This is a genomic window from uncultured Thioclava sp. (genome assembly GCF_913064665.1).
GTDB lineage: Bacteria > Pseudomonadota > Alphaproteobacteria > Rhodobacterales > Rhodobacteraceae > Thioclava > Thioclava arctica.
In genome coordinates, this window is sequence record NZ_CAJYBT010000021.1 from 1 (window position 1) to 55,965 (window position 55,965).

Below are 55,965 nucleotides of genomic sequence, written 5' to 3' on the forward strand. Positions count from 1 at the left end.
CCGCCGATGATGACGGTGGATTGCCCCGAAGGCACGACCAGATCGACGCCGCGCAGCACCTGCTTGGAGCCGAAGGATTTGGTGAGGGCGGAGAGCTCGATCATGCGGAGAAGAACGCTTCGGTGAGAAGGTAATTTACGGTCAGGATCGCGACCGAGGCCGCGACCACGGCGGATTTCGTGGCCCGCCCAACGCCTTGCGCGCCGCGCTGCGAATGCATCCCGTAATAGCAGCCCATGATCGCGACGATAAAGCCAAAGGCGGCGCCCTTGACCAGCCCCGAGCCGACATCCCAAAACTCCAGGAAATCCCAAGTATTCTTGAGATAGGTGGTCGAATTAAACCCCAACCGCGAGGTGCCCAGCATCCAGCCACCCATGATCCCGATCACATCGCCCACGCCCACCAGAACCGGCACGCACAGCGTCGCGGCCAGCATCCGCGGCACGGTGAGATATTTCATCGGATGGGTCGACAGCGTGGTGAGCGCATCGATCTGTTCGGTGACTTTCATCGTGCCGATTTCAGCCGCGATCGAGCTGGTGACGCGCGCCGCCACCATCAGCCCGCCCAGCACCGGCCCCAGCTCGCGCACCATGCCGATCGCGGTGATCGAGGGCACGACCTGTTCCGCCGAGAACCGGGCGCTGCCTGCGTAGATTTGCAGCGCCAGCGCGGCCCCGGTGAATAGCGCGGTCAGCCCGACCACGGGCAGTGACAGCCAGCCGATATTGAGGCACGCGCGCCAGAACTCCGCGATGTAGAAGGGCGGACGGAACAGGTGGCTGATCGCTGATCCGGCGAACATCGCCAGACGTCCTGCTGCGGCCATCAATCCTAAAGTGGCGCGTCCCAGCGCGGCTAGCGGGGTGGTCAGGCTTGCGCTGCTCATGTGCCGCGCTCGGTATAAAAGCGCGTGTAGCGCGGCCCCAGCGCGGTCAGGATTTCATAGCCAATCGTGCCCGCGATATCTGCCAGCGCGTCGATTCCCTGCGCGGCGCAAATCAAATCGAGCGTGTCGGGAACCTCGTCGAGATCGGTGACATCGGCGGTGATCAGATCCATCGAGACCCGCCCGCGCACCGGGCAGGGTGAATCGCCCGCCCAGAGGTCGGAGATATTGGACAAGACGCGGTGAATCCCATCGGCATAGCCCGCCGCGACCGTCGCAATACGCGTCACACGCTCGGCCTGCCAGAGGTTGCCATAGCCCACGGTCTCGCCCGGCTGGACCTCGCGGGTCTGGATCACGGGCAGTGACAACGTGGCGACCGGCAGTGCGGCCTCGAACGGACGCCCGCCGTAAAGACCGATGCCGGGCCGCGTGAGGTCAAAATGATAATCCGGCCCCAGCAGGATGCCCCCGGTGGCCGAGAGCGAACGCGCCACGCCCGTGCCATCGCTCATGCGGTGAAATTCAGCCAGTTGTTGCGCATTCATCGCATGGTCGGGCTCATCGGCGCAGGCCAGATGGCTCATGATCAGGGCAGGGTCTTTGGCCAGCAGCGCCGGGGCAGCTTGCGCCCAATCCTCTGCCTCAAGACCAAGCCGGTTCATGCCCGTGTCCAGTTGCACGCCAAAGGGCGCATCGGGCAGGGTCTCAAACTGGCGGGTGATTTGGTCAAGCGAGTTGAGCACGGGCGTCAGATTGGCATCGCGCAGGGTTTCAAAATCTCCCGCCATATGGCCGGAAAGCACAAATATCTGCGCATCCGGCGCAAGGTAGGGACGAATTTTGGCGCCTTCTTCGGCGACTGCGACAAAGAATGTGCGCGCGCCCGCAGCGTAAAGCGTCTGCGCCACACGCGCGGCCCCCAGCCCGTAGCTGTCGGCCTTGACCACGGCGGCGGTGCGTGTGCCTGCGCCAGAGCGCGCATCAAGCGCAGTCCAATTCGCAACCAAAGCGTCGAGGTCGATATTCAATGATGCACTAGCCATGGGTTCTTTTTCTGCGCGCGCGGCCCGAGGTCAAGCCCAAAGCATCACGGAAAGCGCGCGCCTGTCTCCAAACGCAGCTTGATGGCGTCCGTCCCACCCTTATGCGCGGCCCAAATCAGCACCGCGCAGGCGGCCTGCGCGTAAAGCCCGTTGTCGCGCCCCGCGCGCGGTGCCCACTTAAAAGGCGAGGCGGGCAGGTCGGGCTGGGGCAACGCCTTGCAGCGCTCCATCCCGGCGCGCCCGGGGTTGAGATAGCGCGGATCGTCAGACACCAGCACCGACAGCCCCTCATCGAACCAGGCTGGCATCTGGCCCCGGATCTGGCCAAGTGCGCCCAGACGGGCATGGGTCTCGGTATGGGTCAATTCATGCGCGAGGATCGTCTTGCTCAGCCCACGCGGGGCAAGTCGCACAATCGCCAAAGGCCCCAGCGAATAGGTCACCGCCGCAGCCCCGCGCCCGCCAAGGCGGCGATTGCAGGCACTGGTGACGCACGCCAGCATAAGGCTATGGGCGCGGCGGTCGGGATAAAAGGTGGCGACCTGCGCGCGCGCGGATTTTGTCAGCGCATTCAAGGTGCTGCGATCGGCTGCGGGCATGCTCGCCTCGACATACAGATCGGGCGCTAAGCGTTGCAATCCAAAGCAACGCGGACAAATCCCCGCCGCCAGCACCGGATAAAACCACATCAGCGCGGCTGCACCCAGCGCGGCGCCCGCAACAATCGCCAGTAAGGATACGCGCATCACTCGCCACATGGCGCGTATGATGGGCCAAGGCGCGCGCTTGGCAAAGCCCTAGTCGCGGGCGCGGAAAATTTGTCGCAGCGCACCGTGCAGCATCTGCACCTCCGAGCGCGTCATCGCAAAGCGCGTCCACATGTTGCGCAGGTTGCGCTTCATCATCGGGACTTTCTCGGGCGGATGGAAAAACCCGACCTCTTCAAGGCGGCTCTCGAAATGATCGCCCAGTTTCTCGACATCCTGCGCGGTGGCGGGGATGTGGGCGGCCAGCCCCGGATCGCGCGGCGTGGCCTGCAAGCTGTGGCGCGAATATTCATAGGCGCTCAGCAGCACGGCCTGCGCCAGATTGAGCGAGAAGAATTCCGGGTTCACCGGCACTGTGATGATCGCATTGGCCCGCGTGATGTCGTCATTTTCCAGCCCCGTGCGCTCGGGGCCGAACAGAATGGCGATCTTTTGGCCCGCCAGAATACGCTGGCGCGCCTCAAGCATCGCAGCCTCGGGGGTGTAGATCGGCTTGGCCAGTTCACGCCCGCGGGCGGTGGTGGCAAAGACGAAATCGCAATCGGCTACGGCTCCGGCCACATCGTCAAATACGCCCGCGAAATCCAGCACCTGTCCCGCCGCGCCCGAGGCCATCGCCACCGCTTTGGGGTTGGGCCAGCCATCGCGCGGTTCCACCAGCCGCATCCGCGACAGCGAAAAGTTCAGCATCGCGCGCGCTGCCGCCCCGATATTCTCGCCCATCTGCGGGCGCACGAGGACAAAAACGGGTTGGGTGGGCTCGGCAGGGCTGGGATCGGGCAGATCGGGCATGGTCTCTCCTTGTCTGGCGGCTCAATAGGGGCGCGCGTGGCCTCTGGCAAGGGCGCGGCGCTTGCGTTATGAGGCGTGCAAGCCGTTAAAGGAGCCACGCCATGGCCGAAGATCGTCCGCAGATTTACCTGATCACCCCGCCCGCGTTTGATGCGGCGGAGTTCGCCCCCAAACTCGCCTCGGTGCTCGACGCCCATGAGGTCGCCTGCATCCGCCTGTCGATCGCGCTCAAAGATGAGCTTGAGATCGGGCGCGCCGCCGATGCGCTGCGCGAGGTGGCCCATGCGCGCGACGTGGCGCTGGTGATCGAAAGCCATGTGCAACTGGCGCAACGCCACGGTCTGGATGGGGTGCATCTGCTCGATGGCGCGCGCCAGATCCGCTATGCGCGCAAGACCTTGGGCGAAGAGGCCATCGTGGGCAGCTATTGCAGCGCCTCGCGCCATGAGGGGCTGAACGCAGGCGAGGCGGGGGCCGATTACGTCTGCTTTGGCCCGATCGGGGAAACCGCACTGGGCACCGCCGAGCGCGCCGAATTCGACCTGTTCGCCTGGTGGTCCGAAGTGATCGAAGTGCCTGTGGTGGCCGAAGGGGCGCTGAGTGAAGAGCTGATCGCGCAATTCACCCCCGTCACCGATTGGTTCGCGCTGGGCGAGGAAATCTGGCGCGAAGACGATCCGGCTACCGCGCTGGGCCGCTACATCGCCGCGATGAGCTAAGGGAAAGCAGATGATCGACTGGCTGGGCGATAGCGACGGGCCAATGGGCGATCACGGGGCGTTCATGCATCCCGAGCTTTGCGTGCCTCGCGCCGATCTGGCCGCCCATATCCGCCAATTGGAGGGGGATCGTCTGTTGATCGCGCTGGTCGGCGCCCCCGGTTCTGGCAAATCCCATCTCGCGCAGGAATTGGCGGCCGCACTTGGCCCCGAGGCGGCGATTGTCGCAATGGACGGGTTTCACCGCGACAATGACTGGCTGGATGCCCAGGGCCTGCGCGCCGTCAAAGGCGCACCGCAAACCTTTGACATCGAAGGCTTCGCAACCCTGCTTGCCCGCATGAAGACGGCGCAAACCGATTGCCCTGTGCCGATCTTTGATCGCGATATCGACGGCGTTGTCGAGGGCGGCGCGACCGTGCCCGCAACTGCGCGCATCGTGCTGGTCGAGGGCAATTACCTGCTGCTTACCCAACCCGGCTGGCGCGATCTCTACCCGCTGTTTGATCTCTCGATCCGCATCGACACCCCCGAGGCCGAATTACGCGACCGCCTTGTCCAGCGCTGGCGTGCGCAAAATCTGGATGCGGCTGAAATCACTCGCCGGGTTGAGGAAAACGATCTGCCCAATGGCCGCGTAATCACCCGCGAGGGCCGCCCCGCCGATCTCGTGATCCGCGACTGAATTTCCAAATTCCTGAAATATCCCGGGGTGAATGGCCGCAGGCCAGAGGGGCAGCGCCCCCTCTAGCGCGTTTCTTTCGGCCGCATCACCAGCCAGATCAGCGCCGCCCCCGCCAGCGTCAGGAAGGGTAGCATCGCTAGGTTCACCGCCTGCCAGCCCGCTTGCGTATTGCCCGCCCCCGAACAATTCATCAGCCCGCCCGAGGATAGCGAGGCCAGAAACACCCCGCCAAAGACCACGAAATCATTCATCCCTTGGACATGACCGCGCTCAGACGGAGTATGCGCCGAGGCCAGCATCGCGGTTGATCCGATGAAGCCGAAATTCCAGCCCACTCCCAGCAGCATCAGCGCCAGATAGAACTTGTCCAGCTCCACCCCAGTCAACGCCACCGCCCCCGAGCACGCCAGAATCACCAGCCCGACGCCGACGATCACCTCTTTGCCAAAGCGCGAGATCAGGAAACCGGTGAAGAAGCTCGGCAGATACATTGCCAGCACATGGGCGGACACGATATTGGCCGCGTCTCCCTGTTCAAAGCCGCAGCCCACCACGGCCAAAGGCGTCGAGGTCATCACCAGATTCATCAGCGCATACGACACCATGGCGCAAATCATCGCCACCACGATCACCGGATCGCGCAGCAATTCGCGCCGCGTGCGGCCCTCGTGATGTTCGTGTTTCTTGCGACGACCGGGGGCGGGAATGTCGAGGAAGGCGAATAGAAATGGCCCCAGCGCGTTGATCGCAATGATCACCAGATAGGTCGCCATGAACGGCACCAGCATCGCCTGACTGGTGGCCTTGACCAGTTGCGGGCCGATGATCGCGGCCACCAGACCGCCCGCCATGACGTAGGAGATCGCCTTGGGCTGGAATTCCGGCGTTGCGGTATCGGTCGCGGCAAAGCGGTAAAACCCCTGCGCCGACATATAGATACCCGTCAGGAACGACCCCATCATGAAGACCGGGAACGACCCAATATATAGCGCATAGGCCGCCACCGCCGCGCCCGCAGCCCCCGCCGCATTGGCCAGAATGAACCCCGCGCGCCGCCCATAAGCGGCCATGAATTCCGACATCGGCTGCGCGCTCAGCACCGAGCCCAGCACGATCAGCGACAGCGGCAGCGTCGCGAAACAGGGATTCGAGGCCAGCATCTGCCCCGCCAGCCCGCCGATCGTAAAGATCATCGGCATCTGCGCGCCCAAAAGCGCCTGCGCCAGAACCAGCACGATCGTGTTGCGCTTTTGGCGCGAGGCGGGGGGAGAGGTGATATCGCTCATATCCGCTTGCTAGCGCGGCGTGAGAGGATGAGCAAGCGGGGGGCTGGCAAGCGGGGCCGTGATCGGGCAGGGTGCGGAAATGGTTGGACGTATCATCACCTGTGACGACGATATCGCGGAGGGCACAGCGTGGCTCTGCGCCACCGAGCCGCGCTTTGCGCAGGTCTGCGCGCAGACCGGGCCTTGGCCGCTGCGCCGACGCGAGGACGGGTTCGCCGCGCTGCGCGATGCGATTATCGGCCAGCAGGTCTCTGTCGCGGCGGCCAATGCCATTAAGAGCCGGGTGATCGAGGCGGGCTTTGGCGCGCCGGATGCGATTGCAGGCGGCACGGAAGACGCTTTGCGCGCCTGTGGTCTGTCACGTCAAAAGGTGCGCTATTTGCAGGCGCTGGCGGGCTCGGGCGTGGATTTCGACGCCCTGCGCAGCCTGCCCGATGAAGAGGTGATCGCGCAGCTTTTGCCGATCCCGGGCATCGGGCGCTGGACGGTCGAGATGTATCTGATGTTCGCGCTGGGCCGGGCTGATGTCTTCGCGGTCGACGATCTCGCGCTGGCGGAAGCGGCTCGCTTGCTTTTCGATCTGGCAGAACGCCCCAAGCGCAAGGAATTCAACGCTTTGTCTGCCGCTTGGTCGCCGTGGCGCGCGGTTGCGGCGCGCGGGCTTTGGGCCTATTACGCAGCGTGCAAAAAACGCGAAGGAGTGGCGCCATGACACGCAAACTGCAAGCCGGCCGCAAGGCGCCGCAATCGGGCAATGTAAAATCCATCATTGTGCTGTTGCACGGCTATGGCGCGGATGGCGCGGACCTGTTGGGGCTGGCCGATCCGCTGGGGCCGCACCTGCCCGACACGTTGTTCGTGGCCCCCGACGCGCCCGAGCCCTGTAAAGGCAGCCCGATGGGGCGGCAGTGGTTTCCGATCCCGTGGATCGACAATTCGACCGAGGAAGCCGCCGCGCAGGGGCTGCAAATGGCGGCCGCAGATGTGAACGCGTTTCTCGATGATCTGCTGGAAGAACATGGGCTTGGCGCGAAGAACCTTGCCGTGATCGGGTTCTCGCAAGGCACGATGTTGTCGCTTGAAGTGCTGCCGCGTCGCGCCGAACCGGTGGCTGCGCTGGTGGCGTTTTCGGGCCGGTTGTTGCGCCCCGAGGCGCTGGAAGCCGATGCGGTCTCGAAGCCGCCCGTTTTGTTGGTGCATGGCGATCAGGATCCGGTCGTGCCGTTTGAAGATATGTCCAAGGCGGGCAATGCGCTGGTCGCTGCCGGGTTTGAAACCTATGGCCATATCATGGAGGGCACGGGCCACGGCATCGCGCCCGATGGCTTGCAAGTGGCGCTGGCGTTTCTGCGCGACAAGCTGGCGGGCTAAGCCGCGCGGCGCGTCACACCCCTGTCACCTTTCTCTGCCATCCATGCCGCAGGGCAGAAATTCGCGACATCAAGAGGCTTGCCAGATCGCGAACGCCATATATAGTCGATGTTAAGGCAGGGGCGGACCCCGCCCCTGGGCCAAACGCGGCAACAGGGCGAGGACGGTTGAACCCATGCTGGACCATAGCGACAGCACCGATTTTCGAACGCAATTCACGCGTGATCCGGCAGCATTGCGCCGTCATCCCGCGCTTGTGCTCAACGCGGATTTCAGGCCGCTTTCCTATTATCCGCTGTCGCTTTGGCCCTGGCAGGAGGCGATCAAGGCGGTTTGCCTCGACCGGGTCACGATATTGGCCGAATATGATACGGTGGTGCATTCGCAGCGGCAGGCCATAAAAATCCCCTCCGTCGTTGTTCTCAAAGATTATGTTCGACCCCAGAAGCGCGTGGCATTCACGCGCTTTAATCTTTTCCTGCGCGACGAATTCAAATGCCAATATTGCGGGGCCAAGGGCGATCTGACCTTTGATCATGTGATTCCGCGCTCGCGCGGGGGGGTGACGAGCTGGGAGAACGTCGTCGCTGCTTGCTCGCCCTGCAATCTGCGCAAGGCCAACAAGCCGCTGGCGCGTTCGGGGTTGAAATTGCTCAAACCCGCGCGCCAACCCAGCCCCGAAGAAATGCAGCGCACGGGGCGGCGCTTTCCGCCCGGGCATTTGCACGAAAGCTGGATGGATTTTCTCTATTGGGACACCGAACTGGAGGCCTGAGGCCCCCTTTGTGCGCCCCATCCGCGTCTGTCGGCGATAAAATAATTGTGCGAGGGGCTGACGGGGAAACCGCTGGCGAAAGCGTCGTTGCGCCCCATCTAAGGGGCACACCCGGCGCTTGCCTGCCGGGCTCTGACACAGAAAAAGGACAGTTTCATGCGCTATAAACGTCTTGGCCCAAGCGGGCTGTTCGTCTCTGAGCTTTGCCTTGGCACAATGACCTTCGGGGGCAGCGATGGCATCTGGGGCCAGATCGGGCAACTGGGCCAGAAAGAGGCCGATGATCTGGTGAAAACCGCGCTGGATGCGGGCATTAACTTTATCGACACCGCCAATGTCTATGCAGGCGGAGAGAGCGAACGCATCCTTGGCCAGTCTCTGAAAAACCTTGGTGTGGCGCGCGAGGATGTCGTGATTGCCACCAAGGTTCTGGGGCCGATGGGCGAGGGCGTGAATGCGCGCGGTGCCTCGCGCTATCACATTATGGATCAGTGCAAGGCCAGCCTTGAGCGGCTCCAGCTTGATCATATCGACCTCTATCAAATCCACGGGTTTGACCCCCATACGCCGATCGAAGAAACGCTGGAGGCGCTTGATACGCTCGTGCGTCACGGGCATGTGCGCTATATCGGGCTGTCCAATTGGGCGGCGTGGCAGATCGTGAAAGCGGTCGGGATCGCGCAGGCCCGCCAGCTCGCCCCGATCCTGTCTTTGCAGGCTTATTACACGCTGGCCGGGCGCGATCTGGAGCGCGACATCGTGCCGATGCTGAAGGATGCCGGGATCGGCTTGATGGTCTGGAGTCCGCTGGCCGGTGGCTACCTGTCGGGCAAATATGACCGCGAGGGCAAGGGCAGCGATGGGCGGCGCGCCAATTTCGACTTCCCGCCGATCAACAAGGATCGCGCCTATGACGTGATCGAGGCGATGCGTCCGATTGCCGATGCGAAGGGCGTGTCGGTGGCGCAGATCGCGCTGGCTTGGCTGCTCCATCAAGACGCGGTGACCAGCGTGATCGTGGGGGCCAAACGCGTCGATCAGCTGCGCGACAATATCGCGGCGAGCGAGGTGAAGCTGAGTGAGGACGATCTGAAAACCTTGAACGCAGTCAGTGCGCTGCCGGCGGAATATCCCGGTTGGATGCTAGAGCGTCAGGGCGCCTATCGCGCGCAATGATCTGTGAGGGCAGGCCGGTTCGCCCGGCCTGCCGCTCGGCTTACAGCCGGATCGGGTCGTCCTTGGCCAGACGGTCGAATTGCATCAGCACCTCGACCAGTTTCGGCATTTGATCGAGCGGGATCATATTGGGACCGTCCGAGGGTGCGGTGTCGGGCGCCTCATGGGTCTCGATGAACACGCCCGCAATCCCAAGGCTGACAGCGGCGCGCGCCATCACCGGGGCGAATTCGCGCTGCCCGCCGCTCGATCCGCCTTGCCCGCCGGGCTGTTGCACCGAATGGGTGGCGTCCATGATCACCGGATAGCCCGTGCGCGCCATCTCGGGCAGGGCGCGCATATCGGCCACCAGCGTGTTATAGCCAAACGAGGTGCCCCGCTCGGTCAGCATGATCTTTTCATTGCCGGTCGAGGCCACTTTCGCGGCCACATTGGGCATGTCCCAAGGCGCAAGGAATTGCCCCTTCTTGATATTCACCACGCAGCCGGTTTCCCCCGCCGCGATCAGCAGATCGGTCTGGCGGCACAGGAAGGCCGGAATCTGGATCACATCGACCACCGCGCCCGCGATCCGGGCTTGTTCGGCGTCGTGGATGTCGGTCAAAACCGGGCAGCCAAGTTCGTCGCGCACGTCCGAGAGAATTTTGAGCCCCTCGTCGATGCCAAGACCGCGCACACCTTTCAGGCTGGTGCGATTGGCCTTGTCATAGCTGGCCTTGAAGATGAATTGCGCGCCCGCCTCGTCGCAGGCCCGCGCCATCGCTTGTGCGATCATCAGTGCATGATCGCGGCTTTCCAACTGGCAAGGCCCGGCAATCACCGTCAGCGGGCGATCGTTGGAGACGGTCAAACCGCCGATCTTTACGTCTTTCATTGGTCTTCTCCGCAGCTTTGGGGCGGCTCAGCTTGAGACCTGTTCGCGCAGGATCGAAGCAGTGAGCGACAGCATCAGATAGATGCCCGAGAAGATCAGGAAAGCCAACACTGTGTTCGAAAATGAGCGCGGGTAGGTCGCCTCATCGGGGGCCACGGGGCGCACGCCCATCTCAAGGTAGCGCACCTGTTTATTGGCCTCGATCCGCGCGGTTTCCATCTGTTGGGCGGCTGCGGAAAGCAGCATCTGGCGGGTCTGCAATTCGCCCTGCGCGATTTGCAACTGGCCCGTCACGGCAGCGAGGGATTCGCCGGATCCCTTGGCTTGCGTCAACTGGTTTCGCAGCTTTTCGATGACGCCTTTCAGACGCGCGATGTCGCCCTTGACCCCTTCGACGCGGGCTTGGTTCGGGCGCGGGTTATCCAGCAATTGCCCCAGCTCAAGGTTCTTCCTTTGCAGCTCGGTCTCAAAGCTGGATACCTGCGCCATCACCATCGAATTTTCACTGACCGGATCCAGAATTCCGACCTTTTCCTGCAGTTTTTGCACCTTGGCTTGCGCGGCAAAGACCTTGGCTTCGGCATCTTCATAGCTTTCGCGCGCGCCCTTCATCTGATCGCCGCGCAGCCGCGAGGTCAGCTGGTCAACCTGCTGTTCCGCATAAGAAATAAGGGCTTCCGAGAATTTCTGGGACTCGGAGGGATTGGGCGCGACCACCTCCATCTTGACGATGCCTTCAGAGGGGTCATAGCCGATTTTCACCATCTTTTCATACAGCCTGTAGGCTTGCTCATCGCTGGAGCCTTTGGGCAGGCGCTGCAGCGGGTCAATCGAGGGGTTTTCAAACACCGTCTTAAAGCCGAGATCCTTGTCGAGACGCTGCATCGCATCGCGCGACTGCAGGTAGGATTGCACGGTGACGGAATCCTGATTGGTCGCAAGCTGCGTGCCCGAGAACAGGCTGCCCAGCCCCGATTGGCCCAGACCTTCGGCCTTCTGAATCACGAAGGCGGATTTCGTCGCATACATCGGCGTGGCCATGACGTAGTAGTAATAGCCCGCGATGAGCGTCGGCAAGAAGACGAAAAACATCAGACGGGCCGTCAAAAGGGCCAGTTTGCGGCGGCGACGTTTCGAGATATCGCTTTGAATTTTAAAGATTTGTGCGGCGCGATGATCGGATGAGTTCACATCGGTCGAGGGCAGTTGCCCGGGTTGGGTCGTTTGCGGCAGTTGCACGCGCGTATCGGCCCCTGCGCCATCGGTGCGCGCCAGCGCGCGCGAGGTTGCTTCTTCCACCTCATGGGGCTTGATGAGCGCCACGATATTGGAGCGATCAAACGGGTCGATCCCGCGCCGCCGCAGCAGCAGCACCGCCTCAAAATCAGAGGTCGCCTGAATGCCGTGTTTCTGCGCCATCCGGCGCGCCAGACGCAATTGGCGCCCCGTCAGCCCCTCGTTGCGCACGCGCGCGATCTCTTCTTCAAGCGTCAATTCGCCCGCAGCGATTACATCGGTCCCGCCAGCGGCGCTTGGGAATTTCTGATCGCCAAAGCCATCATCCTGAGGTTCAAAAATCGATGCAGGATCATCGGTTTGTGCATTTTTGGGTGGCGTGTTCGGGGTGGCTGCCTTGGGCGAAGGGGGGGCTGCGGGCGCAGGCGCTTTGGGCGCAGATTTGCCATCGGCCAACACGGGTGCGTCGCGACGGATGCGGTATTTCTGAGCCTTAGGATTGGTAGTCATACATCCGCTTCGCTTCTTCCAGAGTGTCAAACATATATAGCTGGCCATCGCGCAGAACGGCCGCCGAGCGGCAGAATTTTTCGAGCGTAGCGGGCTGGTGTGAGACCACGACAACGGTGGTGTCGCGCAGCCGCTCGCGCAAGATCGAACCCGCCTTGCGGTTGAATTCGACATCGGTGGTGGACGGCATCCCCTCGTCGATCAGGTAGATGTCGAATTCCAGTGCCAAAAGCAACGAAAACGTGAACCGCGAGCGCATTCCCGAACTATAGGTGCCCACGGGCATGTCGAAATATTCGTCGATTCCGGTGAGCCAGCGGCAGAACGCCTCGACATAGTCGGGATCCAGCCCGTAAAGGCGTGCGATAAAGCGGGCGTTTTCGCGTGCGGTATGCTTGGTCACGACGCCGCCCATGAACCCAAGTGGAAATGAGACGCGGCAGGATTTGCGAATCTCGCCCTCATCGGGTTTTTCCAAGCCCGCCATCATGTTGATGATCGTCGTCTTGCCCGTGCCATTGGGGGCCAAAATGCCAAGCGAATTGCCCAATTCCACGCGAAAGCTGGCGCGATCAAGGATCACCTTGCGCTGCTTACCCGTCCAAAAGGACTTTGAGACGTTTTCGAATTCGAGCATGGCTTTGTGGGTCCGGCACTTTCTGTGCGCTAAAACAGCATGAGATGAGTTGGTTAATAAAGTAACCTAAGCGTGGAATTGGGCATCATTATGTCTATTTACGAGTAGGTAAGGCAATGGAGAACGGTTTGTTTCGGGTTCAGAGACGATGAGCGCCACAATTCACGATGAGATCCGCGCCTGCCGTATCTGTGCTCAGCGATTCCGGGCGAGCCAGACGCACCATGAGCCGCGCCCGGTGGTGTGGTTTGAACGCGGCGCGAAGGTGCTGATTGTCGGGCAGGCGCCGGGGCTGCGGGTGCATGAAACGGGGCGGCCCTTTACTGATCGGTCCGGCGATCGGCTGCGTGACTGGATGGGGCTGGACGAGGCGACGTTTTACGACCGCGCGCGCATCGCGATCGTGCCGATGGCATTTTGCTTTCCGGGCTATGACGCAAAGGGCGCGGACCTGCCGCCGCCTGCGATTTGTGCGCAGACGTGGCGGGCCAGTGTGATGGCCGAGCTGGGCACGCCCGATCTGACGCTGTTGGTGGGGGGCGCCGCGCAACGCTGGCATCTGGGTACGCGCAATGTGACCGCCACCGTGGCAGGCTGGCGCGATCATGCGCCGCGCGTCTTTCCCTTGCCTCATCCGTCGTGGCGCAATACGGGATGGCTCAAACGCAATGCGTGGTTTGAAACCGATCTGATCCCGGCGTTGCGTGCGAAGGTGAAGGAGCTGACATGACCCCCTATGACCGCGCCCATGCGCTGATGCAGGCCGAACCCGAGAACGAAGCCAAGCGTCTGGCTGTGTATGACCGTCTCGCCGATGCCGAGCTGTTCTTGTTGCTCGAAGAAGAGCCCGAGGATGAAAACATCAAACCACAGGTTTTTGCCGCAGATGAGGGCGATTTCGTGCTGGTGTTTGACACCGAAGAGCGCATGGCGGAGTTCGCCGATGCCGCTCAGCCCTATGCCGCGCTCCCCGGTCGCGTGATCGCGCAGCATCTGGTGGGCGAGGGGATCGGCCTTGGGGTCAATCTGGGTGTGGCGGAATCTGCGATGCTGCTGCCGCCCGAGGCGCTGGATTGGTTGACCGAGACGCTGGCCAACACGCCCGCGCAGGCGCAGGGCCGCCCGGTCTCGTTCAGCGCGCCTGCGCTGTCGCCTGCGGTGCTGGCGCTGTTGATGCCCGCCTATCAGGCCAAGCTGGATCAGCTTGCCGGTATCGCGCAGGCGGCGGTGCTGGGGGGCGTGACCTATGATGATGGGCATCGTGGCCATGTGCTGGCCGTGATCGGCGCGCATGAGCATTTCCGCCCCGGCATTGCCAAGGCGATGGGCGAGGCGCTGACTTTTTCAGGCCTTGATGCGGGCGAACTGGATGTGACCTTTCTTGAGCCAAACGACGCATCAGCGAAAATCTTACTTGATCAAGGTCTTGTGCTGTATATCCCCGAGCCGGTCGAGGAAGAGGTGCAAGAAATCACCCCCGGCGCGGCCCCCGGCATGGACCCAACCAAGCCGCCGATCTTGCGCTAGGGGTTAGTCGCTTTCGACCTCGTTCTTGACCTGACCCCAGGTGAGCAGGGTGAACACGGCCGTACCCCCCGCCACATTGCCCGCCAGCACCGGCAAAAAGAACCGCCCCAGCGCCTCGGAGATCGTCAGATCACCGTTCCAGATCAGCAGCCCCGCCTCGACCGAGCCGGCAATGACATGTGCCGATCCCGAGGCCGATAGCAGCCACGTCATCCCGAGGATCACGAAAAACGCATTGCCTTGCGCGGCGGGGATGATCCAGACCACGGCGGCGATGATGATCCCGGCGGGGATGGCGCGGTAGAAATTCGCGCTCGCCGTGCCTTCGGTGGCGTGGCGCGCCACGGCTAGCAAGCTGTCGCCCATTTGCGGGCTCAAGACATTTGGCAGGCTGAGAAAACCCGAGGCAATCGCGCAGCCCACCACATTGGCAAGCAGCACGATCCCCCAGAGCCATAACATCTTGCGCAGACATGACACCGAGCGATCGGCCACGACGGGCAAGACCGTGGTGATCGTATTTTCGGTAAACAGTTGCATGCGGCCGAAAATGATTACCAGAAAGCCCACGGAATAGCCCAGAGATTCCACCAAGATCGCCCAATCGGCGTTGGGCAGATGGGCGTGCAGGGTAGCTTGTGCGAGCACCGAAAGGCTGATGAGCACCCCCGCCGCCAGCCCCGACCAGATCAGCGAGACGGTGGGGCGGTTGAGCTCTTCTTCGCCATCGCGGCGGATGACCTCATAGACCAGCCGGGCCGAAAGCCGCGAGGCGTGAAAGACCGATCTTTCCTCGGCGGGTTCACGGATGGCTTCGCGGGAGGCGGACTTTTCGGCGCGGGGGGAGGGGGTGTCGCTGTTCATGCGATCTGAACAGGCGAGGCGCGAAATTGTTCCCTGCCCTGTGTAATCCCCCGCGGCGCGCGCCTAGATCTCGCTTGCGCGCACCAGATCAATCATCGCCTGCGTGCCGCGCGCGTCCTCTAGCGTCCAGGGGTAGGGCGCGCCCTCGCGGATATGGCGCACGAAACTCTCGACCTGCAAGACATAGTGGTTCACGCCGGGAAAGCGCTGCACGCAATCGGGCTTGCCCGCGCGGATCAGCGTCACCTCGGCTTGGTCGAACACATTGGGGTTGAACGGGCAGTTCAGGCGGATCAGCCCGTCGCTGCCTTGAAACGTCACCTCTTGGCGCGGATGCAGCCGGGTCGAGGTGATCGCGGAATAGGTAAACGCGCCCTTGGCGTTTTCCATCGCGCCGGTGACTTGGGTGAAGGTGTCGACCGCGTTCTCGCGATGGATGATCGCGCGCAGATCGCGCGGCTCGGCGCGCGCGGCGTAGCGTACCGATGAATAGGCGTAAACGCCGATATCAGGGATCGAGCCCCCGCCGGTTTCGGGCTTGTTGCGGATGTTTTCGGGGTCAGAATTGTTGAAGCTGAACACCACATCGGCATGGCGCAACTCACCGATCTGGCCCTCGTCGAGCCACTGACGCGCGAGCTGCCATTGCGGGTGATGCACGATCATATAGGCCTCGGTCGCGAATTTGCCCGACGCATCGCGCGCTGCGATCAGGGTGTCGATGTCATCCGCCTGCATCGCGATCGGCTTTTCGCACAGCACATGCTTGCCCGCCGCCAGCGCCTTGGCCGTCCACTCGACATGCAGCGTGTTGGGAAGCGGGATATAGACCGCCTCGATTTCGGGGTCCGCCAGCAGCGCGTCATAGCTGTCATGCACTTTAAGATCGGGCGCGAAGTTGATGAAATTCTGCGCTTTCTCGGCGCTGGAGGTGGCAAGGGCCGCCAATCTAGCACCACGCGCGGCGTGGATTGCGGGGCCCATATGCTGGCGGGCGAAATTTGCCGCCCCAAGTATTCCCCAGTTCATAACATCCATAGCGGTCCCCTTGCGTTGCTCGGGTCATGCTAGCGCAAACAGCGCCGGGTGCAACATAGCTGTGCCGCGTTGCGGGCACAGGCGCGGCGCGACGAAAAAACACCGCCCCCGGTCGGGAGCGGCGTGAATACTCGTTACGATACAGCAAGAAACAGAGTTTTAGGCGGGCACGCTCATGCCCTTTTCGCGCGCCAATTCGGTCATGCGCTTTTGCAGTTTTTCAAACGCGCGCACTTCGATCTGGCGGATACGTTCGCGCGAAACGTCATATTGGCCCGATAGCTCTTCGAGCGTGAGGGGATCATCGCGAAGGCGGCGCTGCATCAAGATGTCTTTCTCGCGCTCGTTGAGAACATCCATCGACGCCATCAGCATCGCGCGCCGGGTTTCCAGCTCTTCGTTTTCGGCATAGGCCTCGGCTTGATCGGCATCCTGATCTTCCAGCCAATCCTGCCATTGTGCCGAGCCGCCGTCATCGCCCGCCCCGACCTGCGCATTCAGCGAGGCGTCCGCGCCCGACATTCGCCGGTTCATCGAGATCACCTCGGCTTCGGTCACGTTCAGATCATGCGCGATCCGGGCCACGTTTTCGGGGCGCATATCGCCGTCTTCATAAGCCCCGATCTTGGATTTCGCCTTGCGCAGGTTGAAAAACAACTTCTTCTGCGCGCTGGTCGTGCCCAGTTTCACAAGGCTCCACGAGCGCAGGATATATTCCTGAATCGCCGCGCGGATCCACCACATCGCATAGGTCGCAAGGCGGAACCCCTTTTCAGGGTCAAACCGCTTGACCGCCTGCATCAGACCGACATTGGCCTCAGAAATCACCTCGGCTTGCGGCAGACCATAGCCACGATAGCCCATCGCGATCTTGGCGGCCAAGCGCAGGTGGCTGGTCACCATCTGGTGGGCCGCTTCGGTGTCTTGATGATCGGCCCAGCGTTTGGCCAACATATATTCCTGCTCTGGCTCCAGGAGGGGGAATTTCCGGATCTCTTGCAGGTAACGATTCAACCCCTGTTCGGGGCTGGGGGCCGGAAGGTTGGTGTAACTGGTCATCTCTGTTCCATGTCTCCCTGTGTCGGCCGCTCAATATGAAGACCGTGAGCGGACGTTTCAAGGTCAACGCATTACGGAGCATATTGGTTCAATTTGGCACTGCGGCGCGGTGTCGCATATTTAGATGAACGGGAGATGAAGCGGCTTCCGTCGTCTAATATGCGATTATCACGCCCTTGTGAGGTATACTACAGTACCGGCGCAAGGATCGACACAAGGTTATTGGCCAGTCGGCGCGCAAGCGACCATTGTGCAAGGCTATCACTATCAATGCGCACCGAGTGCTCAAGCCAGCCGTCCTGCGCAGCGGCCAGATCGCGCGCCAGAGCCGGGTCGCTCATCAGCACGCAGGCCTCGTAATTCAGCTCATAGCTGCGCCGATCCAGATTGGCCGAACCAAGGATCAGCGCGTGATCATCGGCCAGCAAGGTCTTGGCGTGCAATATTCCCGGTCCGTGTTCGTAAATCTGCACGCCCGCGGCGATCAGGGCGGGATAATAGCTGCGCGAGGCCAGCGCGACAAAGCGGCTGTCATTGCGGCGCGGCACAATCAGACGCACCACCACCCCGCGCCGCGCGGCGGCCCGCAAGGCGGCGTCCAAGCCCTCGCCGGGCACGAAATAGGGGGTTGTCAGCGTCAGGCTGTCACGTGCGGCCCCGATGGCTGCGTCAAACACATCCGGGATCGCGCGCGCATCCAGCATCGGCCCGCTGGCAAAGCAAATCGCGGGTGCGCCGAGGGCGGCTGTGGGGGAGGGTGTGACCTGCGTCTCGGGCGTGTCGGGCTCGGCCTCAAGCGCGCGGCCGGTATGGGTCATCCAATCGGTGGCGAAGATATGGGCATGTTGGGCGACGATTGGCCCCTCAAGGCGCAGCAAGATATCGGTCCAAGGGGCAAAGCGGGCTTTGATCTTGAACTCGGGGGCCGCGATATTGCGACTGCCGATATAGGCGATGCGCGCGTCGATCACCGCCAGTTTGCGGTGGTTGCGCAGGTCAATCCGGCTGGTGGCGAGTTTGAACAGCGCCCAATGAAACGGAAAAGCCACGCTGGTTTGCACCCCGGCGGCCCGCATCGCTTGCCAATGGGGGGCCCGCAAGAAGGTGCGCGCGCCCAGGCCATCGACCAGCAGGCAGACCTCGACCCCGCGCTTGGCGGCCCGAATCAGCGCCTCGGCCAAGGCGCGCCCGACGGGATCATCCAGCCAGATATAGCTGATGATGTGAACCGAGTCGGACGCCGCCTCGATATCCTCGATAAGGGCGGCGATCTGGTCTTGGGCGGGCACCAGAAGACGCGGGGCGCAGGCGTGGCTGATGGCATAACCGTTCACGCTGGCGGCACGCGCGAAGGCTGCGCGCCACGCCTCGGGCGGGGGATCAAAGCGGTGCCGCGCGCGCGGCGGGGGCAGGGCGGCCAGCGTCTTGCGTTGCCGTTGCGCGATGCGAAAATTCAGCCGTGTCTCGCCCACCAGTAAATATAAAACCACCCCCGCCACAGGCACGGAGAAGATCAACACCAGCCAGCCTGCGCGCACCGCCGGGGGCTTGTCAGGGCGGGCCAGCACGCGGATCGCCGCCCCGATCTGCGCCAAAAGATGCAGCGCGACCGCAAGGTTGAGCGTGCCGAGCGCCTCGATCATCACGCCCCCCTGCGCAGGCTTTCGATCAGGGCCTGCATATCGGCGGGTAGCGGGGCCTCGAAGGAGAGCTCTTCTTCGGTCACCGGATGGATAAAGCCCAACGTCGCGGCATGCAGCGCCTGACGCGGGAAGGCGCGCGCAGCCTCGGCCCCGTGTGCGCCCACGGCTTTTTCGCTGAGCTTGCGCTTGCCGCCATAGGTCGGATCGCCCAGCAAACCGTGCCCGGCATACGACATATGTACCCGGATTTGATGCGTACGCCCGGTCTCCAGCCAGCAATCGATCAGCGCCGCGGCCCCGTGAAAGCCCTCAACCACATGGGTGCGCGTCACCGCATGTCGCCCGCCATTGGCCACGACCGCCTGTTTCTGACGGTCAGTCTTGTGGCGCGCAAGCTGGGTCGCGATTTTCAAAATGCCGCCATGTTCAAAGCTGACGCCCCGCGTGCCGCGCAGACGCGGATCGGCGGCGTCGGGGATGCCATGACAGACGGCTAGATAGTGGCGATGCACGGTGTGGGCCTCAAATTGCGCGGCCAGCCCGTGATGGGCGCGATCTGATTTGGCGACCACCAGCAGCCCAGATGTGTCCTTGTCGATGCGGTGCACGATGCCGGGGCGGGCCTGCCCGCCGACCCCCGACAGATTGCCGCCGAAATGGTGCAGCAGCGCGTTGACCAGCGTGCCCTCGGGCGTGCCCGGCGCGGGATGGGTGACCATGCCCGCAGGCTTGTTGACCACGATCAGATCGGCGTCTTCCCACAGCACCTCAAGCGGGATATCTTGGGCCAGCGTCTCGACCGCTTTGGGCGGCTCCAGCGCGATGGCGTAGATCTCGCCCTCGGTGACCTTGGCCTTCTGATCGGTGACCGGCGTGCCCTCACGGCTCACCGCGCCCTCTGCGATCAGCCGTGCGAGGCGCGAACGCGACAGCGCCGCTTCCTCTGGCACAGCGGCGGCCAGTGCCTTATCAAGGCGCGGACCCATGCCCGGCCCGATCTCGACGTTGAGGATATCTTTTACCATGTCCGACCTGCCTGACGATGATGTCCCTGCCACGCTGCCCCCTGATCTGCGCTTTCTCAAGCTGCTGGTCACGGTGCTGGCGGGCGTGATGATTTTGGGGCTTGTAGCGATTGTGACGCTGCTTGTCATCCGTCTGCAAACACCGAGCCCCTTGCCGCAAATTCCAAGCCAGATCACGCTGCCCGCAGGCGCTCATCCTGAGGCCGTGACATTCGCGCGCGGCTACACGGTTGTGGTGACCGATCAGGGCGATGTGCTGGTTTATAGCGCGACAGGGGCGCAACTGGCGCAGGTGGCGATCACGGGGTTGCAGGATGGACATTGATATCGAAATCGAGGCTCCGGCTTGGGAGGCGCTGGACCTGCCGGCCTTGGTTGCGCATGTCGCGCCCTTGGTGTTGCGCGATCGCGGGCTCGACCCTGACATATGCACGCTGTCGATTCTGGCCTGTGATGATGCCCGTATCGCCGAGTTGAACGCTGATTTTCGCGCCAAGCCTCAGGCGACCAACGTGCTAAGCTGGCCTGCGCAGGAACGTGGGGCGGATCAGCCCGGGGCCGAGCCCGACCGCCCCGCACCCGATGTCTTTGGCGAGATCGCGCTGGGCGATGTCGCGATTGCCTATGAAACCTGTCAGCGCGAGGCGGCCGATCAGGGCAAACCCATTGAAAATCATGTGACGCATCTGATCATTCACGCTATTCTGCATTTGCTTGGTTACGATCATATTCATGAGCAAGATGCGCAGTTGATGGAACAAATCGAAGTTCGCCTGCTTGAAAACGAAGGGATAGTTAACCCATATGGACAAGACTAAGCCCAAACGGGTCAAGATTTTGGAAAGGGACGATGGAACAGGTCACTGACGCAGCGCAGCAGTCCGCCGACACTGAGGACGCGACTGAGGGTTCAGACAACGCTGAACCGGGACAGTCTTTTGAGCCCGCCGCGCGCGGGCTATTGAGCCGATGGTTCGGGGGACGCTCCTCTGCTGATGAGTCCCAGATCGAACAGTCCCATCCTCCAGCCCCCGTGCCGCCGCCGGGGCTGGGTAACCTGCGCCGGATGCGTGTTGGCGATGTTGCGATCCCCAAAGTCGAGATCGAGGCCGTGCCGGTCACTATCTCGCGCGACGAATTGGTGCAGAAATTCCGCGAGCATGGTTATTCGCGCCTGCCGGTCTTTAAAGAGACCTTGGATACGCCTTTGGGGCTTGTTCACCTTAAGGACTTGGCGCTGGAATACGGCTTTGGCTCGGGCAATGGGCGGTTCAATCTGCGCAAGCTGATCCGTCCGTTGCTGTATGTGCCCCCGTCCATGCCAATCGGTGTGCTGCTGCAAAAGATGCAGGTGCAGCGCATTCATATGGCCTTGGTGATTGACGAATATGGCGGGGTCGATGGTCTGCTGACACTTGAGGATCTGATCGAACAGGTGATCGGTGAGATCGAGGATGAGCATGACGAGACCGACGACGGTTACTGGCGCGAGGAAAAGCCCGGCCAATGGATCGTGCAGGCGCGCGCGCCAGTGCATGAATTCGAAAGCGTGACGGGCATTCGACTGGCTGATGCCGAGGCTGATGACGAGATCGATTCAATGGGTGGGCTGTTGTTCATGCAATTGGGCCGGGTGCCCGCGCGCGGTGAGGTCGTGGTGACCGAAAACGGCGTCGAGTATGAAGTGATTGATGCCGATCCGCGCCGCATCAAGCGGCTGCGGGTGCGCCTGCCCGGCGTGGCAGCCGCCGAATGATCGCAGCGATGCGGGCCGGATTTCGCGCGCCATTGCGCCCGCGCTGGCAAGGCCTGCTTGGCGCGCTTGTGCTGGGCGCCTTGGTGGCGGCGGGGCAAGCGCCGCTGGGCCTGTGGTGGATCGCACTGCCCGCATTGGCTGGCGTGGTCTGGCTTGGCTCGGGGCAGCGTTGGGCGGCTTCGGTCGCGTGGATCGGATTCGCGGCGGGATTTGGCTATGCGCTTGCGGCGATGTTCTGGATCGTCGAACCCTTCATGGTCGAGGCCGAGGTTTACGGCTGGATGGCCCCCTTCGCGCTGATCCTGATGTCGGCGGGGATGGGCGTGTTTTGGGCGCTTGGGTTTGGCCTTGGCGCGCAAATCGGGCCGGGGCCGGGGCCGGGGGCGCGTGGCTTGGGGATCGCGCTGGGCATGGCGGCGTCGGATGCGTTGCGCTCGTATGTGTTTACCGGATTTCCTTGGGTGCTGGTCGGGCATATCTGGATCGGCACGCCCGTGGCGCAAGCGGCGGCCTTTGTCGGGCCTCTGGGGCTGAGCCTGCTCACGATGGGGATTGCGGCCGCCCCGGCGATGGCAGCAAGCCTGCGCGGTGGGCGCGGGGGGGCGCTGCTTGGCGTGGCGCTGCTCAGTTTGGGGGCGATCTGGTTGGCTGGCGCGGCACGTCTGGACGCGCCGACACCGGCGCGCACGCCCCCCGTCCATCTGCGTCTGGTGCAACCCAATGCGGCGCAAAACCTCAAATGGTTGCCGCAATATCGGATGAAATTCTTTGATCGGTTGCTGCGCCTGACCAGCACGCCGCCCGAACCCGGCACGCCTAAGCCCGATCTGATCGTCTGGCCCGAAACCGCAGTGCCGTTCCTGTTGGATCGCCCCGGTCAGGGCCTTGAGCTATCGGTTCAGGCGGCAGGGGGCGTGCCGATTGCGATGGGCATTCAGCGCAGCCAAGGATCGCGCTATTACAACTCGCTTGCGGTGATTGGGCCGGACGCTGTGGTGCGCGATATTTACGACAAATCCCACCTCGTGCCCTTTGGCGAATACATGCCCTTTGGCGATTTTCTGGCGCGCTTTGGAATGACGGCCTTTGCGGCGCAGGTGGGCAATGGCTATTCTGCGGGCACGGGTGAGAAGCTGCTGGACCTTGGCACTTTGGGCAAGGTTGCCCCGCTGATCTGCTACGAGGCGATTTTCCCACAGGATTTGATGCATTTCCCGTCGCGTCCCGACTGGATTTTGCAAGTCACCAATGATGCGTGGTTTGGCACGTTGAGCGGCCCTTACCAGCATCTCGCCCAAGCCCGGCTGCGCGCGATCGAACAGGGCCTGCCGCTGGCGCGCGACGCCAATACCGGGGTGAGCGCGCTGATCGACGCCAAGGGGCGCATCGTGGCCAGTCTGGGAATGGACCGTGCAGGGGTGCTCGATGTGACCTTGCCAGCCTCGCTGCCCAAGACGCTGTATGCCAAGCTGGGCGATGGGCCGATCATTGCGCTGATTGCGGCGTTATTCATCGTTTCCTTACTGATTGCGCGCATTTTCATTGACCGCAGCGTCAAGCGGCACTAGCTAAACCGCTACCCGCTCCAACGGCTTCCTGACGGTGCGGGGTAATTCACAACGGAGCACGTCCCATGACACGCGAAAGCTATATTTTCACTTCCGAGTCTGTCTCGGAAGGCCATCCTGATAAGGTCTGTGACCGGATATCGGATGCAGTTCTTGATACATTTCTGGCTGAAGAGCCCAATGCCCGCGTCGCCTGCGAGACGTTTGCCACCACCAATCAGGTTGTTGTCGGCGGCGAGGTTGGCCTGTCGGACAAAGAAAAACTGGCCGAATATATGGGCCGGATCGACGGTATCGTGCGCGAATGCGTGAAAGATATCGGCTATGAGCAGGATGAGTTTCACTGGGCTACGCTGAACGTCTCGAACTTCTTGCACGCGCAATCGGCCCATATTTCGCAAGGCGTCGATAAGGACGGGGCGGGCGATCAGGGCATCATGTTTGGCTTTGCGACCGATGAGACGCCCGAGCTGATGCCCGCGCCGATCCATTACAGCCACGCGATTTTGCGCCGTCTGGCAGAGGCGCGCAAATCGGGGGCCGAACCCACGCTGCGCCCAGATGCCAAGTCGCAGCTTTCGGTGCGCTATGAGGGCGGCAAACCGGTCGGGGTCAGCTCGATCGTGCTGTCGACCCAGCATTCCGATGCCAACCAGACCTCGGAAGATATCCGCGCGATTGTCGAACCCTATATCCGTGAAGTGCTGCCCGAGGGCTGGATTTCGCCCGACACCGAATGGTGGGTGAACCCGACGGGCACGTTTGTGATCGGTGGGCCGGATGGCGATGCGGGCCTGACGGGGCGCAAGATCATCGTGGATACATATGGCGGTGCCGCGCCCCATGGCGGAGGTGCGTTTTCGGGCAAAGACCCGACCAAGGTGGACCGCTCGGCCGCCTATGCCGCGCGGTATCTGGCGAAAAACGTGGTCGCCGCCGGGCTGGCCAAGAAATGCGTCATTCAGGTCAGCTATGCGATTGGTGTGGCCAAGCCGCTGTCGATCTATGCCGATACGTTTGGCACCGGCGTGGTGCCCGATGAGCAGATCGAAAAGGCGGTTGGCGCGGTGATGGACCTCACGCCCAAGGGCATTCGCGACGCGCTGGATCTGTGCCGCCCGATTTATTCGCGCACCGCAGCTTATGGGCATTTCGGTCGTGCGCCGGAGGCCGATGGTGGCTTTAGCTGGGAAAAGACCGATCTGATCGAGGCGCTCAAAAAGGTGATCTGAGCGGTTGCAAGGGATGTGGCGCAGGCGGGGCAATGCTCCGCCTGTTGTCGTTTCGAGGGGGCGCTGCCCCCTCTGGCCTGCGGCCAGCCCCCCGGGATATTTCGATCAAGAGGAAGGGGGCTTGAGGCGCGCCTCGTTCCGGGTCACTTTCAACGGCAATTGGAGGAGAGAACGATGCCTGATTATCTGCGTTACGCTACCATCATGCTGTCTGCGGGTTTGGGGATTCCGGTTCTTGCAGCGCTGAATGCGCAACTGGGCGCGCGCATCGGATCGCCCGCCGTCGCGGCGGTGGTTTTATTTTGCGTGGCGCTGTCTGGCGCGGTGGCGGTCATGTCGGTGACAACCGGGCCCTCCGCGATTGCGCGCCTGCCGAGTCAACCGTGGTATTTGTTTCTCGCAGGGCTGTTGGTGGCGTTTTATGTGCTGTCCGTCACGTTCATTGCGCCGCGCTTTGGCGTTGGCAATGCGGTGTTTTTCGTGCTGCTGGGGCAGATGATCTCGGCGGCGGCGATTGATCAATTTGGGCTGTTCGGGGCCTTGGTGCGCCCGCTCACTCTGGCGCGGGGGGCAGGGATCGGCGCGATGTGTTTCGGGCTTTGGCTGATACAGAAGGCTTGAGTTTTGCGCCCCCTCTCGTTAGAGGCCCGGCCATGACACAGCATGATGACACCGCCCCGCGCGGCGAGACCTCTCACTCCGACCCCAACACCGCCCCGTGGCGCAATTTCTACGGGCGCCGCAACGGCAAGACGCTGAATAAGGCGCAACGGGCCTATCTGCGCGAAGATTTGGCGCAACTGTCGCCCGGTGCCGTGAGTTGGGCTGAAAACCCCGACCGCGTGCCCCTTGATATGGCCACGCGGTTTCATGGCAAACCGGTCTGGCTGGAGGTCGGCTTTGGCGGGGGCGAGCATATCGTGCATATGGCCTCGACCTATCCGGGGGTCGAGATCATCGGCTGTGAGCCCTATGTCAACGGCGTGGCGATGCTGTTGGGTAAGCTGCGGCGCACGCAACTGCGCTCGATTGCGGTGCATCCCGGCGATGCGCGCGATCTGATGGATGTGCTGCCTGAGGGCAGTATCGACAAGGCGTTTTTGCTCTATCCCGACCCTTGGCCGAAATCGAAACATCACCGGCGTCGCTTTGTGACCCAGGAACATCTGGAGCCGCTGCACCGCGCGCTCAAACCCGGCGCGGAATTTCGCGTGGCCACCGATATTCCCGACTACGTCCGTCAGGCGGTCGAGGAAATCCCCAAAGCCGGGTTCGCGCCGCAATTCGAGGTGCCGCCCGCGTTTGATTTTGACGACCCCCAGCCGACCCATGGCGATTGGGATGCGCCTTGGGAGGATTGGCTGTCGACGCGCTATGAACAAAAGGCGCTGCGCGAGGGCCGCAAGCCCCATTACCTGACCTATCGGCGGGTTTGAGGAGGGCCAGGTGACCTGCGCGGCGCGCGCTGTTAAGCGATGCGCCAGATTTTCGCAGGCAGGCCTTGGCGCACGGCGGTGCCCGAGACCGGATCGACCCAGACGCCGGCTTTGTCGCGCGTCGGATCGATCAGCCCGAGATCATTGAGCAACACGCCCGCCGCCAGTCGCGGATCGCCCGGTTTGGTCTCGCCGTCGATGGTGATGTCATGCGCACCAAAGCCGCGATGACCAAAGCCGTGCTCGATTGCGACCGTGTCGGGCGCGATGCCCTCGCGCACCACCGCGACGCTTTCCAGCATGCCCCCCGGCGTTGTCAGGCGCACCATATCGCCGGTGCGGATGCCATGGGCGCGCGCCAATGCGCTGCCCACGATCACCGGGTTGGAGGCGACGATGCGCAACAGCACTTCGGCCCCGACAGAATACGAGTTCTGCAGTGGAGATTTGTAGCTGAAGACCCGGATCGGCCAGTCCTCTTTGGAATAGTGATCGGAGACTTTCGATCCATCGGCGAATTCCGCCTCGCGCCAGGACGGGGTGCCGGGCACGCGGGTGCCGGTGGTGGCGCGGCGGAAGCTGCCGAGTTCCTCGTTCCAGATCATCATTGGTTTGTCGAACGCATAGGTCGCGCGCGCGCCGTCGTAGCTGCGCTCGATATTTTCATAGCGCCCGCCCTTGGCATAGATCGTCGCGGCGCGCCGCCATTCGTCGGGCTTGAGTACGGCTTGCAGGTCTTCCGCGATCCGCGCGACGTTGGACAGCGCGATATCTTCGTCGCTGGCGGGTGCCACCGGGGTCTTGCCCAGCATCGCGACATTGACCGCCCCGCGCAGATACCAATCCTCGGCTCGGTTGAGCGGATGCAGCACGCCCTGCGCATCGGGAATCGCCTCGTCGCCGAAACCGGGCAGGCCCATGCGTTTGGCCGTCGCGATCAGGAAGGTCTCCATCCCGACGCGGTCTCCTTGCGCATTCTTCTCCATCCTTGGTTCGATCACCGGCCAGCGCGCGCAGGTCGCTTTGGTCGCCACGCCACCCCATGGCTTGGTGAAGCCCCACGTTTCATACATCACCGAATCCGGCACGATATAGTCCGAGATCCCCGTGCTTTCATTGATGAAGGGATCAATCGAGATGATCAGCGGCACGACCTTGGGATCTTTCAGTTTTTCGACCAACGGCGCGACTCCGGGGATGCCATAGACCGGGTTGGTGTTGCGAAAGATCAGCGCCTCGGCCCCGTAGGGATAGTGGTTGACCATTGACGAAATCCACTCGGTCGCAAGGCCCGGCGCGTTGGGATACCAAGGGCCATCGGCGGGGTAGGGATTGCCCGCCGCTTTCTTGCGTTTGAATTCGCTGGTCTTTTCATAAGACACGTTGCGCCCCGCAGGCAGGCCTTTGGCTTTCACCGCGCCGGGGAAGCTGGCGAGGTCATAGGCCGGGCCCTTGTTTTCGGGGAACCCGCCGCCCGCGATCATTGCGCCGCCTTTCCAGTTCAGGTTGCCGATCAGCGTGTTGAGCATGCTGAGCGCATAGGCATTGGCAAAGCCCGACCCGCCCATCATCCCGCCATGGCTATCAACGGCGGCGCGGCGTCCATGGCTGGTGAATTCGCGCGCGAGGTCGATGATTTTGGCTGCGGGGATGCCGCAGGCTTCGCTATAGGCCTCAAGGCTTTGGCGATGGGCTTCGTCGCGCAACAGGCTGAGCGAGGTCTTAGCCGCGACGGGGCCGTTAGTGGTGTCCACCTCACCTTCAAAGAACAGCGGCGCGGGCGCGTTTCCGGCGGGAACGGGGCCATTTGACGACGCCACGAGATGGGGGTCGGCGTCGCAATAGGTGTCGCCCTCAACGGTCAGCCCCAGATCCGAGCCGCGCAGGAAATGCCCAAAGCGCGGATGGGTTTCGTCCACGATCACCAGATGGGTCGCGTTGGTCCAGCTTGCTTCACCCGCGGCATCGGCGGCGGCTTGCGAAGGCTGGGCGAGGTAGTCGTGATTGATCCGGTCATTGTCAAACATCCACGCCATCATCGCCATTGCCAGTGCCCCATCGGTGCCCGGTTTGATCGCCATCCAGCGCGACCGCTCGCCCGAGGGGCCGTTCTGCGCGTTGTTCAGGATCGGGTCGATCACCACATAGCTCAGATCGCCATCTGCGCGCGCCTTGGCCACCAGATTGCCGATGCGCTTGAACGGGTTGCCCGCATTGCCCGGCGCGGTGCCTGCGAAGATGATGAACTCGGCATTGGAAAAATCCGGCTTGGCATGGGGCATCGCCTTGAAGTCGCCAAACAGCGCGCCTGAGCCCGAGCGGAACGCTCCGCCGCAATAGCTGCCATGGCGGGTGAAGTTATTCGACCCGAAACTTTGCTTGAGCCAGCGCAGCACAAGATTGTCGCGCCCGTCATCGACGCAGTTCATCCACATCAAGCGGTTTGCGCGCGGGCCGAATTCGGGTGCACCCTCGACTGCTGGCGTTTCAAGGTCGCGAATTTCGCGCAGACCGGCGATGCGGCCCTCGCCAAACAGATCGCCGCCCTCGACGACCTCTTCGACAAGCTGTTCAAAGCTGATCGTCTGCCATTGTCCCGAGCCGCGCGGCCCGACCCGTTTCAGCGGTTTCAGCACCCGGCGCGGGTTCTCGACCTGTTGCAGCACGGCATTGCCGCGCCCGCAGGCGGTAGAGCGGTTGAGCAGCCCGTTGCCCTTACCAGCCTGCGCCATCGCAGCGAAACTTTCCGCGACCGAGCTTTCATAGGGGATGAAGGGATCGGTGCTCATCGGGGAATAGGGGTTGCCGGTGACGCGCAGCACCTTGTTGGCCGTCTTGTCCACCCGCACGCGCACGCCGCACATCGTGGTGCAGCCGATACACATCGTATAGCTCATCGCCTGATCGGGATTGAGCGCGATATCCCCGGTCTGCGGATTGACGCTGTATTCCGCCGGGCTCGAGTTGCCGGTGAGATGTTCGTTGCGCGGCACCGCGCCCGACCACTTACCCTTGGCCAGCTTTTTCACGGTTCCGGCATAGCCTACTCCGAACGTGGCCAGTGCCCCGGTCGCGACGGCACCTTTGAGAATGTTGCGGCGATTGGTCATGGCGGTCTCCTCAGACAGAGCGAGCAGGATGAGCGGGCGCAGAAGGGCGACGCCCGGCGGGCGGGGTCGCATCGGCCCAGGGGAAGAAGGTCGTGTAGGCGATGAGCAGGAAGATCCAGAGCCCGAAGGTGCCGATCACCCCCATCAGCCCGTCAAAGCCACTGGGCAGCAGCGCGTCATACAGGCCAGAGCCGACTTTCGGCACCGCCTGACCGCCCATGAAGACCGTCCAGCGAAACATCCAAGCGGCGTGGATCGCGATCAGCCCGGTCGCCCAGCCGGTATTGCGCGGCGCGACAAGCGCCAGCACGAAGGGCACAACGATGGCCAGCGCGCCCCAAGCCGCGATTTGCTTCCAGATCGGGAACCCCGCGACCGAGGCCAGAGCTTGGCTATGGGCGGGCGACAGGCCCGAGCGGGCAATCGTGAACCAGATGATGCCAAGCCCACCAACCACGGCCAGCGCAAAGACCAGATCGCGGTTGAGCGTTTCTTCGAGCGCGCCGTCGCGGTTCAGAACGCGTTCGAGCACCAGCATCACCCCCAGCGCGCCGACAAAGCCGGTGGCGGCGAATTGCAGCGGCAGCAGTGGTGAGTTCCACAGCGGGCGGGCGCGCACCACGGCGACCTCGGTGCCAGTGTAAAGCAGGATCCCCAGCGCCGCGAGCCCCGCGCCTAGGCCAAGCAGGCGGGCAAAGCCATTCGCCTCACCCTTCAGCGCCAGCAGGCGAAACAGCCAGGCAAAGCGCCAGTTTTCCTGCCCCATCGCATAAAAGGCGGGGCGGTGAATGGCCCATGCAAAGCCCAGCAACAGCGCGACGTAGCTCGGCACGATCCACGCGCCCCACGCCATCCAGGATGTCGTATGGGTGTAGACGAAGAACTCCCAAAAGCGGAACGGCTGGTGTAGATCGGCCAGCAGCGCGACGGGGGCGACAACACCGGTGGTGACGGCCACCATCAGCGCCAGCCGTGCCTTGGGAAGATCGCCCGCCCGTCCCAGCACGAAACCGGGCAGCGCCATCAAAAGCGCCGTGCTTGAGATCGCGATCAGGAAGAAATATTGCACTGCCCAAGGCAGCCAGGCGGCCTCATGCACGGCTCCGACGAGTTCGTGGACTTGAACCTGCATCACAGACCCTCCTTATGGCTGCTCACGCTATCGGCCATCTCGGGATGATAGGCGGCCTCACCGGCCACCCGACCGTCCAGCAGGTCATCCAGACCGATGTAATAGACATTGGGATTGGTGTGCATCTCGGGGCGTAGCACCGAGACCTCGTTCTCGCGCAGCATCCGCGACACCTCGCTGCCGGCATCGTTCAGATCGCCGAAATTGCGCGCCCCGCCAACGCAGGTCTCGACACAGGCTGGCAGCAGCCCCGCCTGTGTGCGGTGGAAACAGAAGGTGCATTTATCCGCCACCTGCGTCTCATGGTTGATGAAGCGCGCGTCATAGGGGCAGGCCTGCACGCAATAGGCGCAGCCCACGCATTTGCTGGCATCCACCAGCACTTCGCCATTCTCCGCCTTGAAGGTCGCCTCGACCGGGCAGACCGGCAGGCAGGGCGGATCATCGCAATGGTTACACAGCCGGGGCAGCATCACCATTGCCGGGTCCTGACCGTCCTTGACCAGTTCATAGACCGAGACATGGGTGCGAAACGCGCCTTCGGGGACGGCGTTTTCCATGATGCAGGCGACGGTGCAGGCCTGACAGCCGATGCATTTGCGCAGATCGACCACCATGCCCCAATGCGGGACGGCGGTGGGCGTGTCGGATTGCGCGGCTTCGGCGGCTTGGCTCGCACCTGCGATTGAGGCGGCGGCGCCGATGGTCACCTTGCCGATCGCGCCAAGAAAGCCGCGGCGGGTCGTGTCCATAGGGCTGATCCTTTCTATGCTGGGTCAGCCCGAACTTTACGTTGATGCCTTGCACCGCTCTATCGGTGCAAACCCCGAAGGGTCTGGGGGTTAACCCCTAATCCGCCTGCCATCCCGCCGCGACAAGGCGTCGCACCAGATCGGCAGCGCTGCTGGCTTGCATCTTGTCCATCACGTTGTGGCGGTGGTTTTCCACTGTTTTGAGACTGATACCCAGATCATGCGCGATCTGCTTGTTCTGCCGCCCTGCCAGCACGGCGCGCGCCACTTCGGCCTCGCGCGCGGTCAGGCTTTCGATGCCCCGGGTCAGCTGTTCGCGCCCGCCCAGCGATTGCGCGCGTTCGCCGCTGACACGCAGCGCCTCGTTGATGCGCTCGACAAGGGCCATGCCATTGACCGGCTTTTCAAAAAAATCCATCGCGCCAGTCCGCATCGCGCGCACCGCCATCGGCACATCACCATGCCCCGTGATCATGATCACCGGCAGCGGGCAGTCCCGCCGCCCCAGCTCGTCCAGCAGGTCCAGCCCCGTCATTCCGGGCATGCGGACATCGGCAAGAATGCAGCCCACAATCTGATTGCCCAGCGTGGCCAGCAGATCGGCGGCGCTGGCATGCGATGCAATCGTCAGCCCCAGCGAGGACAGCAAGAACCCCAGCCCCTCGCGCGCGGCGCGGTCATCATCGACGATATGGATCACGGGCGTGTCGTTCATGCGGCATCCTCACCGATTGGCAGCCAGATCGCCACCCGCAATCCCACCCCATCCGCCGGACGCTGCGCGCGCATCCAGCCGCCATGCGCCTCAATGATCGAGCGCGACAGGGCCAGCCCCAGCCCGATCCCTTCGGGTTTCGTGGTGTAAAACGCCTCGGCGAAATGGGCCATCGCGGTCTCGGACATGCCCGTGCCGCGATCGCGCAGCGACAGGCAGATCCCCGCGCCACGACCGGGTTCTTCGGCGCGTTCGGCAGTGATGAGAATGCGGCGCTGGGCGGGCTCGGTCTGTGCCATCGCGTCCACCGCGTTCTGCACGAGGTTAAGGATCACCTGCGTCAGATGTACCCGGTCGCCGATCACTTGCGGTAGCCCCTCGGCGCACAACACCTCGACGCGCACGCCCGCGCGGTGGGTCTGGGCGTGATACAGCGCGCTGCATTCCGCCAGCAGTTCGCAGATGTTGATCGGGGCGCGCTGGCTTTCGCGTTTGCGCACGAAGGCGCGGATGCGGCGGATCACGGTGGCCGCGCGCTCGGCCTGCGCGGCGATCTCGCCCGAGGCGGTCTCCATATCGCCCTGCGAGAAATTGCCCGTCTTGAGCCGCAGCAAGCAGCCCTGCGCATAGTTGGAAATCGCCGAAAGCGGCTGGTTCAGCTCATGCGCGATGGACGAGGCCATCTCGCCCAGAATCGAGAGCCGCGCGACATGTTCCAGCTCGCGCATATGCAGCCGGTCGGCGGTTTCGGCGCGCTCGCGTTCGATCATCTCTTGCTTGAGTTGGGTGTTGGCCGCGTCCAGCGCCCGCGTGCGCCGCCGCACCAGTGTCTCGATGCGCACGGAATAAAGCGCCCAGAACATCAGCGCCACGGCCAGCGCGATCAACCAGTCGCGGTAATCGGCGATAAAATCGCGCAGGTTGACCGGGCCGGTGCGGGCATAGGGGCCAAGCTGCAACTGGCGCAGCAGATCATGCACCGGCTGGTAATCCAGCGGCACCGTCCAGCGATTGCCCGAGGGCATCTGCATCAGCGCAATCGCCACCTGCTTGGCCAGTTCGGGCGAGGTCGCGGGCGTTTTCGCAAAGGGCCAACCGGGATAGACCCTGCTCGAGAGCGCACATTGCGTCTGGCCAGATGGCTGAAGGGCAAAAGCGTGCAGCGCCCCGTAGCGCACCGGGTCGTCGCGCTGCAATTGCTCAAGCATGCAAGGGCGCAGCACCGCCGCATCGGCGCGCCCCTCCAGCACCGCTTGGGCGGCGCGCTGCATCGGATAGCCCGTCACCTCAAGCTGCACCTTGGCGGGCAGTCGGGGATCGGCTTTCAGCATCTCGGACCAGATCACCTGAAACCCACCAAACGCCTCGGGGGCGGTGATCGCCATCTTGCGCCCGGCGAGATCATCGAGGGTTTTCAGGTCTTGGGTCGTGACCAGCGTCGAGCCCACCGGCTGATCGGACTGCGCGGTGGCGATGCGGCTGATATGATGGCGATATTCCAACTCGGCATAATTGCCCGGATTGGTGATGACGAAATCCAGATCCTGCGCCGCAAGCGCCGCGTCGAGCTGATGGATATCAAGCGGCTCGAAGCGGAAATCATAGCCGGGCAGGGCCGCATCCAGCGCGGCTTCGGTGGGCTTCCAATGGCTGAGCGAGTGATCCGAGCCGAGGTAATCCAGAACCCCGATCCGCAGCGTCTCTTGCGCCTGCGCTGCCGGGGCGAGCAGGATGAGACAAGGGAGCATCGCCAGAACATGCCGCCCACCAACCCGCAACCGCGCGGCCACGATCTTCAATGTCACATCGCTATTCCCACAATCACGCGCCTGAGCCAGATCCGTTCGCCCAGCTTTCGGGATGCCAGAATGCTTTGGCGCGGTCAAATGGCACGCATCTCGGTTGCGCAGGTGATACGGCCTCAATCGCTGCAGAGGGAAAGAAAAAGGCGGCCTGGACCGCGCGATCATTGTTGGGGGAGAGGCCATGAAGCCATTCCTTCCCGAGACACAGCGCCAATCCATCTTGGGCCGTTGATCGTCTCCACGCGTCACCCCGATGGTTGGCGACAATGGGAAAGGGCGCGGCGTGCTGCGCGCCCTTGTCACGCCTGTGCGCTTCTGTAGCGCCCCGTGTTGGTTTCGTCGGTTTCGACGGCACGTATTTATAACGCAGGGGAGGCGAGAAAACCTTCACGGTCGAACACGGAGGCGGTCTCAATTCCGCCAGAGGTCTTGCGGAATGTCGATGTCACAGGCTTCTTGGGCCGAGAGGGGAATAAGCGACTTGTGCGGCAGGGCGCGCAGCAGCTCTCGGGCGCCTTGATCCTGTTCCGGGTCGGGCATGCGCCGCATATCATCTGCGACCAAAAGTGCCGGCGGCATCGAGATGCCGTTGAAAACGCAGGCGCGGCTGCCGCTGTCGCTATTCACCAAGGTTCGGAGTGTGTCAGTTGAAACGGAGGGCATGTCGCCCAATACGAACAGCGCGCGTTCCGCGTGCAGCGTCATAGCGCAGTCGCGCGCCATTCGCCACGTCCGAGAGAGCGGCAGGCCCCGCTCAATCTGATGCACTTGGAACGACGCAGGGAGCGCTGCGCCCACCCTCTCGGAAGAGACGAGCGCAAGAAGCGCGTCGCACCCCGCTGCCTCGAGGGAGCGCGCAGCTGCAAGCACCAGAGGCGCGCCGTTCCAGTCTGCAAGAAGCTTGTCCTGAGAGCCGAAGCGACGAGAGGCGCCAGCGGCGAGAAGGATGCCGAGCGTGCGCATGGTGACTTGCGCCCGGTTCAGTCAAGCGGAGAGAAAGCGGCGGGTTGCAGGAAGATGCTTTCCTGATGCACGAGATAGGGAAGGATCTTGGGCACGAAACCCTGCCAGTCCGAGTCTGCGCCGAGCTTGGCTCTTTGTGCGCTGCGGTGGCCATAATCTTCATAGGCCCAAAGGAAGGTGACCGCGTTCAGTACGCCACTGTCACTGACCCAGCATCCGGCGAGCTTCGCGTATTGACTGATGATATGAAGCCCCTCGGCCTCATAGAGCTTGAGGAATTCAGGCGCTTTCCCGGGCGTGATGCGGTAGGTTCTTTGTTCATAGATCATGATGCGCTCCGGCATGAATGGCTTTGAATCTTAGGCACTGGTGCGCCACGATGTGTTAAGGCTATGACCAAATTCTTGGTGCACGCAACATTTAAGTCGTCACTCGACGAAAAAAGCTTTGCCCGCGCGCGTCGTGGGCTACTATGCAATATTAAGGGCGTTGCGTCCGACGTCATGGTTAAGAACAACGGATGCGAGGGGGATAACGTGCAGGCCAAATCGACAGCAGCTCGGGGTGCGCCAAAAGCGCGCGGCACCGGAAACAAGCCTGGTTCGCCGCAGGGTTCTGTCCGGATGCCGTTCAACAAGCGCCGCGCTCAGATTCTGGACGTCGCGACCGACTTCTTTGCCGAGAATGGCCTTACGGGGCAGACGCGTCAGCTGGCGGAGAAGTGCGGCATTTCGCAACGCCTTCTCTACCGCTTCTTTCCGACGAAGGAAGATCTGCTCAAGGAGGTCTATAACCAAGAAATCCTTGGCGCATTCAAGGCAGTCTGGTTCGTGGATCTTCAGGATCGTTCGCGGCCGGTTTCAGAGCGCCTCGAGGCTTTCTATCGCGACTACCTTCAGTCTACATTGACGCGCAAGTGGTTGCGGCTGCTCCTTTACGCCTCTCTGGCCGAAGCAAATATGGCGCCTGACTACATCGCGGCGATCATCATGCAGGTGCTAGAGGTCGTAATGCGCGAGGTGGCGCATGAGAAGGGGGTGTCCCTGCCCGAAGAGCCTGCATTGCTCCACGAGATGGCATGGACGCTGCATGGTGCGATCTCTCACTACGCGATTAGGCGTCACATTTATCAGAGCAGCCTGTCCCTGTCCGAGGACCAGGTGGTGTCAATGCATGTTCGAGTGTTCCTTGCGGGCTTCGGGGACATGATCGACGTGTGTCGCGGCGACTGACCGCCACAATCAGCTACATTTCTTACGTTTTCAGCTGCGGCGATGGCCACGGATGCTGAAAATTTGTGCAATTTCCGTCGGGGAAGGTGAATCTTCACTTTTTCGTTTGTCGTCAATTGACGAATTAATAAATCGCCAATAGCGTCGATTCTTACAAACAAGTTCAACGGGAACGGTGCGCTGCGAAGGGACCTCAATCGAACTCGGGGCGGGCGGCCATGCAAAAGGAATCGAATGATGCTCAAGGATAAGATGCGCCAGCTCGGGCGCCGGGATTTCCTCCGCTATTCGGCGGCGGGTGCAGGGGCGCTAATGGCGCCGGGTCTGGTTCGTCCGGCGCGCGCCGAGACCGCAGGGCTGACGATGCACACATGGTCCGCCGCAGTCGACACCGTGCAGAGTCACCTCAGCGCCTTCACGGCCGAAACCGGGATTCCCGTGAATTACGGAAATTCGCCCTGGGCGCAGTATCGCGAGGGCATGGTCGCAAAATTCGTTGGCGGTGCGCCGCTCGACGCGATGTGGGTGTCGGATTCGTGGCTGCCGGAATGGGCCGAGGCTGGCTGGATCGCTCCGGTCGATGAATTCGACAGCCTGATGAAATACAACGCTGAGGCCGAGGATTTCTGCACCCAGTCGATGACCTATGGCGGTCGGCAATACGGCCTGACCTATTACACCGACTACATGGCGTTCCTTTATGACGAGGCGAAGCTCAAGGAAGCTGGCTTTGATGCGCCGCCGTCGAGCTGGGATGAGCTGGTGGAGCAGTCCCGGGTCATGAAGGAAAAGGGCATTGCCGAATATCCGATGATGCTCGCGATGGCGCAAGAAAGCTGGCTGATCGAGTTCATCTCGACGCTGGTCTACTCGCATGGCGGCCGACTGGTCGACGACAGCGGCTCGGCCGTTATGCAGGACTCGAAGGAAGGTGCTGTCGAGGCGCTGCAATGGGTGGTTGATGCGGTAGACAAGCACAAGATCGTATCGCCCGCCTGCGTCGAAACCGGCGAACTGGCTGGCTTGAAGTCGTTTGCGGCGGGGAACCATGCCTTCGCGATGGTCGCAAAATACCGTCTGCGGATGCTCAACGACCCTGCGCAATCGCAGATCGCGGGCAATGTGAAGCAAGCGATGATGCCGCAAGGCGCGAACGGCTCTCACGCGACAGTGGGCTGGATGCGTTTCCATGGCATGTCGACGCAAGCCGCGCAGGACAAGGCGCGCGCCGAGAACACCGCGAAGCTGATCGAATGGTTCGGCGGCAAGTCGGACGGAGCCTACACGTTCCAGAAGCTCCTGTTCCTCGATATCGGGGCCGGGTTCGGTGTGAAGCCGCTGTTCGAGGATCCGGAGATCCGCGCGGCCTACGACTCTTATGGTGATGTCAATATGATCCAAGCCCAGCAGGCGCTTGCCCGCAAGAAGGACACGATCACCCCGTGGTTCGGTGAGTGGAACGACACCAATGGTTCGGCCTGGCAATCGGCGATCCTTGGAAATGTCGATGCCGCCGGGGCGGTCAAGAAATCTGCCGATCTGTGGAACGAGCTGAAGGACAGCTACTAAGCAGGCGAGGCGGGCCTTGTAGAAGGCCCGCCGACTGTCGGGCAGGGCAACGGGAGAGCATGACGTGGCGGATACAATGATTGGGGCGACACGCCCGAGATGGCGGCTAGGATACGAGGAGCGCAGCGCTATGCTGTTTCTTGCTCCGGTGATGGCTGTGCTGGGCGCGGTCGCGGTCTTCCCGATCGCCTATTCGCTTTATATCAGCTTCTTCAGCATCAAGCTGACGCGCCCGAACCGGACCCCTTTCGTTGGTCTCAAGAACTATACCGATCTTTTGGGGGACGAGGCTTTCTGGGGCGCGGTCTGGCGCACGGTGAGTTTCTCGCTCGTCTCAGTCAGCGCGATCGCCGTCATCGCATTGCTTGTCTCTCTGCTGCTGAACCAGGAATTCCGTGGTCGCCGTATTCTCTCCACGATCCTGCTGGTGCCTTGGGCGATCCCCTATGTCGCGAACGCGCTGATGTGGAAATGGATCTACGATTCCAGCTATGGCGCGCTGAACGGCATTCTTTATCAGCTTGATTTCATAGATAAATACATGGTCTGGCTGGGGGATCAGGACAAGACGCTGTTCTTGATTGCGAATGCTTTCGTGTGGAAGGAAGTGCCACTGGCCACGATCCTTCTTCTGGTCTCGCTCAAGTCGATTCCGGCGGATCTGTATTTGGCCGCGCGCGTCGATGGAGCGACGGTTTGGCAGCGCTTCGTGCATGTCACCCTGCCTGCGATGAAGCCCGGTTTCATGTTGGTGATGATCTACGAGACGATGATGGCGATCCGCCATTTCGACCTGTTCTTCGTGCTGACCGAGGGTGGGCCTGGCAGCGCCTCGCATGTGCTGTCTTGGCACATCTATGTCGAAACCTTCCGCAACCTCTCTTTCGGTAGCGGGGCCGCGATGTCCTACCTGCTCGCAATCGCGACCTTCGCACTTTCCTACCTCTTCATTCGAACGCTGGGGCGCAAGATCTGACATGACCAATATGCCTATCACCCCTCCCGTCGACACGATCGACTACCGTCGCCGCCAGACCATGGCGCGCATTGTCCAGCGCGTTGTGATCTTGGTCTCTGCGATTGTCCTCGCGATTTATGTGCTCGCTCCGGTCTCCTGGCTCGTCTCCTCGGCGTTCCAGACCGAGACCGAGATCGTCTCGATCCCGCCGCACTGGATCCCCGATGAGCCCACGCTGGGCAATTTCAAGGCGATTTTCACGGCCGGAGACAGCGCGCCGGTTACCTACGAGACGCGCTCGGGCACCGATCCTGCGGCGGGTAACTTTATCCCCTCGACCGCGAAGAACCTGCTGCCCTCGATGGGGAACAGCCTGATCGTGGCGACGCTCGTCGTGATCCTTAACCTGCTTGTCGGCGTGCCAGCCGCCTATGCCATCGCGAAGATACGGTTCTGGGGGCGCAACGCTTCGGTCTACTTTATCCTGCTCACACGCGTCATTCCCGATATTGCGCTGGTCGTGCCCTTCTTCCTTGTGATCCGCAAACTGGGGATGCTCGACACGCTTTGGTCGCTGGTGATCACCTATCTCGCAGTCACGGTGCCATTCACGGTTTTCATCCTGATTCAGTATTTCGAGGGCTTGCCGGACGAATTGGATAAAGCCGCGCGGGTTGATGGCTGTTCGCGGCTTCAGGCGCTGATCAAAGTGTTCCTGCCGCTCTCGCTGCCTTCGCTCGTGGCCGTGGTGCTGTTCACCTTCCTTACCAGCTGGAACGAGTTCCTGCTCGCCTTGATGTTCACGCAGACCTCGGCGTCGCAGACCCTGCCGATCCTGCTGGCCTCGTTCACCTCTGATTTCACGGTGAGTTTCTCATTCCTCAACGCCGCAGGCGTGCTGGCGATAGTGCCGCCAGTCATCGTCGCCATCGTCTTCGAACGCTACATCGTTTCCGGTCTGACCGCCGGGGCAGTCAAAGGTTAGAAAGGATAACGTTTTGGCCCGGATCCGTTTCACAAACGTCAACAAGAAATACGCCAACGGCTTCCATGCCGTTCGCGATCTCAACCTCGATATCGAGGATCGTGAGTTCATCGTCCTGCTTGGCCCCTCGGGCTGTGGCAAATCCACGACCCTCAATATGATTGCGGGGCTCGAGGAGGTATCGGATGGTGATCTGATCTTTGACGAGCAGGTTGTGAATTACGTTCCGCCGCACAAGCGCGACGTCGCGATGGTATTCCAGAGCTACGCGCTTTATCCGCACAAGACGGTCTATGAGAATATCGGCTTTGGACTGCGGATGCGGAACGTGCCGAAGGAAGAAATCGACAAGAGCGTGCGCGACGCCGCGCAGAAACTCGAGATTTCGCATCTGCTCGATCGGCGCCCGTCGCAGCTTTCGGGTGGCCAGCGTCAGCGTGTGGCGCTGGGCCGGGCGATGGTGCGTGCGCCGTCGGTCTTCCTTATGGACGAACCTCTTTCGAACCTTGACGCGGCCTTGCGCATCTCGATGCGCGCGGAGATCAAGGAACTCCATCGCGCAATGGAGACGACTTTCGTCTACGTGACCCACGATCAGGCCGAGGCTCTCACGCTCGCGGACCGTATCGTGGTGATGAACGATGGGGTGGTGCAGCAGATCGGCACTCCGGACGACATCTATGAGCGACCGGCGAACACTTTCGTCGCGTCTTTCCTCGGAAGCCCGCCGATCAACTATTTTGACGGCGTGCTCGAGGCCGGATCGAACGGTGGAATGGATTTTGTACGCGACGGGCTGCGTCTTGTGCTGCCGGAGGCGCACGCGGCGCGCCTGAAAGGACAGGAGGGCCGCGAGGTCCGGCTGGGAATCCGGGCTGAGGATGTCGCGGAAGGCCCCGCGGAGCGTGAGGTCAACGCGCTTAGCGGCACCGTGAACTCGGTGCTTCCGGTCGGCTCGGATCAATATCTGGGAATGGATTTCGGGGGAAAAGAGCTGTTCTTCCGCGTCGGCAAGGATCTGCGCCATGCCTTCGGCGAAAAAATCACGCTCGCTGTGGATCTCAACCGCCTGCATGTCTTTGATCGTGAAACCGGTCAGTCGTTGATCTGGAACGCAGTATAAAGCGATGAAACCGGCCCCATTCCTCTATCACCGGCCTGCGAACCTAGCGGACGCCCTGTCGCTTTTGCGCGCGCACGGGTCCGCCGCGAAGCCGCTTGCCGGTGGCCAAAGCCTGGGGCCGATGCTCAACATGCGTCTGGCGCGGCCGGGACATCTGGTCGATCTCAATGACCTGATCGAACTGGACAGCGTCCGGGTGACGGATAGCTTCGTCGAGATTGGCGCGCTGACGCGCCATCACCGCCTTGCCATCGCGTCGGAAGTGCGGCGCAGTCTGCCGCTTTTGAGTGCCGCCGCCGCAACTATCGGGCACTACGCTATCCGCCAGCGCGGCACGATCGGCGGCAGTCTCGCCCATGCGGATCCGGCCGCCCAGTTGCCGCTGATCGCGGTCACGCTCGGCGCCTCGCTGGTGATCGCGGGGCCGGAGGGAACGCGCGAGGTTGCCGCGTCCGATTTCCTGCAATCGATCATGACGGTTGATCTGCGCGATGGCGAACTCATCACTGCGCTGCGCTTTCCGCTCCCGGTTGGCGGATTGTGGGCCTTCGAATATTTCTCCCGCCGTCACGGCGATTTCGCGCTTGTCAGCGTCGCGCTGAGTTTCGCGCGCGACGAAGAGGGCAAAATCGATGCGCTGCGGATCGGACTCGGCGGTGTTGAGACTGTTCCGTTGCGCTTGCCCGAAATCGAAGCGCGCATGCAGGGGCGACCGGCAGATGAAACCACCATTCGCGACCTCGCGGCGGCGGTCGCTGCGACGATTGCGCCCGAGGACAGTGAGCAGGTGCCTGCCGTCTACCGCCGGGAACTCGCCGAAACGCTTGTTGTTCGCGCGTTCCAGTCTGCTCTGAACCGGGAGGAGGGTGCATGAACGCTTCGACACACGAGCCCCTGACGCTTTCACTAAGCGTGAATGGCGAAACACACGATCTGCAGGTGCCCGCGCGCAAGCTGCTGTCGGATGTGCTGCGCGAGGATCTTGGCCTGACAGGCACACATGTGGGCTGCGAACACGGCGTCTGCGGCGCCTGCACCGTGCTGATCGATGGGCGTCCGGCCCGCGCCTGCCTGACCTTCGCCGCCCAGATGGAGGGGCATGAGGTCACGACGATCGAGGCCGTGGGACGGCCCGATGCGCTTTCGGCGCTCCAGCAGGCGCTGCACGAGGAACATGGGCTGCAATGCGGTTTCTGCACAGCTGGCATCGTGATGACCTTCGAGCATTACCTGCGCGAGAACCCGACCCCCACCGCAAGCGAGGTGCGCGATGTGTTGTCGGGCAATCTGTGCCGCTGCACCGGCTATCAGAATATCGTGGCCGCGGTGTTGAAGGCTGCGGCACGGATGCGTGGAGAGTCGGTATGAGCAGCGCCTTCACCGAGATCGGCCGCGCCTTGCCGCGCAAGGAAGATCGACGTCTCGTCACTGGCCGCGGGCGCTATCTCGACGATCTTGCCGTTCCCGGCGCGCTGCATGTGAGCTTCGTGCGCTCGCCCCACGCCCATGCGCGCATCCTCGGAATCGACAGCGCCGAAGCCTCTGAAATGCCGGGGGTCGTTGGTATCTTCACCGGGCGCGACCTTGATCAATTGACGACGCGGCTGCGCATCGCGCCGCCGATTGAGGGGCTGCAACCGACCGAACTCACGACGCTTCCGATCGAGAAAGTGCGTTTCCACGGCGATCCGGTGGCCTGCGTGGTCGCGACCGATCGCTACCTAGCCGAGGATGCCGCCGAATGTGTCACCGTCGAATATGACCAACTCCCTGCGGTGACCTCGATCGCGCAGGCCCTCGCGCCCGACGCGGTTCTGGTCGATGAAACCTTGTCCAGCAACATGGTCTCGCATCAGAGCCTGTGTGTCGGCGATCCTGCGGCACGTCGGGCCGAGGCGCATCGCGTGATCGAGGCCCGTTTCGCGCTCCATCGCCACACGCATGTCCCGCTGGAGACGCGCGGTTGCCTTGCCGATTGGGATGACGGAAGAGCGCATCTGAACATGCATATCGGCAATCAGGTCCCGCACCCTTTGCGCAGCCAGCTCGCCAAGCGGCTGGGTCTGTCGGAAAGTCAGGTCACGGTGATCAGCCCCGATGTGGGCGGTGCGTTCGGTCAGAAGATCGCGCTCTACCGCGAGGAACTCACGGTGGCGGCCCTCTCGCGTCACTTGCGCCGCCCGCTGCGTTGGCGCGAAGATCGCATGGAGAACCTGATGGCCGCCGCTCATGCGCGGGAATACGAGTGCCGCACCCGCACCTCGGTAAGCGAAACCGGACGGATTCTCGGTCTTGAGCTTGAGCTCGACGAGGATTTTGGCAGCTACTGCTTTTTCCCGGCCAATTACATGGCCCGGGTTATCGCACTTATCATGACCGGCCCCTATCGGATCCAAGACTACGCCTATGAGGTCCGCGTCGCGCTGACCAACAAATGCGGCGCTGGCCCGATGCGCGCGCCAATGGCGGTTACAAGCTGGGTGATGGAGGGCACGATCGACGCCATTGCCCGCGAGCTTGGCCTCGACCCGATCGAGGTGCGCCGTATCAATGCGCTTGGCCCGGAAGACTTGCCCTATAAGATGCCCACGGGCGAACTCCTCGAGGATGTCACCCCTCGGGAAACGCTTGAGACTGCGGTTGCCGCGATCGATGTCGCGGCATTCCGCGAGCGGCAAGCGCAGGCACTTTGCGAAGGCCGGTATCTGGGGCTCGGGCTGTGCACGGTGATCGAAAGCACGACCTACGGATCGGAATTCTACAAGTCTGCCGGCATTCCGGGATCAGGGCATGAAGCGGCTTGGGTACGGATCGAACCGAGCGGGGCGGTCAATGCCTCTGTCGGGTTGATGGGCACGGGACAGGGCTACGAGAGCCCGCTTGCGCAGGCGGTTGCCGAAGGGCTTGGTGTGCGCTCGGAAGATGTCACGGTCCACATGGGCAACACCGATGTCGCGCCCTATGGCATGGGCAGCCGCGGTGGACGCGGCGCGACCGCCGGGGGCGGAACGCTCTATCTCTGTGGGCTCAAGGCGCGCGAGCGGGTGCTCGTGATTGCGGCCTCAATGCTGGATCTCAACGGGGCTGGCGAGCTGCGAATGCGCGCGGGTCAGATCGAACGAATGATTGACGACAACTGGCAGGAGACGGGTCTCACGCTGGCGGATGTCGCGCGGCGCGCCTATCTTGACCCGTTAGCGCTGCCCGAGGGGATCGCGCCCGGGCTCGACTTCTCGCATAGCTACGATCCGCCTGCGATGACCTATTCCAATTCGACCCATGCTTGCGAGGTCGAAGTCGATCCGCGCACCGGCGCAATTTCGATCGACCGGTATCTCGTCGCCGAGGATTGCGGCACCGTTCTCAACCCGATCGTGGTGCGCGGCCAGCAGCAAGGTGCGATCGCGATGGGGCTAAGCGGCGCGCTGCTCGAACAGGTTGTTTATGACGGCTCGGGGCAGAACCTCTCTGCGACGCTCGCCGATTACCTTGTCGCGTCCCCGAACGAATTGCCCGAGTTCGAAATCCTACATCACCATACTCCGAACCGCCGCACCCCCGCTGGGATCAAGGGCATGGCCGAAGGCGGAGTGATGGGCGCAATCGGCGTGATCGCCAATGCAGTGAGCGATGCGCTCGCGCCTCGCGGCGTGACGATTGAGCGTCTTCCGCTGACCCCGCAATCCATTCGCGCGCTCCTGCGAGAGGCAGCGCCCAGCCCAAAGAAAAGGACCCAGCCGTGACAGAACAGAAACCCAGCGTCGGCTTCATCGGACTCGGAATCATGGGGCAGCACATGGCGGGGCACATCCTCGCCGCGGGTTACCCTCTCAATATCTACAACCGCACCCGCGCCAAGGGCGATGCTCTGGTCGCTCAGGGCGCTCAGTGGTTTGACAGTCCCGGTGCCGTGGCCGCAGTCAGCGATATCACGATCACCATCGTGGGCTACCCCGCCGATGTCGAGCAAGTCTACCTCTCCAAGGGCGGGATCGTCGCCAAGGCGCGACCGGGAGCCGTGTTGATCGACATGACCACGTCGAGCCCGGCCTTGGCCGCGAGGATCGCGCAGGCTGCGCTTGAACGCGGGATTTCGGCGCTCGACGCTCCAGTGTCGGGGGGCGACGTCGGTGCGAAGGCGGGAAAGCTTGCGATTATGGTGGGGGGCGAGACGAGCGCCTTCAATCAGGTGCTCCCGGTATTGGAATTGATGGGGGCGAATATTGCGCTGATGGGCAAGGCGGGTTCTGGCCAGCACACCAAGATGGCCAACCAGATTGCCATCGCCTCGACCATGCTTGCGGTGGCTGAAAGCGTCAGCTACGCGCGTGTCGCCGGTCTGAACCCGCATCAGGTTCTCAAGGTAATCGGAACCGGGGCGGCCTCGAGTTTCCTGCTCAACGGGCTTGGGCCGAAGATGGTGGACGAGGATTTCGCACCTGGTTTCTTCATCCACCACTTCGTCAAGGACATGACCATTGCGCTGGAAGAGGCCAAAAAACTGGGTCTCGATCTGCCCGGTCTCGCGCTGGCGCGCAGGTTGTATCTCACGCTTATCGACAATGGTTTCGGAGAAGAGGGCACGCAGTCGCTCTACCGGGCTTATAACGCGATCCATGCGGAGGCGCGGTGATGCGGTTCGAGGGAGATCACCTGATCCCGGCTGATCCCGAAACGGTGTGGAGCGGGCTCAACGACCCCGAGGTGCTGCGCCGCGCGATCCCGGGCTGCGAGTCGATGGAACAGACTGGTGAGGCCGAATATACTGCGACGGTTGTGGCGCGGGTCGGCCCGGTCTCGGCCCGCTTTCGCGGCAAGGTCGAGTTCTCCGATCTGGTGCCCCCGGTCTCTTACCGGATCAGCGGGCGCGGGCAGGGCGGGCCTGCGGGTTTCGCCAAGGGGGGCGCGGACATCCGGCTCGCGCATGAAGGCGAGGGCACGCGGTTGTCCTATGTCGCTGATGTCGAGGTGGGCGGCAAACTGGCCGCAGTCGGCGGGCGGTTGATTCAGGGCGTGGCGCGCAAGAATGCCGAGGATTTCTTCAATGCCTTCTCGCGGGTCGTGACCGGCGAGGTGGATACGGGGGTTCCTGCAAGCGACGGCGCGATCCAACCGGGGGCGATGGCCGCCGTCGCGGCGGGGCATATCCCGCTCATCGACCGTGTCGCATGGCTTTTGGTCGGGCTCGGGCTTGGGCTCGGGGGCTGCTGGCTCTTTGGTTGAAAGGACGCGCGATGAATATCACCCCGGCGATCAAGGCGATGGAAGACCAGCTTGTCGAATGGCGGTGCGCGCTGCATCTCCGCCCCGAACTGGCCTTCGAGGAACACGAGACCGCCGCCTTCATCGCCGCGCGTCTGCGCTGGTTCGGACTCGAGGTTCATGAGGGGCTGGCCGGGACCGGTGTGATCGGCGTCCTTCGCAATGGCGAGGGCCCGTGCGTTGGTCTGCGCGCCGATATCGACGCGCTGCCGATAGCGGAATTGACCGGTGCCACCTATGCCTCGGAAATTCCCGGCAAGATGCATGCCTGTGGCCATGACGGGCATACCACGATGCTTCTGGGGGCCGCGCAGGCGATGGCGGCCGATCCGCCGGGGCCGGGCACGGTGGTGTTCATCTTCCAGCCCGCTGAGGAAAACGAAGGCGGCGCGCGGGTGATGATCGAAGATGGATTGCTCGAACGTTTCCCGCTCGACAGCATCTATGCGCTGCACAACTGGCCGGGGCTGGAGGCAGGCAGGATCGCGATGCGCGCAGGTCCCGTGATGGCCGCTTTCGACACGTTCGAATTGAAGGTGATCGGCAAGGGATCGCATGGCGCGATGCCGCATGAGGGGATCGACCCGATCACACTGGCCGCACAGTTGCAACTGGCCTGGCAAACCATCGTCAGCCGCGCGGTGGATCCGACCGATGCGACGGTGATCTCGGTGACGCAGATCCATGCCGGCCACACGCTTAATGTCATTCCGGAAGAGGTGATCTTGCGCGGAACGGTGCGAACCTTGCGACCCGAAACGCGCGACTTCGTGCAGACCGAGATGACGCACCGCGCCGAAATGATCGCCGCAGCCTATCGCGCAACTGCGCAGCTCACATATCAGCGCCGCTACCCGGCCACGATTAACGCGTCCGAACCGGCCGAAACTGCGCGCCGCGCAGCCGAGGCGATCTTGGGCCGCGAGGCGGTGCAGACCGATTACGCCCCCAGCATGGCGAGCGAGGATTTCGCTTTTCTGCTGGAAAAGGTGCCCGGCGCTTATGGCTGGATTGGCAATGGATCGGCTGAGGGCGGGCGCAACCTGCACAGCCCGCACTACGATTTCAACGATGCGATCCTGCCGCTGGGCGTGCAGTTTTTCGTCGAGGTTTCCCGCCGTGCGCTGACCGGGGCGAACGATTGAGGGGGCGGCCTTGACCCATCCTGCCGCGCAAGATCCGTGGTTCGAACTGGCACGGTCCGACGCGCCCGGCGCGATCGCGGTGATTTCTGGCATCGAAGGCCCGGCTTATCGTAATGTCGGCACGGCGATGGCGATCTTGCATGACGGTCGGCGCGTTGGGGCGCTCAGCGCGGGCTGTATCGAGGAAGATGTGGTCGAACATGCGCGTGCTGCGCTGGCCGACGGGCAGGTTCGCAAGCTGCACTATGGCGCGGGCTCGCCCTTTTTCGATTTGAAACTGCCCTGCGGAGGTGCACTTGAGATCACCGTTATCCCTGCGCCAGACCGGGCGTTGTTGTGCGAGCTTGCTGCAAGGCGCGCACGCCGCGAAGAGACTGCACTGTGGCTAAGCGCTGCTGGCGGTTTGGATTTCGCACAAGAGGGCGCGGAGCCCGGCGAACCGGGCGCGCTACGCGTCGCGTTTCGCCCCGAGCCGCGCTTTGTGATCTTTGGCGCAGGTGCCGAAGCGGTGTTCTTCTCGGATCTGGTGCGGGCCACCGGCGCGCCGCATCTTCTGTTCACGCCTGAGGACGCCACATTCGCCAATGCCATCGCTGCAGGTTGCTCGGTTCGTATGTTGGACCGCGCTGGGATCCTTCCCGAGGCCGCTATCGACGCGCGCACGGCCGTGATCTTTCTTTTTCACGATCACGATTGGGAACTGGAGATCCTTGAGGCGGCGCTCGCAACCCCCGCTTTCTACATCGGCGCGCAGGGCAGTGTGCGCACGCAAAACCGACGGCTGGAAGGTTTGCGGGCACGCGGTATCGATGCGGCGACGCGCGCGCGGGTGCGCGGACCGATCGGGTTGATCCGCTCTGCGCGCGATCCGCGACTGCTGGCCGTATCGGTGCTGGCCGAGGTGCTGGCTCAGGTGGAAAGCGGCGTCTGAAATTCGTGCCCACGGGCCCGAGAACACCCGCGCGAATTGCATCCACTCGCGCCATCCCCAGCTCGACAAGCAGCTCGACCTGCACCGTTATCGGGGCTTTCACCGCGCGCGGGCAGACGATAGCGGATAGCTTGAACTGGGAGAATGGGTTGAACGCATCCATTTTCTCAGCTTCAGCGGGTTGGGAGCGCTACGCCGTAATTGGGGAAAGGGCGAAGGTTTCGGCCCAGAGTGCCGCCGTCAGGTTCTCATCGCGCTGTCGCCCCGCCTCGGGTTGCCTCAAGAAACGATCTTGCGCGCGTCGCATCGGCTGATGATTTACCCGGAGTCCGAGCTGTTCGAACCGGGCGCGATCCTCGGCCGCCTGAGCGCCGCACAGTGCCCGCAATTCGACGCGGTCACCCAGAGTCTCGCCCGTGCATAACGCGAGATCCGCTCGCTCCTCAAACGCCGTGTCGAGGTCTACCGCCCCGAGCGCCTCTAGCTGTCCTAAGGGCGGCTGGTCGGGCTGCAATGTCAGTCCGCCTGCCACGTAAGGCGGCCGGATCTTGCAGTTCGTCTCTCTCTCAAAACCCCACCGAAAGGACTCTAAAATGACCCATCACACACACCCGCTGATTTCATCCCGCAAGAGCTGCGCGCACAGCGCGCAGAACTGTGCAACGTGCTTAATGGGTGCAGCGCCAAGACGAGATCGAATCTTGGGTCTTCAAGGCTTTGCAGGAAGCGCTCGTGTTGGACGCAGTCTCTAAAGTCTTTGATACCGCTCTTCAAGATGCGCTGAGCCAGCTTCGCAAAAAACCGCCCGATCAAGAATTCCCTGCGCTAGTGGCGGCGCTGGATGGTATCGAGCTGAAGATCAAGAACCTCGTGCGTTCGCTCGAAAACGGCGCGCCCTATGCCAATTTGAAGCCCCGCATGGAGGAATTGGAGGCCCAAAAAAAGGCGCTCGAGAAAAAGATCAGCGCCATCGCAAAGACAGCCACGGTGCCCCCAGCCGCAGGCACAGCCCCGAGCCACGTCTTGGAGCGGCTCTCGCCCCTCTTGAAGGATCCAGACTGGGTGCATCTGGCCAATGAGCACTAAGCCACTTGAGTCCGAAGGTCCCCCCCTCACACCGGATCCAGCAAATCCAAAGCAAATTGCCGAGAGCGAAACTGATCTCGGCGATTTGTCTTATGCCGCAGAGCAGCCAATACTCCTGATCGAGAGATTCAGAGGAGATCGGCAAATAGCGGTCAAGCTGGGGGCGCTGCCCCCATCTGCCAAAGCCAAGGCTTTGACAGCCCCCCGGGATATTTTAGTCAAGAGGAAGAGGCGCGCAGCGGGGGCTTCCGCCTCGGGCCGGATCGCGCTAACACAGGCGCGATAAACAGGAGAAAACCATGTCCGGCCACGGCGATCCGATCAAGATGACAGCCCATAAATCGGGCCCGCTGCGCGGCACTGCCGAGGTGCCCGGCGACAAGTCGATCAGCCACCGCGCGCTGATCTTTGGCGCGCTTTGTGTAGGCGAAACCAAGATCACGGGCCTGCTGGAAGGCGAGGATGTTTTGGATACCGCGAAAGCGATGCGCGCGTTTGGGGCTGAGGTGACGCGCCACGGGCCGGGCGCGTGGTCGGTCCATGGTGTCGGCGTGGGCGGATTCGCCGAGCCCGAACAGGTGATCGATTGCGGCAATTCGGGTACGAGCGTGCGGCTGATCATGGGCTGCATGGCGACGTCGCCGATCACTGCGACCTTCACGGGCGATGCCAGTTTGCGCAAACGTCCGATGGGGCGCATCACCGATCCAATCGCGCTGTTTGGCGCGCAAAGCTATGGCCGCGCAGGTGGGCGCTTGCCGATGACGGTTGTGGGCGCACACGATCCGGTGCCGGTGCGCTACACGCCGCCGATGGCCTCGGCACAGGTCAAATCGGCGGTGCTGCTGGCGGGGCTGAACGCGCCGGGCCAGACCGTCGTGATCGAGAAAATTCCGACCCGCGATCATACCGAGCGCATGCTGCGCGGCTTTGGCGCGGATGTCAGCGTCGAGCAGACCGATGAGGGGCAGGTGATCACGCTGCAAGGCCAGCCCGAACTGGTCGCCCAAGAGGTCGCCGTGCCGCGCGATCCGTCCTCGGCGGCCTTTCCGGTCTGTGCGGCGCTGATCGTGCCAGGGTCCGATATTCTGGTGCCCGGTGTCAGCCAAAACCCAACGCGCAACGGGCTGTTTACCACGCTGCGTGACATGGGCGCGGATATCGAATTTCTCAATGAACGCGAAGAGGGTGGCGAGCCCGTTGCCGATCTACGTGTGCGCTATTCTGAGCTGCATGGCATCGACGTGCCCGCAAGCCGCGCCTCGGCCCAGATCGACGAATACCCGGTGCTGTCGGTCGTGGCAGCCTGTGCCACGGGCGTCACGCGGATGCCCGGCGTGCATGAGCTGCGCGTGAAGGAAAGCGACCGGATTGATGCAATGGCGCGCGGGCTTGAGGCCTGCGGTGTGCGCATCGAAGAAGACGAGGACACGCTGATCGTTCATGGCATGGGACCGGGGGGCGTGCCGGGCGGGGCAATCTGCGCCAGCCATCTCGATCACCGCATCGCAATGAGTTTTCTCGTGCTGGGGATGGCGGCGCAAAATCCGGTCTCGGTGGATGATGGCAGCCCGATTGCCACCTCCTTCCCGATCTTTGAGGATTTGTTGGCGCGGCTTGGAGCTACGATCCGGCGCGAGATTTGACAGGGCAGGACGCTCCGCGAGGAGTATTTGGGGCTAGATGAAAGACTGGTTTGGTTTCATCTAGCCAGAAATACTCCCGCCGGAGGCGTCTGAGGGGGCAAGCGAGGAAAGGTCCAAGGGGATGCGCTTTACGGTTGCCATTGACGGCCCTGCCGCTGCAGGCAAGGGCACGATCAGCCGGGCGGTGGCGGCGCGGTTTGGCTTTGCCCATCTTGATACGGGCGCGCTCTATCGTGCGGTCGGGGTCAAGGGTGGCGATCCGGTGGTGGCCGCGCAAACGCTTGGGCCCCAAGATCTGGCGCGCGAAGATTTGCGCACGGGGGCAGCGGGGCAGGCGGCCTCGAAAGTTGCCGCGATCCCCGAGGTGCGCGCCGCGCTGGTGCAATTTCAGCGCGAGTTTGCGCGCCGCGAGGGTGGGGCGGTGCTTGATGGGCGCGATATTGGCACGGTGATTTGTCCGGATGCCGAGGTGAAGCTGTTTGTGACGGCAAGCCCGGAAGTGCGCGCGCATCGACGTTGGCTGGAGTTGGGGGGGGATGAGCGCGAGGTGCTGGCGGATGTGCGTGAACGCGATGCGCGCGATATGAACCGGGCCGATGCGCCGCTGCGTCCGGCCGAAGATGCGCTGGTGCTGGATACGTCGGAAATGGGTGTCGACGCGGCGGTGCAAGCGGCCTGCGATTTGATCGCAGCGCGCCGCAGATAATTGGCGTTTGCGCAGCGGCACCCCATATCAGGGCAATGCTGCGTTTGATTTGCCTTTGCCTGTTGCTTGCCGGACCTGCTGCTGGGCAGGACCGCCCTCAAGGTCTGCTCTGGTCTGACACCGCCTTGCCGCGCACGTTACCCTTGCAGGTCAAAACCGCCAAGGGGCGCGATTATTACCTTGTTTTGCGCGATGTGGCGACCGGGCGCGACGTGATCGGAGCCTATGCGCGTGGCGGCGATTTCTTTCGGCTGCTAGTGCCTCCGGGCCGGTTCGAGGTGCAGATCGCGAGCGGTCAGGCTGCGGATTGGCAGGGCCGTGGGGCGCTGTTTGGGGCGCAGACGCAGCGCTTTGTGCTTGAGCCGCCGCTGGATTTCGGTGTGAGTGGTTTTGCGCGCAAAGGCGGCCATCTGCTGGATCTGCGCGATTTGGGTGCGATTGTGCAAACGAGCCTTGGGATTTGTCAACGCCTCGCGCTGGATCCCGAGAGCGTGCGCATCAAACCCGATGCACCGATGCCCGGGGTGAGCCCCCGGGATCCCATGGAAAAGCCTGAATTTCTCACGCCACGATACCGCGAGGTTAGCCGCATTTGTGATTAGCAAATGAGGTGTTTTGGATATATCTTCACGAAACGGTGAACCAAGCCGCCTTTGAGCGCGTTTTCACTGCGTCTGGTTTCGCAAGGATATTTGACCGATGATTGCCCGCTGTGTCGCCGCCCTGATGGCCTTTGCTCTGATGACAGGCCTCGCCGTTGCGAGCCCCGACGTGCCGCCCGATATCCGGTTTGATCTGATTGAGGGCGGTCAGATGAGATTAGCCGATTACAAGGGCAAGGTGGTGTTGGTGGTGAATACTGCTTCGAAATGCGGTTATGCCGGGCAATTCAGCGAGTTGCAGGCGCTGGCGGATCGCTATGGCGACAAGGGTTTGGTGGTCCTGACCGTGCCTTCCAACGATTTCAAACAGGAACTGAAATCGGGCGAAGAGGCCAAGCGCTATTGTGCAATGACCTTTGGTGCCGAATTACCGATGGCGCAGATTACACACGTTTCGGGGGGGCAGGCGCATCCGTTTTATGCCTGGTTGCGCGCCGAGAAGGGCTTTGAGCCGAACTGGAATTTCAACAAGGTGCTTCTGGGCCGCGATGGCGCCGTGATTGAGACCTTCCGGGCAGGTGCCGCGCCGCTGTCGAGCAAGATAACGGGTTCGATCGAGGCGGCGCTATCGCAGGCGATGTAGGGGCAGGGGGGGAATTTTTGCGCGCTATGTCTTCTGCTATAGCTTGCGCGCTGCGGCCGTGTCAGAATTCAGGTCTGTAGCTTTGCGCGAGATATCTGCCATGGGTTTTGTTCACTTCCTTTACCGTTCCATTCCCGCTTTCGCCGATTTCGACGACAGTGATCGCGATATCCTGCGCAGTGCGTTGCTCAACAATGCCGCGCATGGGATCACGGGCTATCTGTGGCGCACGGGCGATCAGTTCGTTCAGGCGCTGCATGGGCCGGCCGATGCGATGGATGTGTTGTATCGGCGTCTGACCGAGGATCCGCGCCATAGCGATCTGGACCTGTTGCTGCGCGCGCCTGCGCCGGCGGAGTCGCCCTTTGAAAGCTGGTCGATGGGCTATGATCATTTCATCGATTCCGAACTGGGGCTAGAGCGCGATCTTGACGGCGCGCGTCCGACCCTGACGCCTGATCGCGTGCAGATGGTTTGGGACGGGCTGGTGCGCGCGGCGCATTCCGCGATGCAGTTCGGCTCGATCCAGCCGATGGCGCGCGCGCCTCTGGAAAGCGAAGTCGAATACTTGGCACGAATTTCAGCCGCACAGTAGCGCGCGCCGGGGTGAAATGGCCGTTCCCGCTGTGCGCGCAGGCCAAAGAAAGCTTGCCGTAGCGGCGAATCCCACCTATATCGGCGCGGTCTGAAAGGGTCTGGCATCGCCATGGCCCGGATCGGCATATTCAATGAAAGACCGGCGGAGCCAACCGCATGGCCAGTAAACCGACTATGAAAAGGAAACTAAAACCGCATGTGCGCTAAAGCAACCATGGAAGAATTCGAAGCCCTCTTGAATGAGAGCCTCGAGATCGACACCCCCCAAGAGGGATCTGTCGTTAAAGGCAAAGTGATCGCCATCGAGGCCGGTCAAGCCATCATCGACGTCGGCTACAAAATGGAAGGCCGCGTTGATCTCAAAGAATTCGCCGATCCCGGCGAAGCGCCCAAAATCGAAGTTGGCGACGAAGTCGAGGTATTCCTTGACCGCGTCGAGAACGTGCGTGGCGAGGCTGTTATTTCGCGCGAGAAAGCTCGCCGTGAAGAAGCCTGGGATCGTCTCGAAGAAGCCTATGCGAAAGAAGACCGCGTCGAAGGCGCTATCTTTGGTCGCGTCAAAGGCGGCTTCACTGTTGATCTGGGCGGCGCTGTTGCGTTCCTGCCCGGCTCGCAAGTCGATGTGCGCCCCGTGCGCGATGCAGGCCCGCTGATGGGTCTCAAGCAGCCCTTCCAAATCCTGAAAATGGACCGTCGCCGCGGCAATATCGTCGTGTCGCGCCGTGCTATCCTTGAAGAAAGCCGCGCCGAACAGCGCGCCGAGGTCATCGCGAACCTCACCGAGGGTCAGGAAGTCGAAGGCGTCGTCAAGAACATCACCGAATACGGCGCATTCGTCGATCTCGGCGGTGTGGACGGCCTGCTGCACGTCACCGACATGGCATGGCGCCGTGTGAACCACCCCTCCGAGATCCTTGCGATCGGCGAAACCGTCAAGGTTCAGGTCGTCAAGATCAACAAGGAAACCCATCGTATCAGCCTGGGCATGAAACAGCTCCAGTCCGATCCGTGGGATGCCGTCGAGTCCAAGTTCCCGCTCGAGTCGGTTCACACCGGCCGCGTGACCAACATCACCGATTACGGTGCATTTGTTGAGCTGGAACCGGGCGTCGAAGGTCTGGTGCACGTTTCGGAAATGTCGTGGACGAAGAAAAACGTCCATCCCGGCAAGATCGTTTCGACCTCGCAAGAGGTTGAGGTCATGGTGCTGGAAATCGACACCGCCAAGCGCCGCGTCAGCCTTGGTCTCAAGCAGACCATGCGCAACCCGTGGGAAGTCTTTGCCGAAACCCACCCGGTGGGCACCATCATCGAAGGCGAAGTCAAGAACATCACCGAATTCGGTCTGTTCGTTGGTCTCGACAACGACATCGACGGCATGGTTCACCTCTCCGACCTGAGCTGGGAGCAGCGCGGCGAAGAGGCGATCCAGTCGTTCCGCAAAGGCGACATGGTTAAAGCCGCTGTCACCGAAGTGGACACCGACAAAGAGCGTATCTCGCTCTCGGTCAAGGCGCTGGATGCCGACACGTTCTCTGATGCCGTTGACGGCGTGAAGCGTGGCTCGATCATCACCGTTGCGGTGACTGCGATCGAAGATGGCGGGATCGAAGTGGAATATAACGGCATGAAGTCGTTTATCCGCCGCTCCGATCTGGCCCGTGACCGTGCCGATCAGCGCCCCGAGCGTTTCGGCGTTGGTGACAAGGTTGACGTGCGTGTGACCGCCGTTGACTCCAAGACCCGCAAACTGGGTGTGTCGATCAAAGCACGCGAAATCGCCGAAGAGAAAGACGCCGTGGAACAATACGGTTCGTCGGACTCGGGGGCATCGCTTGGCGACATCCTGGGTGCCGCTCTCAAGGGCGACAACTAAGACACTGGCAGGCCCGTCCTGTCACGCGAAAGGCCCCGCCTGATCGGCGGGGCCTTTTTGCGTCGATAAGCGATTCGGAGTATGCGCCCGGTGCGGATGATTTTTGCGCTTTGCATTGCTGTTTTCTGCATTTGCAAAAGCGGAAATCCGCTTTTATCGCAGCCAACAGGCGGTGAACCCCCCGAAATTTCAAGCCTTTGCTGTTTCTTGCTCCAAAGTTTGATCCTATAGTCGTCTCAATAGGTTCGATGAATCCGGGGGCATAACCCGGCGCCACCCTTGGGGGAATAACGATGATCCGATCTGAGTTGATTGCGAAGATTTCCGAGGATAACCCGCATCTGTTCCAGCGAGATGTCGAGAAGATCGTGAATACGATTTTCGACGAGGTCACCGAAGCGCTGGCAGCGGGCGACCGGGTTGAGCTGCGCGGTTTTGGGGCATTTTCGGTCAAACAGCGCGATGCACGCGTTGGGCGCAACCCGCGCACCGGTGAGGCGGTCGAAGTGGACGAGAAACATGTCCCCTTTTTCAAGACCGGTAAGCTGCTGCGCGACCGGTTGAACGGACAAGAGGGCTGAGCCAAGATGATGCGTGCGCTTCGGCTGCTGTTTCTGGGCCTTCTGGCCATCTTGTTGATCGCTTTGGCCTTGGCCAACCGCGATATCGTCACGTTGCGGCTGCTGCCCAATGAGGCGGGAAGCTTCCTTGGCTATAGCTGGAGCCTGCAGATGCCGCTGTTCCTGGTGGTGTTCGCAGGGGTGATTCTGGGGCTGCTGATCGGGTTCGTCTGGGAATGGATCCGCGAGGCCAAGCTGCGTCGCACCGCCAGCCGTGCCACGCGCAAGGCCGACAAGCTTGAGGCCGAGGTGAAAACGCTGCGCCATAAAAGCGACGGTCCCAAGGATGACGTGTTGGCGCTGCTTGATTCGCCTGCGCGTTAAGTCATGACCACGCTTGCCATTGATCGCGGCGCGCCAGGCTCGGTGCGGGTGAAAATCTGCGGCTTGCGCAACGCGCAGGATGTGGCTGCGGCCACGCAAGCGGGCGCGCGCTATCTTGGCTTTGTGTTCTTTCCCAAATCGCCGCGCCATGTTGAGATCGCGCAGGCGCGCAATCTGGCGATTGAAGTTCCCCCCGGTGTCGCGAAAGTCGCGCTGGTGGTGAATGCTACAGATGCCGAGCTGGATGCGATCTGCGCCGCAGTGCCCCT

At 62.4% G+C, this 55,965-nt stretch carries 57 protein-coding genes, 1 pseudogene and 1 riboswitch (1 of these 59 only partly in view); of the genes and pseudogenes, 37 read left to right on the top strand and 21 right to left on the bottom strand.

Annotated features, from left to right (window positions below; translation table 11 throughout):
• The 5 genes and pseudogenes from QZ571_RS10440 to QZ571_RS10460 form a co-directional block, all read right to left on the bottom strand.
• A pseudogene (locus tag QZ571_RS10440) lies at window positions 1–104 on the bottom strand (ABC transporter ATP-binding protein); the annotation flags it as partial.
• Complete coding sequence (locus QZ571_RS10445; protein WP_295534181.1) at window positions 101–892, bottom strand: ABC transporter permease; 792 nt, start codon at window positions 890–892, stop codon at window positions 101–103. The gene QZ571_RS10445 and the pseudogene QZ571_RS10440, both read right to left, overlap by 4 nt.
• Window positions 889–1,938 (bottom strand): alanine racemase, encoded by a 1,050-nt coding sequence (gene alr, locus QZ571_RS10450; RefSeq protein ID WP_295534183.1) that lies wholly within the window; start codon window positions 1,936–1,938, stop codon window positions 889–891. Before alr ends, QZ571_RS10445 begins: the two co-directional genes overlap by 4 nt.
• Before the next feature lie 44 nt (window positions 1,939–1,982).
• Window positions 1,983–2,684 carry a hypothetical protein gene (locus QZ571_RS10455; protein ID WP_295534185.1) on the bottom strand — a complete coding sequence of 234 codons (702 nt, stop codon included), beginning with the start codon at window positions 2,682–2,684 and terminating at the stop codon, window positions 1,983–1,985.
• 51 nt (window positions 2,685–2,735) lie between these two features.
• The gene (locus QZ571_RS10460; RefSeq protein WP_295534187.1) at window positions 2,736–3,497 is read right to left on the bottom strand and encodes an RNA methyltransferase; all 762 of its coding nucleotides are present in this window, start codon (window positions 3,495–3,497) and stop codon (window positions 2,736–2,738) included.
• Between the two features lie 101 nt (window positions 3,498–3,598).
• Here QZ571_RS10460 and QZ571_RS10465 point away from each other — a divergent pair, with 101 nt between their 5' ends.
• Both QZ571_RS10465 and QZ571_RS10470 read left to right on the top strand, forming a co-directional pair.
• Window positions 3,599–4,216: a thiamine phosphate synthase gene (locus tag QZ571_RS10465; RefSeq protein ID WP_295534189.1), complete on the top strand. Its 618-nt coding sequence runs from the start codon at window positions 3,599–3,601 to the stop codon at window positions 4,214–4,216.
• A gap of 10 nt (window positions 4,217–4,226) precedes the next feature.
• A complete protein-coding gene (locus QZ571_RS10470) occupies window positions 4,227–4,901 on the top strand; it encodes an AAA family ATPase (protein ID WP_295534191.1) in 675 nt (224 codons plus the stop codon).
• A 62-nt stretch (window positions 4,902–4,963) separates the two neighbouring features.
• Here QZ571_RS10470 and QZ571_RS10475 read toward each other — a convergent pair whose 3' ends face one another.
• Entirely contained in the window at window positions 4,964–6,187 is a 1,224-nt protein-coding gene (locus QZ571_RS10475) for an MFS transporter (RefSeq protein WP_295534193.1), read from the bottom strand.
• Between the two features lie 79 nt (window positions 6,188–6,266).
• On the opposite strand from QZ571_RS10475, the gene QZ571_RS10480 reads away from it, so the two are divergent.
• The 4 genes from QZ571_RS10480 to QZ571_RS10495 all read left to right on the top strand — a co-directional run bounded on the left by QZ571_RS10480 (window position 6,267) and on the right by QZ571_RS10495 (window position 9,509).
• On the top strand, window positions 6,267–6,899 hold the full coding sequence (locus QZ571_RS10480; RefSeq protein WP_295534195.1) for a DNA-3-methyladenine glycosylase 2 family protein: 633 nt from the start codon (window positions 6,267–6,269) through the stop codon (window positions 6,897–6,899).
• Complete coding sequence (locus QZ571_RS10485; RefSeq protein ID WP_295534197.1) at window positions 6,896–7,558, top strand: alpha/beta fold hydrolase; 663 nt, start codon at window positions 6,896–6,898, stop codon at window positions 7,556–7,558. Before QZ571_RS10480 ends, QZ571_RS10485 begins: the two co-directional genes overlap by 4 nt.
• 175 nt (window positions 7,559–7,733) lie before the next feature.
• Window positions 7,734–8,333, top strand: a complete 600-nt coding sequence (locus QZ571_RS10490; RefSeq protein WP_295534199.1) for an HNH endonuclease — start codon at window positions 7,734–7,736, stop codon at window positions 8,331–8,333.
• Between the two features lie 156 nt (window positions 8,334–8,489).
• Window positions 8,490–9,509: an aldo/keto reductase gene (locus QZ571_RS10495; RefSeq protein ID WP_295534201.1), complete on the top strand. Its 1,020-nt coding sequence runs from the start codon at window positions 8,490–8,492 to the stop codon at window positions 9,507–9,509.
• Between the two features lie 40 nt (window positions 9,510–9,549).
• Here the strand turns inward: QZ571_RS10495 and kdsA are convergent, their stop codons facing one another.
• From kdsA to QZ571_RS10510, 3 genes are read right to left on the bottom strand one after another with little or no spacing between them, the layout of a single operon-like run.
• A complete protein-coding gene (gene kdsA, locus QZ571_RS10500) occupies window positions 9,550–10,383 on the bottom strand; it encodes a 3-deoxy-8-phosphooctulonate synthase (protein WP_295534203.1) in 834 nt (277 codons plus the stop codon).
• A gap of 27 nt (window positions 10,384–10,410) precedes the next feature.
• Complete coding sequence (locus tag QZ571_RS10505) at window positions 10,411–12,129, bottom strand: capsule biosynthesis protein (protein WP_295534205.1); 1,719 nt, start codon at window positions 12,127–12,129, stop codon at window positions 10,411–10,413.
• Complete coding sequence (locus QZ571_RS10510; protein ID WP_295534207.1) at window positions 12,113–12,766, bottom strand: ATP-binding cassette domain-containing protein; 654 nt, start codon at window positions 12,764–12,766, stop codon at window positions 12,113–12,115. Before QZ571_RS10510 ends, QZ571_RS10505 begins: the two co-directional genes overlap by 17 nt.
• A gap of 148 nt (window positions 12,767–12,914) precedes the next feature.
• On the opposite strand from QZ571_RS10510, the gene QZ571_RS10515 reads away from it, so the two are divergent.
• Together QZ571_RS10515 and QZ571_RS10520 are read left to right on the top strand one after the other, a co-directional pair.
• Entirely contained in the window at window positions 12,915–13,496 is a 582-nt protein-coding gene (locus QZ571_RS10515; protein WP_295534209.1) for a uracil-DNA glycosylase family protein, read from the top strand.
• The gene (locus QZ571_RS10520; protein ID WP_295534211.1) at window positions 13,493–14,293 is read left to right on the top strand and encodes an SseB family protein; all 801 of its coding nucleotides are present in this window, start codon (window positions 13,493–13,495) and stop codon (window positions 14,291–14,293) included. Before QZ571_RS10515 ends, QZ571_RS10520 begins: the two co-directional genes overlap by 4 nt.
• A 3-nt stretch (window positions 14,294–14,296) precedes the next feature.
• Here the strand turns inward: QZ571_RS10520 and QZ571_RS10525 are convergent, their stop codons facing one another.
• The 5 genes from QZ571_RS10525 to QZ571_RS10545 form a co-directional block, all read right to left on the bottom strand.
• A complete protein-coding gene (locus QZ571_RS10525) occupies window positions 14,297–15,157 on the bottom strand; it encodes a formate/nitrite transporter family protein (protein ID WP_295534214.1) in 861 nt (286 codons plus the stop codon).
• Window positions 15,158–15,220: 63 nt separating this feature from the next.
• Window positions 15,221–16,195 carry a Gfo/Idh/MocA family oxidoreductase gene (locus tag QZ571_RS10530; protein WP_295534217.1) on the bottom strand — a complete coding sequence of 325 codons (975 nt, stop codon included), beginning with the start codon at window positions 16,193–16,195 and terminating at the stop codon, window positions 15,221–15,223.
• A gap of 159 nt (window positions 16,196–16,354) precedes the next feature.
• Window positions 16,355–17,254 carry an RNA polymerase sigma factor RpoH gene (gene rpoH / locus QZ571_RS10535; RefSeq protein ID WP_295534220.1) on the bottom strand — a complete coding sequence of 300 codons (900 nt, stop codon included), beginning with the start codon at window positions 17,252–17,254 and terminating at the stop codon, window positions 16,355–16,357.
• Window positions 17,255–17,442: 188 nt separating this feature from the next.
• Window positions 17,443–18,897, bottom strand: a complete 1,455-nt coding sequence (cls, locus tag QZ571_RS10540) for a cardiolipin synthase (protein ID WP_295534223.1) — start codon at window positions 18,895–18,897, stop codon at window positions 17,443–17,445.
• Window positions 18,897–19,922, bottom strand: a complete 1,026-nt coding sequence (locus tag QZ571_RS10545) for an RluA family pseudouridine synthase (RefSeq protein ID WP_295534226.1) — start codon at window positions 19,920–19,922, stop codon at window positions 18,897–18,899. Before QZ571_RS10545 ends, cls begins: the two co-directional genes overlap by 1 nt.
• Between QZ571_RS10545 and QZ571_RS10550 the strand changes: the two genes are divergently transcribed.
• The 7 genes from QZ571_RS10550 (at window position 19,921) to QZ571_RS10580 (ending at window position 25,914) form a co-directional block, all read left to right on the top strand.
• A complete protein-coding gene (locus tag QZ571_RS10550; protein WP_295534229.1) occupies window positions 19,921–20,247 on the top strand; it encodes a DUF6476 family protein in 327 nt (108 codons plus the stop codon). The two genes, QZ571_RS10545 and QZ571_RS10550, sit on opposite strands and share 2 nt — an antisense overlap.
• On the top strand, window positions 20,237–20,740 hold the full coding sequence (gene ybeY / locus QZ571_RS10555) for an rRNA maturation RNase YbeY (protein WP_295534232.1): 504 nt from the start codon (window positions 20,237–20,239) through the stop codon (window positions 20,738–20,740). Before QZ571_RS10550 ends, ybeY begins: the two co-directional genes overlap by 11 nt.
• Before the next feature lie 32 nt (window positions 20,741–20,772).
• Window positions 20,773–21,678, top strand: a complete 906-nt coding sequence (locus tag QZ571_RS10560) for a hemolysin family protein (RefSeq protein WP_295534235.1) — start codon at window positions 20,773–20,775, stop codon at window positions 21,676–21,678.
• On the top strand, window positions 21,675–23,246 hold the full coding sequence (gene lnt / locus QZ571_RS10565) for an apolipoprotein N-acyltransferase (RefSeq protein WP_295534238.1): 1,572 nt from the start codon (window positions 21,675–21,677) through the stop codon (window positions 23,244–23,246). The genes QZ571_RS10560 and lnt overlap by 4 nt, the downstream gene beginning before the upstream one ends.
• 9 nt (window positions 23,247–23,255) lie before the next feature.
• A riboswitch (SAM-SAH riboswitch) is annotated at window positions 23,256–23,305 on the top strand.
• 6 nt (window positions 23,306–23,311) lie between these two features.
• A complete protein-coding gene (metK, locus tag QZ571_RS10570; protein WP_295534239.1) occupies window positions 23,312–24,478 on the top strand; it encodes a methionine adenosyltransferase in 1,167 nt (388 codons plus the stop codon).
• Between the two features lie 174 nt (window positions 24,479–24,652).
• Window positions 24,653–25,099: a DMT family transporter gene (locus tag QZ571_RS10575; RefSeq protein WP_295534241.1), complete on the top strand. Its 447-nt coding sequence runs from the start codon at window positions 24,653–24,655 to the stop codon at window positions 25,097–25,099.
• Window positions 25,100–25,131: 32 nt separating this feature from the next.
• Window positions 25,132–25,914, top strand: coding sequence for a tRNA (guanosine(46)-N(7))-methyltransferase TrmB (locus QZ571_RS10580; protein ID WP_295534244.1), 783 nt, complete (start codon window positions 25,132–25,134; stop codon window positions 25,912–25,914).
• Between the two features lie 32 nt (window positions 25,915–25,946).
• Here the strand turns inward: QZ571_RS10580 and QZ571_RS10585 are convergent, their stop codons facing one another.
• The 7 genes from QZ571_RS10585 to QZ571_RS10615 form a co-directional block, all read right to left on the bottom strand.
• A complete protein-coding gene (locus tag QZ571_RS10585) occupies window positions 25,947–29,024 on the bottom strand; it encodes a molybdopterin dinucleotide binding domain-containing protein (protein ID WP_295534245.1) in 3,078 nt (1,025 codons plus the stop codon).
• Window positions 29,025–29,034: 10 nt separating this feature from the next.
• A complete protein-coding gene (gene nrfD / locus QZ571_RS10590; RefSeq protein WP_295534247.1) occupies window positions 29,035–30,156 on the bottom strand; it encodes an NrfD/PsrC family molybdoenzyme membrane anchor subunit in 1,122 nt (373 codons plus the stop codon).
• On the bottom strand, window positions 30,156–30,908 hold the full coding sequence (gene dsrO, locus QZ571_RS10595) for a sulfate reduction electron transfer complex DsrMKJOP subunit DsrO (protein ID WP_295534249.1): 753 nt from the start codon (window positions 30,906–30,908) through the stop codon (window positions 30,156–30,158). The genes nrfD and dsrO overlap by 1 nt, the downstream gene beginning before the upstream one ends.
• 97 nt (window positions 30,909–31,005) lie before the next feature.
• Window positions 31,006–31,623, bottom strand: a complete 618-nt coding sequence (locus QZ571_RS10600; RefSeq protein ID WP_295534251.1) for a response regulator — start codon at window positions 31,621–31,623, stop codon at window positions 31,006–31,008.
• A complete protein-coding gene (locus QZ571_RS10605; RefSeq protein ID WP_295534253.1) occupies window positions 31,620–33,428 on the bottom strand; it encodes a PhnD/SsuA/transferrin family substrate-binding protein in 1,809 nt (602 codons plus the stop codon). The genes QZ571_RS10600 and QZ571_RS10605 overlap by 4 nt, the downstream gene beginning before the upstream one ends.
• A 411-nt stretch (window positions 33,429–33,839) precedes the next feature.
• The gene (locus QZ571_RS10610; RefSeq protein ID WP_295534255.1) at window positions 33,840–34,391 is read right to left on the bottom strand and encodes an NTP transferase domain-containing protein; all 552 of its coding nucleotides are present in this window, start codon (window positions 34,389–34,391) and stop codon (window positions 33,840–33,842) included.
• 17 nt (window positions 34,392–34,408) lie between these two features.
• Window positions 34,409–34,720, bottom strand: a complete 312-nt coding sequence (locus tag QZ571_RS10615; RefSeq protein ID WP_295534256.1) for an NIPSNAP family protein — start codon at window positions 34,718–34,720, stop codon at window positions 34,409–34,411.
• 63 nt (window positions 34,721–34,783) lie between these two features.
• Between QZ571_RS10615 and QZ571_RS10620 the strand changes: the two genes are divergently transcribed.
• From QZ571_RS10620 to QZ571_RS10725, 22 genes are all read left to right on the top strand, one after another.
• Entirely contained in the window at window positions 34,784–35,623 is an 840-nt protein-coding gene (locus QZ571_RS10620; protein ID WP_295534259.1) for a TetR/AcrR family transcriptional regulator, read from the top strand.
• Window positions 35,624–35,860: 237 nt separating this feature from the next.
• On the top strand, window positions 35,861–37,192 hold the full coding sequence (locus QZ571_RS10625; protein WP_295534263.1) for an extracellular solute-binding protein: 1,332 nt from the start codon (window positions 35,861–35,863) through the stop codon (window positions 37,190–37,192).
• A gap of 130 nt (window positions 37,193–37,322) precedes the next feature.
• Window positions 37,323–38,168, top strand: a complete 846-nt coding sequence (locus QZ571_RS10630; RefSeq protein WP_295534266.1) for a carbohydrate ABC transporter permease — start codon at window positions 37,323–37,325, stop codon at window positions 38,166–38,168.
• Between the two features lies 1 nt (window position 38,169).
• Entirely contained in the window at window positions 38,170–39,135 is a 966-nt protein-coding gene (locus QZ571_RS10635; protein ID WP_295534270.1) for a carbohydrate ABC transporter permease, read from the top strand.
• 13 nt (window positions 39,136–39,148) lie between these two features.
• A complete protein-coding gene (ugpC, locus tag QZ571_RS10640) occupies window positions 39,149–40,258 on the top strand; it encodes a sn-glycerol-3-phosphate ABC transporter ATP-binding protein UgpC (protein WP_295534273.1) in 1,110 nt (369 codons plus the stop codon).
• Window positions 40,259–40,262: 4 nt separating this feature from the next.
• Window positions 40,263–41,132, top strand: coding sequence for a xanthine dehydrogenase family protein subunit M (locus QZ571_RS10645; RefSeq protein WP_295534275.1), 870 nt, complete (start codon window positions 40,263–40,265; stop codon window positions 41,130–41,132).
• A complete protein-coding gene (locus QZ571_RS10650; protein WP_295534278.1) occupies window positions 41,129–41,626 on the top strand; it encodes a (2Fe-2S)-binding protein in 498 nt (165 codons plus the stop codon). The genes QZ571_RS10645 and QZ571_RS10650 overlap by 4 nt, the downstream gene beginning before the upstream one ends.
• Complete coding sequence (locus QZ571_RS10655; protein ID WP_295534281.1) at window positions 41,623–44,001, top strand: xanthine dehydrogenase family protein molybdopterin-binding subunit; 2,379 nt, start codon at window positions 41,623–41,625, stop codon at window positions 43,999–44,001. Before QZ571_RS10650 ends, QZ571_RS10655 begins: the two co-directional genes overlap by 4 nt.
• Window positions 43,998–44,891 (top strand): NAD(P)-dependent oxidoreductase, encoded by an 894-nt coding sequence (locus QZ571_RS10660; RefSeq protein WP_295534284.1) that lies wholly within the window; start codon window positions 43,998–44,000, stop codon window positions 44,889–44,891. Before QZ571_RS10655 ends, QZ571_RS10660 begins: the two co-directional genes overlap by 4 nt.
• A complete protein-coding gene (locus QZ571_RS10665) occupies window positions 44,891–45,481 on the top strand; it encodes a carbon monoxide dehydrogenase subunit G (protein ID WP_295534287.1) in 591 nt (196 codons plus the stop codon). Before QZ571_RS10660 ends, QZ571_RS10665 begins: the two co-directional genes overlap by 1 nt.
• Before the next feature lie 11 nt (window positions 45,482–45,492).
• Window positions 45,493–46,665 (top strand): M20 aminoacylase family protein, encoded by a 1,173-nt coding sequence (locus tag QZ571_RS10670; protein WP_295534290.1) that lies wholly within the window; start codon window positions 45,493–45,495, stop codon window positions 46,663–46,665.
• 10 nt (window positions 46,666–46,675) lie between these two features.
• Window positions 46,676–47,596, top strand: coding sequence for an XdhC family protein (locus QZ571_RS10675; RefSeq protein ID WP_295534293.1), 921 nt, complete (start codon window positions 46,676–46,678; stop codon window positions 47,594–47,596).
• A 732-nt stretch (window positions 47,597–48,328) separates the two neighbouring features.
• Window positions 48,329–48,682: a hypothetical protein gene (locus tag QZ571_RS10680; RefSeq protein ID WP_295534296.1), complete on the top strand. Its 354-nt coding sequence runs from the start codon at window positions 48,329–48,331 to the stop codon at window positions 48,680–48,682.
• A gap of 299 nt (window positions 48,683–48,981) precedes the next feature.
• A complete protein-coding gene (gene aroA, locus QZ571_RS10685) occupies window positions 48,982–50,328 on the top strand; it encodes a 3-phosphoshikimate 1-carboxyvinyltransferase (RefSeq protein ID WP_295534299.1) in 1,347 nt (448 codons plus the stop codon).
• Window positions 50,329–50,449: 121 nt separating this feature from the next.
• A complete protein-coding gene (locus QZ571_RS10690; protein ID WP_295534302.1) occupies window positions 50,450–51,034 on the top strand; it encodes a d(CMP) kinase in 585 nt (194 codons plus the stop codon).
• Window positions 51,035–51,069: 35 nt separating this feature from the next.
• The gene (locus QZ571_RS10695; RefSeq protein ID WP_295534305.1) at window positions 51,070–51,636 is read left to right on the top strand and encodes a hypothetical protein; all 567 of its coding nucleotides are present in this window, start codon (window positions 51,070–51,072) and stop codon (window positions 51,634–51,636) included.
• 97 nt (window positions 51,637–51,733) lie between these two features.
• Window positions 51,734–52,279, top strand: a complete 546-nt coding sequence (locus QZ571_RS10700; protein WP_295534308.1) for a glutathione peroxidase — start codon at window positions 51,734–51,736, stop codon at window positions 52,277–52,279.
• Between the two features lie 100 nt (window positions 52,280–52,379).
• Window positions 52,380–52,874: a BLUF domain-containing protein gene (locus QZ571_RS10705; RefSeq protein WP_295534310.1), complete on the top strand. Its 495-nt coding sequence runs from the start codon at window positions 52,380–52,382 to the stop codon at window positions 52,872–52,874.
• A gap of 198 nt (window positions 52,875–53,072) precedes the next feature.
• Complete coding sequence (gene rpsA, locus QZ571_RS10710; protein WP_295534315.1) at window positions 53,073–54,752, top strand: 30S ribosomal protein S1; 1,680 nt, start codon at window positions 53,073–53,075, stop codon at window positions 54,750–54,752.
• A gap of 293 nt (window positions 54,753–55,045) precedes the next feature.
• Entirely contained in the window at window positions 55,046–55,333 is a 288-nt protein-coding gene (gene ihfB, locus QZ571_RS10715) for an integration host factor subunit beta (RefSeq protein ID WP_295534317.1), read from the top strand.
• A gap of 6 nt (window positions 55,334–55,339) precedes the next feature.
• Window positions 55,340–55,696 (top strand): LapA family protein, encoded by a 357-nt coding sequence (locus tag QZ571_RS10720; RefSeq protein ID WP_366929951.1) that lies wholly within the window; start codon window positions 55,340–55,342, stop codon window positions 55,694–55,696.
• A gap of 3 nt (window positions 55,697–55,699) precedes the next feature.
• A protein-coding gene (locus tag QZ571_RS10725) for a phosphoribosylanthranilate isomerase (RefSeq protein ID WP_295534320.1) crosses the window boundary here: on the top strand, window positions 55,700–55,965 show its start. It continues 406 nt past the right edge of the window; the window shows 266 of its 672 coding nt (coding positions 1–266); it begins with the start codon at window positions 55,700–55,702; the stop codon falls past the right edge of the window.

Bases quoted from the DNA above. Each gene is read 5' to 3' on its own strand.
- QZ571_RS10445 (WP_295534181.1), bottom strand. From the start codon at position 892: ATGAGCAGCGCAAGCCTGACCACCCCGCTAGCCGCGCTGGGACGCGCC.
- alr (WP_295534183.1), bottom strand. From the start codon at position 1,938: ATGGCTAGTGCATCATTGAATATCGACCTCGACGCTTTGGTTGCGAAT.
- QZ571_RS10455 (WP_295534185.1), bottom strand. From the start codon at position 2,684: ATGCGCGTATCCTTACTGGCGATTGTTGCGGGCGCCGCGCTGGGTGCA.
- QZ571_RS10460 (WP_295534187.1), bottom strand. From the start codon at position 3,497: ATGCCCGATCTGCCCGATCCCAGCCCTGCCGAGCCCACCCAACCCGTT.
- QZ571_RS10465 (WP_295534189.1), top strand. From the start codon at position 3,599: ATGGCCGAAGATCGTCCGCAGATTTACCTGATCACCCCGCCCGCGTTT.
- QZ571_RS10470 (WP_295534191.1), top strand. From the start codon at position 4,227: ATGATCGACTGGCTGGGCGATAGCGACGGGCCAATGGGCGATCACGGG.
- QZ571_RS10475 (WP_295534193.1), bottom strand. From the start codon at position 6,187: ATGAGCGATATCACCTCTCCCCCCGCCTCGCGCCAAAAGCGCAACACG.
- QZ571_RS10480 (WP_295534195.1), top strand. From the start codon at position 6,267: ATGGTTGGACGTATCATCACCTGTGACGACGATATCGCGGAGGGCACA.
- QZ571_RS10485 (WP_295534197.1), top strand. From the start codon at position 6,896: ATGACACGCAAACTGCAAGCCGGCCGCAAGGCGCCGCAATCGGGCAAT.
- QZ571_RS10490 (WP_295534199.1), top strand. From the start codon at position 7,734: ATGCTGGACCATAGCGACAGCACCGATTTTCGAACGCAATTCACGCGT.
- QZ571_RS10495 (WP_295534201.1), top strand. From the start codon at position 8,490: ATGCGCTATAAACGTCTTGGCCCAAGCGGGCTGTTCGTCTCTGAGCTT.
- kdsA (WP_295534203.1), bottom strand. From the start codon at position 10,383: ATGAAAGACGTAAAGATCGGCGGTTTGACCGTCTCCAACGATCGCCCG.
- QZ571_RS10505 (WP_295534205.1), bottom strand. From the start codon at position 12,129: ATGACTACCAATCCTAAGGCTCAGAAATACCGCATCCGTCGCGACGCA.
- QZ571_RS10510 (WP_295534207.1), bottom strand. From the start codon at position 12,766: ATGCTCGAATTCGAAAACGTCTCAAAGTCCTTTTGGACGGGTAAGCAG.
- QZ571_RS10515 (WP_295534209.1), top strand. From the start codon at position 12,915: ATGAGCGCCACAATTCACGATGAGATCCGCGCCTGCCGTATCTGTGCT.
- QZ571_RS10520 (WP_295534211.1), top strand. From the start codon at position 13,493: ATGACCCCCTATGACCGCGCCCATGCGCTGATGCAGGCCGAACCCGAG.
- QZ571_RS10525 (WP_295534214.1), bottom strand. From the start codon at position 15,157: ATGAACAGCGACACCCCCTCCCCCCGCGCCGAAAAGTCCGCCTCCCGC.
- QZ571_RS10530 (WP_295534217.1), bottom strand. From the start codon at position 16,195: ATGGATGTTATGAACTGGGGAATACTTGGGGCGGCAAATTTCGCCCGC.
- rpoH (WP_295534220.1), bottom strand. From the start codon at position 17,254: ATGACCAGTTACACCAACCTTCCGGCCCCCAGCCCCGAACAGGGGTTG.
- cls (WP_295534223.1), bottom strand. From the start codon at position 18,897: ATGATCGAGGCGCTCGGCACGCTCAACCTTGCGGTCGCGCTGCATCTT.
- QZ571_RS10550 (WP_295534229.1), top strand. From the start codon at position 19,921: ATGTCCGACCTGCCTGACGATGATGTCCCTGCCACGCTGCCCCCTGAT.
- QZ571_RS10545 (WP_295534226.1), bottom strand. From the start codon at position 19,922: ATGGTAAAAGATATCCTCAACGTCGAGATCGGGCCGGGCATGGGTCCG.
- ybeY (WP_295534232.1), top strand. From the start codon at position 20,237: ATGGACATTGATATCGAAATCGAGGCTCCGGCTTGGGAGGCGCTGGAC.
- QZ571_RS10560 (WP_295534235.1), top strand. From the start codon at position 20,773: ATGGAACAGGTCACTGACGCAGCGCAGCAGTCCGCCGACACTGAGGAC.
- lnt (WP_295534238.1), top strand. From the start codon at position 21,675: ATGATCGCAGCGATGCGGGCCGGATTTCGCGCGCCATTGCGCCCGCGC.
- metK (WP_295534239.1), top strand. From the start codon at position 23,312: ATGACACGCGAAAGCTATATTTTCACTTCCGAGTCTGTCTCGGAAGGC.
- QZ571_RS10575 (WP_295534241.1), top strand. From the start codon at position 24,653: ATGCCTGATTATCTGCGTTACGCTACCATCATGCTGTCTGCGGGTTTG.
- QZ571_RS10580 (WP_295534244.1), top strand. From the start codon at position 25,132: ATGACACAGCATGATGACACCGCCCCGCGCGGCGAGACCTCTCACTCC.
- QZ571_RS10585 (WP_295534245.1), bottom strand. From the start codon at position 29,024: ATGACCAATCGCCGCAACATTCTCAAAGGTGCCGTCGCGACCGGGGCA.
- nrfD (WP_295534247.1), bottom strand. From the start codon at position 30,156: ATGCAGGTTCAAGTCCACGAACTCGTCGGAGCCGTGCATGAGGCCGCC.
- dsrO (WP_295534249.1), bottom strand. From the start codon at position 30,908: ATGGACACGACCCGCCGCGGCTTTCTTGGCGCGATCGGCAAGGTGACC.
- QZ571_RS10600 (WP_295534251.1), bottom strand. From the start codon at position 31,623: ATGAACGACACGCCCGTGATCCATATCGTCGATGATGACCGCGCCGCG.
- QZ571_RS10610 (WP_295534255.1), bottom strand. From the start codon at position 34,391: ATGCGCACGCTCGGCATCCTTCTCGCCGCTGGCGCCTCTCGTCGCTTC.
- QZ571_RS10615 (WP_295534256.1), bottom strand. From the start codon at position 34,720: ATGATCTATGAACAAAGAACCTACCGCATCACGCCCGGGAAAGCGCCT.
- QZ571_RS10620 (WP_295534259.1), top strand. From the start codon at position 34,784: ATGACCAAATTCTTGGTGCACGCAACATTTAAGTCGTCACTCGACGAA.
- QZ571_RS10625 (WP_295534263.1), top strand. From the start codon at position 35,861: ATGCTCAAGGATAAGATGCGCCAGCTCGGGCGCCGGGATTTCCTCCGC.
- QZ571_RS10630 (WP_295534266.1), top strand. From the start codon at position 37,323: ATGCTGTTTCTTGCTCCGGTGATGGCTGTGCTGGGCGCGGTCGCGGTC.
- QZ571_RS10635 (WP_295534270.1), top strand. From the start codon at position 38,170: ATGACCAATATGCCTATCACCCCTCCCGTCGACACGATCGACTACCGT.
- QZ571_RS10645 (WP_295534275.1), top strand. From the start codon at position 40,263: ATGAAACCGGCCCCATTCCTCTATCACCGGCCTGCGAACCTAGCGGAC.
- QZ571_RS10650 (WP_295534278.1), top strand. From the start codon at position 41,129: ATGAACGCTTCGACACACGAGCCCCTGACGCTTTCACTAAGCGTGAAT.
- QZ571_RS10655 (WP_295534281.1), top strand. From the start codon at position 41,623: ATGAGCAGCGCCTTCACCGAGATCGGCCGCGCCTTGCCGCGCAAGGAA.
- QZ571_RS10665 (WP_295534287.1), top strand. From the start codon at position 44,891: ATGCGGTTCGAGGGAGATCACCTGATCCCGGCTGATCCCGAAACGGTG.
- QZ571_RS10670 (WP_295534290.1), top strand. From the start codon at position 45,493: ATGAATATCACCCCGGCGATCAAGGCGATGGAAGACCAGCTTGTCGAA.
- aroA (WP_295534299.1), top strand. From the start codon at position 48,982: ATGTCCGGCCACGGCGATCCGATCAAGATGACAGCCCATAAATCGGGC.
- QZ571_RS10690 (WP_295534302.1), top strand. From the start codon at position 50,450: ATGCGCTTTACGGTTGCCATTGACGGCCCTGCCGCTGCAGGCAAGGGC.
- QZ571_RS10695 (WP_295534305.1), top strand. From the start codon at position 51,070: ATGCTGCGTTTGATTTGCCTTTGCCTGTTGCTTGCCGGACCTGCTGCT.
- QZ571_RS10700 (WP_295534308.1), top strand. From the start codon at position 51,734: ATGATTGCCCGCTGTGTCGCCGCCCTGATGGCCTTTGCTCTGATGACA.
- QZ571_RS10705 (WP_295534310.1), top strand. From the start codon at position 52,380: ATGGGTTTTGTTCACTTCCTTTACCGTTCCATTCCCGCTTTCGCCGAT.
- rpsA (WP_295534315.1), top strand. From the start codon at position 53,073: ATGTGCGCTAAAGCAACCATGGAAGAATTCGAAGCCCTCTTGAATGAG.
- ihfB (WP_295534317.1), top strand. From the start codon at position 55,046: ATGATCCGATCTGAGTTGATTGCGAAGATTTCCGAGGATAACCCGCAT.
- QZ571_RS10720 (WP_366929951.1), top strand. From the start codon at position 55,340: ATGATGCGTGCGCTTCGGCTGCTGTTTCTGGGCCTTCTGGCCATCTTG.